The organism is Pseudomonas sp. ESBL9 (genome assembly GCF_036668715.1).
In the GTDB taxonomy this organism is placed as follows: domain Bacteria; phylum Pseudomonadota; class Gammaproteobacteria; order Pseudomonadales; family Pseudomonadaceae; genus Aquipseudomonas; species Aquipseudomonas lundensis.
Genome location: NZ_JAZEVV010000012.1, coordinates 1 through 57,412 on the forward strand (window position 1 = coordinate 1; position 57,412 = coordinate 57,412).

Sequence of the window (57,412 nt, forward strand, 5' to 3'; positions counted from 1 at the left end):
GAGCACAAGGTCGGCAGCCTCGCGCTTGAATTCAGGAGTAAAGGAGCGGCGTTGTTTGGTCATCTGACACCTCGATCTGGCGAGCATTCTCGCCTAAATGGGTGTCCGGTTTCATTAGACCACTACACTTCATCATCGAAAAGCTCGGCGATTGGTGTCCGGGGATTTTGCCAAATCAGGAAGTCTTTTTCAGGATTTCCCTAGGTCCTCGAATAACGATGATATTTCCTACTGTAAAATTGGAAGTGTCTGACACTCCTGTTCGCCTCAGAAACATGCATCATGAACTGTGGCTCTCGCGCGCATGACATGCAGCCTCAAACAACGCCTATTTCTGTTCAACGATTGCTAGGCACCCTGCGTCAACAATTTCCCTCTAATTGTGGGACTGATGTTGTAGAGGGTTCAACAGCCCAACATCTGGTGCTGAAGGAGCCATATAGCATGACAAACAAGGTTGAATCTCCGTTCCATCGTCATCGCGCTGGGTGGCAGGCTGTTTGGATATTGATATTGGGGGAGGCATAATTGCAAAGTTTGCCAGAAATTGTTTGCCGGCGCGCTCAAGAGCAGCCTGACGAAATAGCCTATCGTTTTTTTCAGGGCGCCAGTTTCGTCCCGGTCGAATTGACGTTTCGCTCCCTGCATGAGAAGGCGAGCAGCATCGCTGCCAGACTGCAGCAACTGGGTTTATATGGTGAGCGTGTATTGCTGACGTGCAAGTCGCAGAATCTGTTCATCATTGGCTTCCTCGGCTGCTTGCTGGCCGGCTGCATCGCCGTTCCAACGCCCCTCCCGCGCCGCAAGGCGCTCATATCGCGACTGGATCTGCTGGCCAAGAACGCAGCAGTTCGCAGCGTAATTTCCGACATTAACATTAATCAGATAGGACTTGATAACGTGTTGTCCTTCATTGACATGCGTGCTTGGGAAGCGGCTGAGGGCCATGCAGAAGCACGCTCGATCATGCCTACCATCTGCGAGGACACCGTTGCATTTCTGCAGTATACATCCGGATCGACGTCCGATCCGAAAGGGGTTGTGGTAACGCACGGCAACCTAATGCACAACTGCGCCGCGATTAAGGAGGGAATGGGGTTAACGCCTGCCTCATCGATCCTTACAGCCCTGCCACTGTTTCATGATATGGGGTTGGTAGGCGGGGTGCTTGAGCCAATGTTTGTCGGTTGTATCAGCAGTTTTATGTCGCCGGTAGAGTTCGTGCAGTTTCCGGAGCGCTGGCTCCGCATCATTTCCCACTTCAATGTCACGATCAGTGGCGGCCCCAATTTCATGTATGAGTTAGCGGCTCGCAACGTGAGTGCCGATCAGCTCGCCGATTGCGACTTTTCGGCCTGGCAGGTTGCGTTCTGCGGTGCTGAGCCAATCCGCGCGGGGACTATCGAGCGTTTTACCCGTCATATGGCGGCCTTTGGTTTTAAGCCTGAAGCTTTCTATCCTTGCTATGGCATGGCCGAATCGACGTTGTTCATCACGGGCAAGCATATTGATGAGTTACCAGAAGTCTGTACCCATCATGGTAGTGCCGTTGTCAGTTGCGGTGCCCCGCGGCTCGACACACGGATCAAGATTGTCGACCCGGCCACATTCATGGCGTTGCCCGAATTGGACATAGGTGAGATTTGGGTCGAAGGCGGGAGTGTGGCCGCTGGATATTGGCACCGCCCCGAACTAACGTCGCAAGTGTTCGGCGCCTGCATCGAGGGTAGTAGCGACCAGCTATACCTGCGTACAGGCGACTTGGGATACATGAAGAACGGGGAGTTATTCGTGACCGGGCGGCTCAAGGACCTGATCATTGTGTATGGCAAAAAATATGCGCCACACGACATCGAAGGAGTAGCAGAGGCAAGCCACGAGGCATTACGTGAGGCGGGAGGTGCAGCCTTCGCATTGAACGAAGAGAGTGGTGACAGGCTGCTGCTGGTCTTCGAACTCAAGCGCGAATGGTTGCGGCGCGAAGCGGAGTGGCCGCAAGTCACGAGTGCCATTCGCCAAGCAGTAAGCGCCGTCAACGGCGTCGCCGTTGATGGGGTGGTGCTGATCAAACCGGGTAGCTTACCACGCACGTCGAGTGGAAAAGTGCGACGGCACCAATGCCACCTCGACTACCTGTCGGGCACGCTCGAACGGGTTTTTTAGTAGGGTTTCATCATTTATCAGGCATCTAGGCCATGCGGTAACCTAACTTCTAAGTCAAATAAATACTGGGAGTGTTATGACTGACCTCAAACATCATTTAAGGGATGAACTTGCTGCTCTGCTGGATATGGATCCAGCGCTAGTGTCCACCACGGCATACTTCGATGAGCTAGGTGTTGACTCTTTGATTGCTTTACGTTTTGCGCGCAAGGTACATGACCTAACCAATATAGAGATCGACGTTGAATGTGTGCTTGAGAATCCGACGCTGGCCCAGTTAGCGGTCTTCGTGGACACGCAACTCAACGATGTTGCTTCCCGCACGGCTTTATTAGAGCGCGTACGGTGACGCACTCTGTCCCGGCAGAATCCTGGTTTTCTCTTTCGTTCGCGCAGCGCAGCCGCTGGTTTATGTACCGCATGGACCCTGCTATGCAGGGGTGCCACAACAACGGTTTTGCCGCCCGAGTCCTGGGTAGGCTTGAGTTCGATGCGTTGTCTGACGCAATAACGCAGCTGGTTGCTCGCCACCCTATGCTGAGGACCTGTTATAGGGAGCGAGATGGCGAGCCTGAGCAATGCGTGCGGGCTGCGGCACCGGTGAGTGTGACCGAGCATGTCGTTGGATCAGAGGATATCGCGCTACTTGCGCATCGGGTCGCCTCTGATTTCGTGAAACCGTTTGATTTGGCGCGTCCCGCGTTGATCCGTGCCGCGCTGTATCGGATCAATGCCGCCGAAGCGGTCTTGGCACTAACCTTCGATCACATCGCGGGCGATGGCTGGTCCTATTGGCAGCTGATTGATGAGTTGGGCGTGCTTCTGCAAGGGGCATTGCCCGTGGCAGCCAAAAACGCACCGCACAAGACCTACCGGGACTTTGTTGAATGGGAGCGAAGCTGGTTGGAGAGCGAGAAAGGGGAGGCGCAATGGGGTTACTGGCAGAAGCAATTGGAGGGCACGCTGCCGGTGTTACAGCTTCACACCGACCATCCGCGCTCAAGTCACGTAGCACAATGCCAACTCAGGCATAGTATTGAGCTGTCCGCCTCACTAACTCAGAAACTGCGCACGCTGTCAGCGGCACAGTCAAGCACTCTATTTTCCACCTTGTTGGCGGCCTATGCAATGTTGCTGCACCGCCATTCCGGACAGGACGACATCATTATCGGTGTGCCAATGCCGGGTCGAACGGATGCGGTGTGGGACAAGATCGTAGGTGACTTTGTCAATCCGGTCGCTTTGCGTATCCAATTCGAGAAGGGAGCTACCGTGTCTCAGGTGCTCCAGTTTGTGCGGCGTACAGCGATGCGCGGCTTGGCACACCAGGATTACCCTTTTTCTCGGCTCGTCGAACGGCTGCAGCCGGATCGTGCCTCGCGCGACCATCCGCTGTACCAGACGACATTTACTTTCCAGAAGGCGCGCCACGGGCGTGCCACGGCCCGTCTGATGACTGTGTGCAACAGCGTCGCCAAGGTCTCATGGGGTGGGTTCGAGCTGGAGGGGTTCTCGGCCCAGCAGTCGGGTATGGGAGCCTATGTGTCGCTGGCCTTGGAAACACTTGAACTGGAGGCCGGCATACGCTGCGACTTCAAATACGCTCCCGAACTTTACGACGCGGCCTCAATGGCGCGAATGGCAGGACATTTCAGGCGCCTGCTGCACTTGATCGTGGCTGATCCAGACAAGCGCCTTGGAGCACTAGACATACTGGGTGCTTCGGAGCGCCACCAGTTGCTGGTCGAGTGGAACAACACTGCGGCCGAGTGCCCCCGTAGTACCATTCAGCAGATGTTCGAGGCACAAGCCGCTCGTACACCTGATACCTTGGCCTTGTTGTATGGAGACTTGCAACTCACCTATGCGGATCTTAATAGACACGCCAACCAGTTGGCGCACTACCTGAGAGGCCAAGGGGTAGGGCCGGACGTCTTGGTGGGTATCTGTGCGACCCGGAGTTTAGAGATGATGGTCGGGCTTATAGGCATTCTGAAGGCCGGCGGAGCCTACATGCCGTTGGATCCGAGTTATCCGCCGGATCGCCTAGCTTTCATGATCAATGATGCCAAGCCGATGGTATTGCTAACGCAGCAGCATCTAAAACCGATCCTCGGAGTATATGCCAACAAGATCAAGACGCTCTGTCTGGATACACAATCGACTGAACTGGCGAGCTTCAGCGGCACCAATCCCAAGCACACCGTGGATCCGGCCAACCTGGCCTATGTGATCTATACGTCGGGCTCCACGGGCCGGCCAAAAGGGACATGCATAACGCATCAGGCGGCGATCAATCTGCTGATCGCCCTGGTGAACCGGGTCTATAAGAACATTGGTAATGGGAAGGGGCTGCGGGTTGGCGTGAATGCCTCGATCTCGTTCGACGCGTCGGTTCAGCAATGGTTGTTATTGTTGAAGGGTGCCACCTTGTACCTGATACCGGAGCAGATCCGCCACGACCCACAATTACTGGCGTCGATGATCGGCCCTTGGCAGCTTGATGTCCTCGACTGCACGCCCGCACAGCTTCCACTACTGTTACCAACAGGCGACTCCGTTCGGCTGGCCAGGAATTTCCTGATCGGAGGCGAAGCGATTGATCCTCAGATGTGGAAGACGCTGAAGGATCTAAACGGGCAGCAGTTTTACAACGTATATGGGCCGACCGAGGCAACTGTAGATACCTTGATTTGCGATATCCAGGCAGCGGGCGACGTCCCGGTGCTGGGACAGCCGATCGACAATACACAATTATACCTGCTGGATTCCGATCTGAACCCTGTTCCTATCGGGGTCGTCGGCGAATTACACATCGGTGGCGAAGGGCTAGCCCGTGGTTATCTTAACCGGCCAGAACTCACTGCAGAAAAGTTCATCCCCAACCCCTTCAGCAACACTCCCGGCGCACGGATGTTTAAATCGGGCGACCTGGCCCGCTACCTGCCGGACGGGAGCATCGAGTACCTGGGACGTATCGATCATCAGGTCAAGATCCGCGGGTTTCGCATCGAGCTGGATGAGATCGAGACCGCGCTTGCAACCTTGCCTGGCATACGTCAGGCCGTAGTAGTGGCCAAGGAAGATCGTCCTGGTGACAAGCAACTGGTGGGCTATCTGGTGGGCCGTACCGGCGAAGTCATGCCGGATCGCGCCGAGGTGCGTGGCCTGTTACTGCAGTTCCTGCCCGATTTCATGGTACCAAAGCACTTCGTGGGTTTACCAAGCTTGCCATTGACACCCAATGGCAAGCTTGACCGGAAAGCCTTGCCCGGGCCCGATTTGCTACAGAGGGGGACCGAATACCTTGCCCCTGGAACGGTCACAGAAACAACCTTGGCGGGTATTTGGAGCGATGTCCTCAAGCTCGATTGTATTGGCAGTCAGGATGACTTCTTCGAGTTGGGGGGGCATTCTCTGTTGACCACACAAGTGGCGGCACGTATGCGCGAAGTGTTCGGCGTGGAGTTACCTTTGCGCACGCTCTTCGAACACCCAAAGTTGAGCGCACTGGCTGCAGTACTGGATGCCGCACAGCAAGGCAATCTCCGTTCCCAAGTGCCGGAACTGATTGTCCAGCCGCGTCCGCCGCGTCTGCCACTGTCGTATGCGCAAGAACGACTGTGGTTGCTTGAACACATCGAGTCGATGGGCTCGGCCTACAATATTTCGGGGGCGCTACGCTTCACCGGCCTGTTCGACGATCAGGCATTCGAACGGAGTGTCGCTGAGATCGTTCGTCGGCACGAACCCCTGCGTACTCGAATCGAGGCTGACGACGAGACAATCGAGCAGATAATCGAGTTGCCTGGGCGGTTTGCGCTACAACGACTGGACTTGTCCAACCTGCCGGTCGCCACCCGTTCAGACGAGGCTACTCGTGTAATGAATGAAGTGGCCGAGAAGAGCTTCGATCTGGCGGCTGGTTCACTGTTCCGCGTCACGGTATTGCGTTTGGCGCCTGACGAACATGTTGTCGTCGTTGTCATGCACCACATAGTCTCGGATGGCTGGTCACTTGGAGTCCTGATTCGTGAGCTTGGCGCTCTGTATACGGCCTATACCCAAGGGAAAAGCTCGCCGTTACCGGAGTTGTCGGTGCAATACGCAGACTATGCGCTGTGGCAGCGCACTTGGCTGCAAGGCGAGACCCTTGAACACCAAGTCAAGTATTGGAAAACCAAACTGAGCGGCATGCCGGCTGATTTGACACTGCCGCTGGATCGGCCCCGCCCGTCCGTGCAGAGTTTCCGTGGCGCGAAGCTGTGCTTCGTTTTGCCTAAGGCACTTACTCAACAATTGGTGTCACTGGCGCGTGCGGAGAATGCAACGCTGTTCATGCTACTGCTGGCTGGCTTCCAGTATATTTTGTCGCGTTGGAGCGACCAAGAAGACATCGTGCTTGGCACTCCAGTGGCAGGCCGCACGAATCGCCACACCGAGGGGTTGATCGGACTTTTCGTTAATATCCTGGTACTGCGTACCGACGTGTCCGGAACGCAAAGCTTGCGGCAGTTGTTGGCGCGTACAAAGGAAACTTCGCTCCAGGCGTACAGCCACCAAGACCTGCCGTTCGAAAGATTGGTCGAAGAGATCAATCCGGCACGTGATCTGTCGCGTCCACCGATTTTTCAGGTGATGATCAATTCAATCACTGCGGACGCCCGGCCGGAAACACTACAGCTTCCGGGGCTAGTGATCGAGTCTCTCTCGGCTGGCGAAGTGAGCGCCCGCTTCGAGATGATGTTGCGCATTCGCGAGGACGGTGACAGCGTCACTTGTTTCCTTGAGTACGCGACGGACCTGTTCGACGCTGCCACCATGGAACGGTTTGCAATGCATTATTGCTCGTTGCTGGAGCAAGCCGTATCGGCGCCAGATCAGCCTTTGTGTGAATTCTCGCTGCTGAGCGACGCAGAGCGGCGTCTGATTCTGGAGCAGTGGAACAAGGTTACCGCCGCACCCGAACTGCTGTCCGTTCCTCAGATGGTCCGTGCGCAAGCTCTACGGGCGCCGACGGCCACGGCCCTTGAATTTGAGGATGGTAGCGTGAGTTACGAAGCGTTGGAGGTGGGGTCGAACCGTCTGGCACGCCATCTACTGGCAAAGGGTGTAGTAGCCGGCTCGCCAGTGGGCTTGATCATGCAGCCAGCGCCGGTAACGCCCGTAGCGCTACTGGGTATCCTGAAAGCCGGCGCGATTTGTCTGCCCCTCGACCCGGGCTATTCCGACGAGTACCTACGGGAACTGTTAGTCGAAGGCGGCGCAACATTGGCACTGGGTACGGATGGGCGCGCAACGGCACTGGTGAGCGCTAACTGCCCTGCCATCGAACTGGTTGAACAAACGGAAGCTATTGCCGCCCTCTCTGGTGATCACTTCAACGCACAGATAGGCTTGGACGATGCTTCCTGTTTGTTCACTATGTGGGATGCTCGCGGCCATCGCACTCAGATAGCGATGACGCACCGTGGCGTATCGCAGCAACTGACAGCAATGGCCGAATGCACAAAGGATGAATTGCAGCATCGTGCCTTAGGCTTCTCGCCACGGGTATGTGATGTGCTGTTGCCGCTAGTGGTCGGTGCGCGCCTGCAATTGGCTGTCGCAGCCGGCCAGCAGCAGGGCACGGACGTCATGTTCTACGGAGTGACCAGGCAGGCCACTCCACATCTGTCGGCAGGGGGCGCGTCTCTGCTGGGGCGCGCGCTACCGGGGGTGCACGCCTACGTTTTGGATCAGCGGTTGGCGCTGGTACCGCCGTATGTGATTGGCGAGCTGTACGTCGACGCGTCCTCGTGGGCCCATGACTATGCTTGGCACGCCGATCTTACTGCGCAAGACTTTGTTCCGTCGCCTTTTACAGCCGGGGCGCGGCTGTATCGAACAGGAGTACGTGCGCGCTGGCGATCGGATGGTTATCTAGAGTTTGTCGGACGGGCGCAACATGCTTGGATCAATGGGCACTATGTCAATTTAGGGGAAGTTGAGGCTGCGCTGAACGCGCACTCGATGGTAAAGGAAGCGGTGGTAATGCCGCGTGAAGATGCAGCCGGTCAGGTCCAGCTCGTGGGATACGTGTCGTTGCATGCAAAGGTTTCGGCCGCTACGAGTGATGTTGATTGGCGTGACTCGCTGATTGAAATGCTCCCGCCACACTTGATTCCGGCCACGGTGATGGTGCTGGAGCAATTGCCTCGGATTCAAACAGGAAGCATCGACTGGAGTGCCCTGCCATCGCCTGCTAGCCCGTTCAACACCTATGTGGCACCGCAGACGGCACTGGAACAGGAGATGGCAGCGGTGTGGGCTGAGGTCCTGGGTGTTGAGAAAGTCGGGATGGAGGATAACTTCTTCGATCTGGGGGGGCACTCGCTACTTGCAACGATTATGTTGTCTCGTATGCATCAGGCATTTGGTATCGAACTGCCGTTACGTACATTGTTCGAGGCAGGGAGCTTGCGGACATTCGCCGCTTTCGTGACACAAGCGCAATGCCCCCTTGCTGAGGGGAGGGAAGATAGCTTCGACTATGAAGTAGGGACTCTATGACATCAGGCATGCGCTTGGTTGCTGTACCTGTACCGTTATTTTGGAGACAACATTGAATGGACACATCTCAATCGGCGGTTCCCTTAATATTACTTCATGCTACTTCTCGGAAACATCTCAATAGAGGTCTGAGCGAACGACTAATCAAACGCACCACCTTGCCCCAAGTCCTGATTAGCCTGCAGTCGATTGCCCAGGCAACGCCAGCGCTAACTTGGTACGAAGGAGATATGCTCGCCCATCATTACTCCTACGATGATCTGTTGAGGCAGGTGCGTTCGCTGGCACATTGGTTTGTTCGCGAGCATGGTGTGACACATGGTGAGCGCGTGGTCGTACTCTCCAGCAATTCTCCCGAGGCTTACGTCGCCCACTTAGCCTTAATGTCGATCGGTGCCGTAACGGTTCCCGTCAGCAATACGGAATCGCTGCGCGTGCTGCAGATTATCATCGACAAAGTACACCCGTGCTTGTTGGTGACGGGGCGTGATACAGCTCCCGAACTCGCGGGAGCTGATAGGGTAACAGTACGTCCATTGCCGCTGCTGCCTGTGATAGCGAATGTAGAAGAGACGCAAATCGCTTGGCCGGCGGTTGATGTGCTGGCTGACGATCCAGCGGTGATCTTGTTCACCTCTGGCACCACCTCCGTACCGAAGGGAGTGTGCCTAAGTCATTACAATCTTCTGGTAAACGCAGAGGGTCTATCGAGAACACACAATCTTTCCGAACATCGCGCGCACATGTGCATCCTGCCGCTCTTTCATGCAAATGCGTTTGGATTTTCGATGGTTACTTCCATCTACGCGGGCAATCATGTCGTGTTGTGTGCGGGTCTGCCAGGTGCTGCGATCTGGTCTGTGCTTCGTGAGCAACACGTGAATATTGTCTCGCTGGTACCCGAGATTATTCGCGTGCTCGCAACCATTCCAGTTCCTAAGTCGACGTTGCCGGACCTGAACTATGTGGTGTCGGCAGCAGCACCTTTACCCAAGTTAGTAGCGCACGAGTTCACGGTGAATACGGGGATCAACATCCACCAAGGGTATGGTTTGAGCGAGTGTGTAAATTTCGCAGCAGCTGTGCCATGGAATATATCGGATGCCGATCTCCAGCGCGCGCTTACGGGGTGGGCGGTGCCAAGTATTGGACCGTCGGTTTTTGGTTGCGAGATTGGCATCCTGCGCTCGGACGGTACGCCGGCCTCTGAAGAAGAGGAAGGAGAGATTGTGATCTCTGGCCATACCGTGATGCTTGCTTACTGGGACGAGGTGGCCGCGACGCAAGCAGCTTTGGGCGAGGGATATCTCCGAACAGGAGATCTGGGATTTTTCGCCATGATTGAGGGCAATCGGTATTTCTTCGTTACCGGTCGCAAGAAAGAAATCATCATCCGATATGGAGAGAATCTTTCTCCACTCGCGATTGAGGCGCAACTGGATTCGCTGCGTTCCCTTGGGAGGTTCGCAGTGACGGGTTTTACCAACGAAATGGCGGGGGAGGAAATCGGCTTATATGTGCATATGCAACACACGCAAGATAATGAAAGGAAAGTCATGGAGAGGGTTAGGGGATGCTCCACCCGCTATAGGCCACGAGTCATCGTGTTCGGAAATGAGCCGATACCAGCAACCCCGACAGGCAAAGTGAAGCGAAGCCTGTTAGCTCAGCGATTTCATATCTACGCGAAACGCATATGTGGCAATGACCCAGTCGTGGGCGTCCTTGTATAAACGTAAGACATACATTTATTACATAAAAGGAAAGTAATGATGAGCAATACCGAAAGCTTTATCTCTTATCAGCTGTCACACGGTCTGCTGGCTAACATGAAAGACGATGCCTTTCCTACTCAGTTATGGGGATGCTCATACGATCGCCTAGATTTACCTGACAAGGGTACGCATTTTGGTTATGTCTACGAAGGTACGTTGACGATCGAGCATGCCGCTGGGAAATTCAATATCAATGAGGGAATGTATTTCTCTGCACCGGGAAGTACTGTCCTGTCCGGCGACGGTTCTGGCATTGCGATTACACGCCTCGATTATAACGGTTTTTTCAACCTTGGCGGCCCGGTCGAAGCCCAAGGCCGTTTGAAGTACATTGACGGTTGCACGGACTCCCTTTTGATTCCACCTGTCATGATGGGCGACGGTTGCTTAAATCTGCTTTACTTTCCGATGAGTATAAACCAGACCCTGCATACGCATCCATCGATGCGAGTCGGTATGGTAATCCGTGGGAAGGGTGAGTGCATCACGCCCGATTGCGTCATTACACTGGAGCCAGGGTGTGTTTTCGTAATTCCAGCAGAAGGCCATCATGGTTTTCGCACTACGGACAATGAAATGTCGGTCGTTGCCTATCATCCCGACAGCGACTTTGGCCCTACCCATGAATTCCATCCAATGATTAATCGAACCATTGTCGGCGGTATCTCGGCTAACGCTATTGTTGAAATCCGCACTAAGTAAACCTGACTCGTTATTTAGATTTACCTGGCTAGTGGATCACTTAATTGGCGCAGTCATTAATCGTAAATGAGACTAGAGGAACTGAATTATGAAGATTAATCCGTTGCGTAACGACTATGGTGTAGTTATTGAGCCGAGCTCGGATTCAGACCGGATATCTGATATCGATACCGAACAAATCAAGGACGAGCTTAAAAGAAGTGGGGTAGTATTATTTCGCGGCTTCGATATCAAAATTGAAGATTTCGAGAAATTCACTCTCGTATTTGCAGATAAAATGGTACCGAACCGGGAGACCTATGTTACCTCGCAAAACTCGAACTACAGAGATAGGGATGATGTCAGTGGCGATAGCCTGACAGCAACGGTAAATCTACACAGTGGTCCTATTGGTTGGCACAGTGAAGACTGCCATTTACCCACTAGCCCTCATATCCTGTTTCTTTATTGCGAGCACCCCCCTCTGCGTGGAGGGGCGACACTGTTGACAGATGGTATTGAGCTATTTTCACAATGCGAAGATAAAATTCGTGATTTTTTAACCACTCATAATCATTTTCACACATGGACGCTACCGGTAGGGCTAGTGGCAAAACTTCTTGGAGTCGTTCCGGAAAATATAGAAGAGGCTGCTCTCGGTTTATCAGAAAGGCTAGTTGATGGACAAAAGCTAGAGGTTGATATCCAGCACGAAACGATAATTGTGAAGTTTACTGAGCCATTGGCGCGCATACCTCGATGGTCGACGAAAAAGGCTTTTTGTAACCGTATTCTCCTATATAGAGTTCTGCTTGAAACACGACTTCGCGAAGGCGCCGCGTTCAGCGTTGTTGAACCTGTCCCAAGTGATGAATTTAACGAAATGCTTCGTGTAGCTGACAGCTTGGCTTATCTCAGCGCATATCATCTACATTGGCAGCTTTACGATTTGGTAATGTTTGATAATACTCGAATAATGCATGCGCGCGCGCCAATTCTGGATGATAAGCGCAGAATTCTGACTCGCAGTTGCATTGCAAACTTTTAACCGCTGCAATATATGAGAGGTTTGAGATTTGGCGTTCTCGTTCTATAAATTAGCTCGCTGAACAATAAAAATCAAAGTCTGAGGCTCGCAAGCGGAAGGAGCGGCCGTGTACTTAAAGTCCTCCTGCAGAGTACTAGGCATGTCGTGTAGCAGATTCGTGAGGCACTGAGAACTATGATAGTCCGTGAAACAAATGTACAGGACTGGGTTAGCTTGAAAACCGTCCGACTCCAAGCGCTTCTTGATGCGCCGAAGGCATTCGGTGTCAGTTACAAGACCGCTATTACTTACACCGATGAGCGATGGAAGGAACTCGCATCATCGGAAAGGCTGCCACATTTTTGGTTAGCTCTTGATCGGGATGAGCCGGTTGGGATGATAGGTGCTGGCGTTGATCAAACTGGTCACTTTAACTTGATCGGTATGTGGCTAAATTCGAAATATCGAGGCTCAGGCGTTGCGGAGCATTTAGTCAATGCAGTAAAAGCTCGTGCGATTGATATGGAGTACCAGCGCGTGATTCTAAACGTATCTCCGGATAATCTAAGAGCGTTCCAATTTTATAAAAAACAGGGTTTTGTATTTATTGATGAGTTTGAAGAGCTATCAAGCCATCCGCACATTAAGGTGCAGACCATGGAGTGGGTATCGATGGCCTAAGAGAGAGCTCTGCTGCATACAGACCTGCTCCATAGGATGCGGAAAATCGGCAGGCTGGATACATTTTTCAATATCGCATGGAAGCTCCTTCATGTTGGGCCTGCAACTCTTTACCAACTGACCCAAGATAAATTCGTAGTGTCCACCTTTTGCCATAGTCGGTTCCAAGCGGATCGATACCTGCTTTGTGACGGGTAGACGCAGAGCTCGCGGATACCTCAAATAAAAAACTTTCAAAGTGAAGGTGATTTCGAGATGATTAATGAAGTTATGTCGTTGGTGGCCAAGAAGGGGATCCGCCTTTCTTTGAAAGATGACAGCCTGGTTTATATGGCGCCGAAAGGAGCGTTAAGCGAAGACATCAAGAAACTTGTAATTGACAACAAAAAAGAAATTATCGCCCTTCTGAAGTCGCAGCAGGCGGCAATATTACAGCCGTCGTTGCGTATTACCAAGCGCGAAGATTCATCACCCTGTCCGCTGTCGTTTGCCCAACAACGATTGTGGCTGCTCAACCAGATCAATAATGGCAGCGCACATTACAATATGCCCAGTGCGTTGAAGTTGTCGGGGGCTATCAATTTTGAGGCGCTTAATCGCACCTTTATAACAATTTTGGAACGTCATGAAAGTCTGCGTACCTGCTTTGCGGTCCACGACGAGGATCAACTCTGTCAAGTGATTTGTCCGGCGCCCAATTTCTCCGTTACGCTGAGGGATATATCCTCATACGAGGAGGGTAAGAGGCAAACACTCATCGCCGAATTGATGAGTGAGGAGGCGAACCGGCCGTTCAACTTGAGTTCGGATCTGTTGTTGCGTGCCACATTAATAAAACAGACCGAAAATGAGCACATTCTGCTGATAACCATGCATCACATTGCGTCTGATGCTTGGTCGACACCTATCTTGATTCGTGAATTTAGCGCTTTGTACGCCGCCTATATACGGGGCCAGGAAAATCCGTTGGAGCCACTAGCGATCCAATACGCCGATTATGCAGTGTGGCAGCGTAACTTGTTACATGGGAACGTATTGGAGGAGCAGCTCAGCTATTGGGAAGAACAATTGGCCGATCTGCCCGTGACGCATAGTGTGCCACTGGACCGCCCGCGGCCGAGCGCAGCAAGTTTCTCAGGTAAGGTTTACAGTTCTAGGCTCAGTGCGTTGATGAGCGTACAACTTAAGAGTCTATGTCGCTCGCACGGTGCAACCCTGTTTATGGGGCTGCATGCGGCATTCTCGGCATTTTTGTCGCGCTATAGCAATGAGCATGACATCGTGATCGGAACTCCCATCGCCAACCGTGAGCAATCCGAAATTTCCGGGTTGATTGGCTTCTTCGTGAATACCTTGGTATTGCGCAGTCACTTATCCAATCAACCTTCGCTCGCTGAACTGATCAAACAGAGCAAGGGAACCTTATTAGACGCTTATTCGCATCAGCAGGTACCTTTCGAAAAAATCGTCGAACGCTTGCAACCGGAACGAAGCCTGAGTCACGGTACGCTATTCCAGATCATGCTGGTGCTGCAAAACATTGAGCAAAGCACGCTGCACCTGCCAGGGCTCAACCTAAGCTTCGTGGATCAACCAGACACGAGTGCCAAGTACGACCTGACGCTCAAGGCAAGCGAAAGTACGAAAGGACTCCTGTTCGACTGGCAATACAATAGCGATCTGTTCGATGCCGGTACCGTCGAACGCATGGCCCACCATTTCAATACGTTGCTGACCAACATGCTGGCGAGTCCTGACGCGAGCGTATTCAGCGCCAACATTCTGAGCGATGCGCAACGCCATCAAGTGTTGGTCGAGTGGAACGATACAGCTGCAAGTTTCCCTCAGGGCAAGCTCGTTCACGAACTTTTCGAAGCCGAAGTCTTGAAGCACCCGAGTCGAAAGGCGATTTTCAACGACCACCTCAGCCTCAGTTACGAAGACTTTAATGGGTATGCCAACGGTTTAGCGCACGCACTTTTCACTGCAGGCGTAGGGCCTGGCGATGTCGTGCCAGTTTTGATGAAAGCGGGTGTCGAGGTGCCGTTGGCCTTCATGGCGGTAATGAAATCCGGGGCCGTTTTCGCGCCTATTGACCTGCGCTGGCCTGTCGACAGAATCCAGACCGTTTTGGGCAAATTAGCGGCCCAAGTCGTGCTGGTGGACGACTCAATCTCTTCCGATCTTACAGACGGTTGGAATACCCATGTCGTGGATCTGTTGCGCGTGAAATCACGTTCCGATAACTCAAGGCTGCGCCTAGCTGCGGACTCGCCAATCTATATCATCCATACCTCGGGATCTACGGGTAACCCAAAAGGTGCAATCAATCGGCACAAAGGCATTGTGAACAGATTGGCATTCATGGACCGTTTCTTTAAGGCGAATAATGAGGTTGTCATGCAGACAACCCATCATTGCTTCGACTCCAGTGTGTGGCAATTTTTTTGGCCATTACTGAGTGGGGGAAGCTGCTTTATTCCAGATACGGACAAGAGTTTCGATGTCGGCAGCATTATAGAGTCGATTTCGGAGAATGCTGTCACGGTTGCGGACTTCACTCCTGCATTGTTTTCTGCACTTGTCGAAGAACTTGACAGCAGGGAATGGCCAGCCGCGCCGTTGAGTACGCTGAAAGCACTGGTCGTGGGTGGCGAGGCGATGATCATTAGCGCTGCCAGAAAGTTTAAGAAAGCTTATCCGGCCATTGACCTGATCAATGCCTATGGCCCCACCGAAACGTCTATAGGCGTCATTTTTTATCGAATTCCCGAGATTCCACCAGCACGTATTCCGATCGGTAAGCCGATCAATAATGTCAGCGTCTACGTCCTTGATCAGAACCTTGCACCTGTGCCTGTCGGTGTAGCGGGGGAGCTATATATTTCTGGTGCATGTGTCGGTAATGGTTATTGGCAGGATCTTGAACAGACCGAAAAAGTGTTCATTGCCAACCCATTTCACGCCCAGGGTAATCCCGCGAGCAGCCAGCGCATGTATAAAACCGGGGACTTGGCCCACTGGCAATCGGACGGAAATCTGGAGTACTTGGGGCGAATAGATCATCAGGTGAAAATACGCGGTTTCCGTATCGAACTGAGTGAAATCGAGAAAAACCTCAACGCTCACGCTGATGTCAAAGACGTGGTGGTACTGGCAAGAGAAACGGCTACCGGTGATAAATGTCTGATTGCCTATGTGGTGATCAACGCAAACGCCACGTTCAGCAGCGAAGAGTTGACAATTGAAGCCTTACGCGCTCATCTGGCGAAGACTTTGCCTGACTATATGCTGCCATCTGCGTTGGTACTGTTGGAGGCTATACCGCTTACACCTGGCGGTAAAGTGAACCGCAACGCCTTGCCCGACCTACATGTCGCCGCCCTCCAACATTATGTTGCACCGCGTAACGAAACCGAGAAAGTTCTCTGTGAAATTTGGCAGAACCTATTAGGTGTGGAGCGTGTCGGTGTTACCGACAATTTTTTCCAGTTGGGGGGCCATTCCCTGACGGCCACCCGACTGGTATCGCGGGTGGCTAAAGCGTTCAACGTCTCGTTAGCCATCAAGACCGTTTTTACCGCCCAGACTCCGGCCACCTTGGCGCAAACACTCCTGAGGCTAGATGTTGATATTGATCGGCCGCCTCTCGTACGCGTTGAGCGCGAACGGCTGATGTTGCCGTCATTTGCCCAGCAACGTCTCTGGGTTCTGGATCAGATTGATGGCGGCAGTGCGCATTACAACATGCGAAGTGCGCTCAGGTTATCGGGCCGGATAGAGCTTGGCGCATTAAATCGCACCTTTGCAGTCATTGTGCAGCGACATGAGAGTTTGCGGACCTGCTTAAGCGCTGATGAGAGCGGGCAACTTTTCCAGGTTATCCGGCCTTCCTCGGAGTTCATCATCCACAAGACCGATCTGACGGGGATTAACAGTGGGAAGCAGCAAAGCAAGCTCGATCAACTCATGCGTGCTGAAGGCAACAGCGTCTTCGACCTCAACACAGATCTGATGCTTCGCGCGCGATTAATCAAACTGGAAGAAGAGGAACATATTCTGCTGGTGACGATGCATCACATCGCATCGGACGGCTGGTCTATATCGATCCTGATCAAAGAGTTCAGCGCACTGTACGACGCATTCGCACGAGGTCAGGAGAACCCCTTGCCACCTTTGGAAATACAGTACGCCGATTATGCTCATTGGCAGCGTAACTGGCTTCGAGGCGATATCCTGGAGAAACAGGTCAGTTATTGGGAAAAACAACTGGCGAATCTGCCGGTAGCACACGGGCTCGCGTTTGATCGACCGCGGCCACGCATACAGAGCTTTGCCGGCACCACGATGCATTCTCATATTGATGCGCACACAGGCAAAGCATTGAGTCGTTTGTGCCAGGCACATGGCGCTACGTTATTCATGGGGCTGCATGCAGCCTTTTCGGTGCTCTTATCGCGCTACAGCGGCGAGGCCGATATCGTGGTCGGGACGCCAATTGCTAATCGCGAGCAGTCGGAGACTGCGGACTTGATTGGATTTTTTGTTAACACTCTAGTGTTACGCAGCAATCTTTCCGGCAACTCTTCGTTCGCGCAATTAATGGAACAGAGTAAAGCCGTTCTTCTCGATGCTTATGAGCATCAACAAGTGCCCTTTGAACAGATTGTTGAGCGTCTGCAGCCTGACCGCCATATGAATCATGCGGCCTTGTTCCAGATCATGCTGGTGTTGCAGAACAATGAGACCAGCACACTGGACCTGCCAGGCGTCAGGTTCAGCAGGCTGGAGCAGCCTGGCGCAATCGCAAAGTACGACCTGACCCTGTTCGTCACCGAACATCCGGCCGGGTTGTCGCTGGCTTGGGAATACAATACCGACCTGTTCGATTCGGAGACGATTGAGCGCATGGCGCGTCATTTCGAAATGCTGCTTGAATCGTTGACGAATGCTCCAGATGTCAGCGTGCTGAGTGTGAACATGCTAAGCGAGCCGGAGCTTGAGGAACTGCTGAAGTTGGGTTCGACTGGCAGTGCGCTCGATGTGCAACTTCAGCCACGACTGTTGCAGTCGCGCTTTCTAGAGCAGATAAAGATACGGGGCAGCAAGATTGCCGTTAAAACGTCAGAAAAATCGCTGACGTACGAAGCGTTGGGGTTGCTGAGCGGTAAGCTCGGTGAGCGTTTGATCCTGGGAGGTTGTGAGACCAACAAACTGGTCGCAATAGTCATGGAAAAGGGGTGGGAGCAGGTGGTGGCTGTTCTTGGGATATTGCGATCAGGGGCCGCCTACTTGCCAATCGATGCGCATTTGCCTTTGGAACGCATCAAGTTGCTGCTTGAGTTGGGAGAAGTAGGTCAGGTTGTCGCCACTCCGAAATTTGCCCGAAGCTTGTTGGCCGAGTCGCCATTGTCATTCATTTCCATCGATAGTGATTTTGAGCGCTGCGCGGTCGCTGAGCCCGCGGTGGAAGGCCTGGATCCGTGCACTGGCGTCGACGAACTCGCCTACGTCATCTTTACGTCGGGTTCAACCGGGGTACCGAAAGGGGTGATGGTTTCTCATAAAGGTGCCTCCAACACCATCGATGATTTGTGCGTGCGGTTCGACATCAATGCCGATGACAGTATCCTGGGTCTTTCGAACCTGAATTTCGATCTATCGGTGTTCGATGTCTTCGGCCTGTTGTCGGTGGGCGGGACTATCGTCCTTGCGCAGAACAGCGAAGCCAAGGATGCGGTGGCGTGGAACCGCTATCTGGAAACGGAAGCAGTAACTATCTGGAATACCGTTCCAGCCTATATGCAGCTACTCACGAAGCTCGAGCCCTGCAAGGGTGTGAGCCGGCCGTTAAGGTTGATCATGATGGCCGGAGACAGAATCCCGACCGATTTGCCAGCCCACATTGCGGCTCAGTTCCCGGATGCGAGACAAGTCAACCTAGGCGGTAATACCGAGGCGTCGATCTTCTCGAGTATCTATCACATTGATGAGGTATCGAAGATTGGCAAAAGCGTTCCTTATGGCAAGGTGCTGACCAATCAGCATATGTTCGTGTTCGGCAGCGATCTGCGACCGGCACCTTACGGCGTCACTGGTGAAATTTACATTGGTGGGGCCGGAGTGGCACTTGGATACTGGCGCGACGACCTGAAAACGAAGAGCAGCTTCATCATTCATCCTTTGACTGGGGAGCGGATGTACAAAACAGGTGATCTGGGACGCTTGCAACTTGACGGTAATATCGAATTTCTCGGACGCAAAGATTTTCAGGTCAAGATTCGCGGTTTTCGAATCGAACTCGAAGAGATCGACAACGCTCTGATTTCTCATGAAAAGGTCAAGGATGCAGTCACCTCGATCACGCATACGGCTGATCACGAGGGGAGCTTGGTGGCGTATGTCGTGCTTCATGAGGCCGACTCCACGACTGACGAAAAGCACTTGGCCTTGAATGTGTCGTTGCGTCAGTACCTCACCAAAGTGCTTCCCGACTACATGGTGCCGTCTGCTTTCGTACTTCTGCACCAACTGCCGCTTTCAGCGAATGGCAAAGTTGATCGGAAGGCACTGCCTGAGTTTGATACGACGACCCAGCAACAGAATTACGTCGCGCCGCGAACGCAGATGGAGGAAAGACTCTGCGCGGTTTGGCAGGAAGTGCTGGGCGTCGAACGTATTGGAACTGCCGACAATTTCTTCGAGTTAGGTGGTCATTCACTGCTCGTCATGCAAGTCATAGCGTGCATGCAGCGTGAGCACATTGTGATGACGGCGCGCCAGTTGTTCACCACGCCAACCCTGGCGGATCTGGCTGCTTCGATCACACAGTCGCAAGAGGCCGTGACACTGGCGTTCAAGGCGCCAATCAATCTCATCCCCGAGAAGTGCGCGCAGATCTCGCCCTGCATGTTGTCACTGGTTGAGCTGGACTGCGACGAGATCGGCAGTATCGTTGCTCAGGTTCCGGGAGGTGCCGCCAACATCCAGGACATCTATCCTCTTGGGCCTCTACAAGAGGGCATCTTGTTCCATCACCTGCTTCACAAGGAAATCGACCCTTATGTGATTCCCACGCTGTTCACGCTCAAAGGAAACGAGGAGCTGAAAACATTCCTGGAGGCCATGCAGTTTTTGCTCGACCGCCATGATGTGTTGCGTACGGCCTTCATGTGGGCGGGGCTGTCTCGACCCGTGCAGGTGGTGTATCGCCTGGTCGAACTTTCTGTCACTTTTGTAGAGCTACAGGAAGGTCAGGACGCGCTGGCTTATATGAAGATGCTCAGCGCCCCTGAAAATCAGCAGATGGATATCATACGGGCGCCATTAATGACGGTGCATGTAGCGCCTGGATTTAAGGCCGATGACTATCTCGTGTTGATTCGAGTCCATCATATTACGTTTGACCATGTGGGCATGGAGATCATCCAGCGGGAGATCCATCAGTTCCGCAGCGGGCAAGCACATCTCCTGCCGCTCACGGTTCCCTACCGCGAGTTTATCGCTCATGTCGAGCATCAGGCTGGCAAAGATGCACAGTCTTATTTCCGACGGATGCTAGGCGACCAGCAAGCGCCGGCAGCACTGTTCAATCTGACCGACGTTCATGGCGATGGCTCGCGGATCGTCGAGATCAGGGAACTGGTCGCGGTCCAGATCAGTACGAGATTGCGGGTGATCGCCAGGAACCTGCAGGTCACGCCACCGACCTTGTTCCACGCGGCTTGGGCGATCGTCATGGCAAATGCTACCGGGCGAGACGATGTGGTGTTTGGATCCGTGGTATCGGGGCGCCTGCAAGGCACCGTTGGCGCGGAAAGTACCTTGGGCCTGTTCATTAACACGTTGCCCATTCGTATCAAGCTGAGCAACCTGAACGCGTTGCAACTGGTCAGGCAAACCCACCAATCGCTGTTGGACCTGCTGTTGCATGAACATGCGTCCCTGGCGATGGCCCAGAGCTGCGCGAATCAGCCAGTGGGTACACCGCTGTTTAATTCCGTGCTCAATTGCCGTCATTCCAGGGCGGACTCGACATTCGATGTTATTACAGGTCAGGAGCGTACCAACTACCCCATCTATCTGGCGATAGACGACTACGGCGATGATTTCATCTTGGACTTGCAGCTCGACTCGTCAGTCGATGCGGAACAGGTGGTTGGCTATGTAAAGGCCGCTTTGGCAGCGCTGGTCGAGGCCATCGATACGCAATCCAGCCTGCCTGCGTCGCTCATTTTCGTAATGACCGAGGCCGAACGAGAGCGGTGGACTGTGGGTGGGTTGAGGGAGCATCGCGCTATTGCCGACGTCCCGTGTCGAGGCAATCATAACGCTTATCTGGAACCCCGCTCGGAAGTCGAAAGCGTGTTGTGCGAGATCTGGCGAGACGTGTTGGCAGTCGATCAGGTTGGGATTAACGACGATTTCTTTGAGTTGGGTGGGAACTCGCTGTTGGTGATACGTCTGGCATCGCAGGTGTCGCGCGAATTAGGCGTCGAGTTGCCGCTGAAGCTTATATTTGTCAAGTCAACGCTTGCTGCTCTTGCGGATGTTGTTTCAATCCTCTGCCAATCGGCCCGTCGAGTCTGACGTGATGTAGAAAGCGTGTTTTTGTCGGGCGTGCTCCTTTTGGAGGATGCCCGGCTTGGGCAGTGTGCATTCTGCGACTTATACTTTGGAGATTTTATGTCAATGGAAATGCAGCCAGAAGAAGGCATCTATGAGGTTGTTATCAATGAGGAGGAACAACACTCGATCTGGGCCGCCGAAAAAGCTGTGCCGCCGGGATGGAGAAAGTTAGGCGTACACGGTTCGAAAGAATCCTGCCTAGCGCATATCAAAGAAGTGTGGAACGACATCCGTCCATTTTCGCTGCGGCGCAAAATGGGCACGGCTGTGGATACTTTGTACTGAAAAACCACATTACGTAAGTGGCGAGATGTCTTGAGTTGCTCTATAGGTTAGTGCCAGTCCCTCAGAGAGTGGGTTGTAACTTGAGCAGGGTTTGGTGGTATTGGTAAAGCTGCTGATGAGCCAAGACACAGTGCACGATACCACTTGCCTGCAGCGCCTAGCCTCGCCAAGAACAGCGCTGGATTGTGTATTGACACCAGCGGTGTAGCCGAGTGGGACAGCCCAAGTACTGCAATGCGGCGCACACGGTCTGCCATGGAAGTTTCGGCCTGGCGCTTAAGTGCAACTTTCGCGGTCCTCGTTTCGGGCGAGCGTGATTAACTGTCCGTCCTCAAGGCGGATGATGCGGTCGGCCTGCGCGAAATAGGCATCATCGTGGCTGATGACGATCACAGTTTTGCCGCGTGCCCGTAATTCGGGCAGTAGTTCGAAATAGAACACCCGCTTGAATACCGGGTCTTGGTCGGCCGCCCACTCGTCAAACAGGTAAACCGGGCGGTCTTCAAGATAGGCCGAGATTAGAGCAAGACGCTTGCGCTGGCCCGAAGACAGTTTCAATGTTGAAAACATGCCATTCACAATCTCCACCTTACTGCCAAGGCCTAGCTTGTTTAGGTAGTGAGCGGCCTGTGTGCTGGTTTCTTCACCCGGTTCGAGCAACAGGTGGCGAAATAAATGGAAATCCGCAAATACGGCTGAAAAGTGGCTGCGATAATGGTGGACGTTGTGTTCGCTTACAGAAACACCATTGAGCCGCAGCGTGCCTCGTTCTGGGAGGTAGAGGCCCAGCAGCAGCATCGCCAGCGTAGTTTTACCGCTACCGTTGCCGCCGATGATAAACAGGATCTCGCCAAGTCCGATGCGCAGGTCTAGTGGACCGAGCAGGAAGCGATCGTCGCCGCTATCTCCTGGATAGTGGTGGTAGACCTCGTTTAACACCAAAGAGAACGTAGCGCTATTGGCAAATGGGTTGGGCAGCGGTGCGCCTTGCTGCGAGTCGTTGGAGAGCATTGCGTCCAGTCTGCCGAGTTGACGGAAGCCGACAGTGCCTTCTGCGATCACAGGTATCGCATTCATGGTCGCACTCAGCGGGCCCATCAAGTACAGCACGATCATGGCGAACGCAGTCAGCACCGCGACGTCATAGTCCAGAAAGTGCGTGACAACAAACAGCAGGCCGCCGATCACTACATAAAACAGGACATCACCAAAATTTGTAATCAGCGCCAGTCGGGAGTAAGTCGCGATATACGACCGCTTGAGCTGCGCCGCATCCGGACCCAGAACATCGTTAATGAATATCTGCCCACGCTTCGCGTTTAGCTGCAGTTCTCGGCTACCTTCGACGAGATCGTGAAAATGTCCGTAAAGTCGCCCCGTCTCTTCGCGCAGTGATACGAGTTGGCGTAAGATGGGACGCTTGAACCAATGGTAGGTGAATGCACCTATCCCCAGGGTAATCAGGAACACCAAGAATAGTTCCCATCCTAACCACGCCATGTAGGCCAAGCATCCCAGTACGATCGCTGTATGCGTCATCACCAGCGGAATTATGGTCATGGCGACGATGAGCGACTCGATGTCCCGGGTCAAGATCGTAAGCAGTTCGGACTTGCCCTGCTGATTGAGCATTCGCAAGCGTGCTGCCAGCAGTTTTCGACTCATGTCGAGGCGGATATCAAGTATGGAACCCTGTGTCAGGTTCAACAGTACAATTTGAGAGAACGTGCGCGCCAACAAATGAAGGGCACATACGCCGAAAAATAGCACCGTGACTTGACTGGCGGCTCCGGGATGGATTCTGGTAATTATACCGATAAGCGCAACACCGCTGGCACCAGCGATCAAGCTGGCCAGCGTGGCAGCCAGCAGGAGGGGCCAAGAACGCCGATAAAGGTAAGACAAAAAATCCATAAGTCTAACCGCCGTTTGTCATAATAATGGCTGGGGGTTAAAGTTTCGTTATGTGAGCCAATCGCGAAGGACCGGTCAAATTACTGACCTCATCCATGATCCGTGCGATCACATTCTTACCTTCGGACTGAACGAAAAAATGATCGCCGTCGAACCAATGCAGTCGAAACTCTGCCGTGGTTTCGTGCTGCCATTTTTCTACTTCCGAAATGCGCGTTGTGTCCTCTCTGCCAGCAAACGCAGTGATTGGAATCGTTAGCGGCGAGCCCGGCTGGTATCGATAATTCTCTAAGACGGAGAAATCGGCACGGATTGCCGGTAGCAGCAGGGACATCAAGTCTGCGTCTCTCAGCACCTCGGGAGGCGTACCGTTGTAGTTGTAAAGTTCGTCGATCAATTGCTCATCTGGCATCCGGCACAATCCCTTGGGGGGAGGAAAATGTTGCGGCGAATTGCATCCGGAGACGATAAGTAGTTCTGGTAATGGATGTGCTAAGGCCTGTAATCGGCGGCATATCTCGAATGCGAGCAATGCGCCCATACTGTGCCCAAAAAAAACGAATGGCCCGCGTGATTCTTCTGCGAAAGCCTCTGTTATTGCAGAAACCAGTTCCGAGATCGTGTCGATTGGCGGCTCCAGAAAGCGGCTGCCGCGACCAGGTAATTGAACCGGACAAACCTCGACGCTTTCACCTAACTGAGGACGCCATCGCAGATACATAGCGCTGTTGCCTCCGGCGTGCACAAAACAGTACAGACGAAGACGCCGAGAGTCTCCAGCCTCTCTAGAGAACCAGGATTTTGCTGACATATTTAGTAATTAAATTCCTGTAGAGTAGATATTTGACTAGTGGAGTTCGCGATTCTCTCAATTTATTGCCAAGCAGCGCTGCAACAAACGGTATCGTGGCCTCATTCGCGAATGAGCAGCTTCCAGACCTTGCGCCCCCGTAGACCTTGAAATTCTCCTCCCGTCTCGGCTGATCAATGAGCATAGCTCATTTGAGGGTATCCCAGGATTCCGGGCCATTTGAAACTGGACTGCCCCCGTTCCCATAGACATTTTCCAGCCTCAAAGTGAGGCACTTTCAAAGGCCTCAGGACTGACGCCGCCCAGGTGACTGTGACGACGCGTTCGGTTGTAAAATACTTCAATGTAATCGAACACATCGGCCCGGGCCATATCCCGGGTTTTGTAGATCCGCTTACGGATGCGTTCCTTCTTCAGGCTGCTGAAAAAAGACTCGGCCACGGCATTGTCCCAACAGTTTCCCCGACGGCTCATGCTGGGCTCCAGCTGGTTGGCCAGGCAGAACCGCTTCCAGTCATCGCTGCCATATTGACTGCCTTGGTCGGAGTGGACGAGCACTCGGTGCTTGGGTTTGCGGCGCCAAACCGCCATCAGCAAGGCATCCAACGCCAACTCCTTAGCTAGCGTCGGTTTCATTGACCAGCCGACCACCTTGCGAGCATAAAGATCTAGCACGACAGCCAAGTACAACCAACCCTGCCATGTCCGGATGTAAGTGATATCGGTCACCCAAGCCTTGTTCGGGGCGTCCACTGTGAACGCCCTGTTGAGCCGATTGGGGGCAATAATCGAGGGTCGTCCTTTGATAGGGCGAGGGGCTTTGTAGCCTCTAAGGGCTTTAATTTTATTCGCGCGCATTAACCCGGCCACCCGGTGTTTGCCGCAGGTTTCACCCGCTTCACGTAAGTCGGCAAACACTCGTCGGGCACCATAGACGCCTCGACTAGCCACATAGGAATCGCGGATAAGCCCTAACAGTCGAGCGTTATCCTGTTCGCGATCAGAAACTGGTTTGTGCAGCCATTGATAGAACCCGGCACGAGCAACTTGCAAAACCCGACACAGCGTAGTGATCGCGTATTGATGGCGATGCTCGTTCATAAAGCGGTATTTCACTCGGGCTCCCTGGCAAAGTACCGCGCTGCTTTTTTTAATATGTCGCGCTCTTCTTCCAAGCGTCGCATTTGGGCTCGCAGCCGTAAAATCTCGCTTTTAGCTTCGAGCAGTTCGCTGGCCTGTTTCTCGGTCTTGTCAGGCGTCACGGATTTAACCCACTTGTACAGGCTGTGGGTCGACACGCCAAGGCGCTCGGCTGTTTCCGAAACGGAGTATCCGCGTTCAATGACTTGCCTGACGGCTTCGGCCTTGAATTCCGGGGTAAATCGTTGGGTGCTCATAGACTTCCTCCTATGCTCAAAGCATAGGCTGGAGATGTCTACGGTGCCGGGGGCAGTCCAAAGCATAGGCTGGAGATGTCTACGGTGCCGGGGGCAGTCCAAGCATAGGCTGGAGATGTCTACGGTGCCGGGGGCAGTCCAGGATGACACTGCAAGTGTAGTCAAAATCGGTGAAGGGTTATTTCGAAAACAGCACACTAGGGCGCTACATGCGTTGATGTCCAGCAAACCAGCGTTTGATGGGCGCTCTGTCAGCCGTACATAAAGCGAGCGCGGGCCGCTTCAGCTGCATTTGATTATCGACAACTACGCGACCTACAAATATCCGGAAGTGAAGGCATGGCTGGAAAACATAAACCTTTCTTATAGAGCGCGAGTTGTTGAAAGCAGGGGGCACTGAAGCGGTCGAAAAGTACTGTGTGAGTGCGAGAGGTCTTTTAAAGTTGGTGCCGGGTAATGGCTGATAAATCGCGAGCAAGCGGTTTTTACTTTGGCGTCACATCCCGCTCTTGCGGTTGTGGATTAGGGTCGAAGTCTGCCGGGAATTTGCCTTTGAGTTGCCAGGCAAAGGCGATGATTTCGGCCAGCGTGCGGTACAGCTCTTGCGGGATGCTGTCCCCTAGCTCCATGCGCGCCAGCAGTTTCACCAGTTCGGCATTCTCGTAAATCGGGACGTCATACTCACGGGCGAGGGTGAGGATGGCTTCGGCCAGTTCGTCGTCGCCCTTGGCGGTGAGGGTCGGTGCCTGTTTGCCGTCGTATTTGAGGGCAATGGCCTGACGCGGCGGGTTGGGTGTGCTCATGCGGTTTCGTCCACCCAGCGTTGTTCCAGCGGCTTGTGGTTGCCCTGGGGCGGTGTGCCCTGATGGCAGTCGAGGTCGGTCACGCTCAGGCCGGCGTCGTTCAGGCGCTGACGCAAGAGGCCGAGCTGGCTGTCGATCAGGTCGGCGGTGAAGGCGTGTTGCGCCCAGAGCTGCCCTGACAGGGTGCCGCGCAACAGTTGCGCCTGCACGTGCAGCGGCCCGAGCGGAGCCAGGTCGAAGGCGAGTTCCACGCGCCACAGCGGGTCTTTGACTTCGCGGGTCTCGCGCTTTTCTTCGGGTGCCTGTTCAGGCGGGTCTTCGCGCTGGAATTTCACTTGCAACGGCACGATGTCGTGGGCGTTGCGCAGGGGGATTTCCAGCTGCCAGGTGGTCAGGACGCCGCCGTCGGGCGTGCGACCGCTTTGTTCCAGGCTGGACAGCTGATGGCTTTGCAGGCGGGAAATGGCCGCCGCTGCCAGTTTTAACAGGCTTTCGAGGTTGTCTTCGCCCTCTGCGCTTTGCAGGGTGCGGCCGGGCAGCGGGAAGCCGCCCGGTTGGGGCTTGGCGCTGACCTGACCGAGCATGCCCAGGGCGTTGCGCACGAACGTGGGCATGGCTTGCGCCTGAGCGCTGGCGGCCACGCCGGGGTTGAATGCGCTACTGGCCGCCACGCCCGGCGTGATCTGGGCAATCAGGCGCAGCAACGTGGCTTTGAGGTCAGGGGCCAGGTGGTGTGCTTGGCCACCCAACAGCTTGGCCTCCAGAAACGCGCCGCTGTTGAGCAGGGCATCGCTCAAGCCTTTGGGGGTGCTCAACTGCGCGGGGGTGGGCAGGCCCGCCAGCAGTTTGTCGATGGACGCTCGCAGGTCGGCCGGCAACGTGGCGTCCGGCGGCAGCGCTCGCAAGGCGTTCAGCAGCCCTTCGAACGAGCCCTGCGCGCGTTGTTGTGTGACCAGTTGTTGCGCAATCGCCAGTTGATCCTGTCGCCCGCTCAAGGGGACGAACTGCAGGCTTTGCTCACCTTGTACCTGGGCTGTGAGCAGACTACCGATGCGCAAGGGCTGCGGGCTGTCCAGTGCCAGGGTGGTGCCGCTCAGCGCGGTGTTGAGCAGGGTCACCAGGGAGCGGTAGAGCGCCGGTTGGCCCGTGGGTTGCGGCACGAGCTGGGTGGTCAGCACTTTGCCTTGCAGCAAGGTGCCGACGGGCAGTTGCCCGGTGTCGAGGCGGGTGAGGGTGGCGACACTGCTGCTCAGTGCCTGCTGCACGCTGATGGCCAGGCTGCCGGAGGTCGGTTGGGTGACGGCCAGTTGCGTGCCTTGCGGCAATGGGAACGGGCTGTTGGCTTGCACGTGGGTTTGGCGCCCGCCCGCCAGCGTCAGTTTGAGCAGCAGTTGAAACGCCAGGTCGTCCTGCTTGAGCGACAGCACTTCGGCCTTGGCGCTCTGACCGGGGCCAATCAAGCCATCGAGGGGTTGCAACAATTTCAGCAGCTCGCCGCCGACCACGCCTGCGCGCGCACCGTTTGTGACGGCGGGTGGGAGCGGAGGAATATTCATGTCGCCTTTCATCGTTACAACCTGTCGAAATTGCCCTCTTTAGAGTAGGACATGGCATGTATAATGCCGCCCCGTCGTTCAGAGGGCAGCAAAACTTCAAAATTGTTTGATCCAGCTCTCTGAAACAGGCCGCAAATGCATTTATCCTGCATCACTTTAACGGCCGCGCCTGAGCCGACTTGAACCGTGAAGGCCTCAATTACGTGACCAGCCCTCTTCTAGAAGCCGTAGCGCTCGCCTGTGAGCGTGACTGGCGGATGTTGTTCGAAGACCTCGAATTGCGTCTGGCCAGCGGTGACATGTTGCAAATCAGCGGCCCCAACGGCAGCGGCAAAACCAGCCTGCTGCGTTTGCTGGCCGGATTGATGCAACCGACGGCGGGTGAAATTCGCCTCAATGGCCAGCCCTTGAGCGGCCAGCGCACTGAGCTGGCCAGCAACCTGCTGTGGATCGGGCATGCCGCCGGGATCAAAGACCTGCTGACGGCCGAAGAGAACCTCAGCTGGCTGTGTGCCTTGCATCGCCCGGCCTCGCGCGAGGCCATCTGGGCCGCGTTGGCTGCCGTGGGCCTCAAAGGCTTCGAGGACGTGCCGTGCCACACGTTGTCGGCCGGTCAACAACGCCGCGTCGCCCTGGCGCGCTTGCACCTCGACAGCCCGCCGCTGTGGATCCTCGACGAACCCTTTACCGCGCTCGACAAGCAAGGCGTCGCCCAGCTTGAAGAGCACCTGGCCCGGCATTGTGAGCAGGGCGGCATGGTGGTGCTGACCACGCACCACACCCTGACCCGCCTGCCTGCCGGGTATCGCGACATTGATTTGGGGCGTTGGGCCGTATGAGTGTGTTTGCCGTGCTGGTGGCGCGTGAAGCGCGTTTGTTGTTCCGTCGTCCGGCCGAGCTGGCCAACCCGCTGGTGTTCTTCGCGATCGTGATTGCGATGTTCCCGTTGGCGGTCGGACCCGAGACTCAATTGTTGCAAACCTTGTCTCCGGGGCTGCTCTGGGTGGCGGCCCTTTTAGCGGTCCTGCTCTCGCTGGACGGGCTTTTCCGCAGTGATTTCGAAGACGGATCGCTGGAACAGTGGGTCCTTTCGTCGCACCCCCTTGCTCTACTGGTGTTGGCCAAAGTACTGGCACACTGGGCGTTTTCCGGGCTGGCGCTGGTGATCCTGTCACCCGTGCTGGCCTTGATGCTGGGGTTGCCGGTGGCGTGTCTGCCGGTATTGCTGATGTCGTTATTGCTTGGCACGCCGGTACTGAGTTTGCTCGGTGCCGTCGGCGCTGCACTGACGGTGGGTCTCAAGCGCGGCGGCCTGTTGCTCGCCTTGTTGATCCTGCCCCTCTATATCCCGGTGCTGATTCTGGGCAGTGGCGCCTTGCAGGCGGCACTCCAGGGGATGCCCGCGACCGGTTACTTGCTGTGGCTGGGCAGCCTGACGGCCCTGGCAGTAACCCTGACACCGTTTGCGATAGCGGCCGGCCTGAAAATCAGCGTCGGCGAATAATGAGGTCTGGCCATTAATTGGCCAGTAAAGACCCTGGCTGGCATGGCACTCAACCTGTCGTGACCGGCACCGTGATGGAAACAGCGTGATGAACTGGACTTGGTTTCACAAACTCGGCTCGCCCAAATGGTTTTATGCCATCAGCGGCCGCCTGCTGCCCTGGTTGAGCATCGCCGCCGTGCTGCTGATCGTGGGCGGGGTGGTGTGGGGGCTGGCCTTCGCGCCACCGGACTACCAGCAAGGCAACAGCTTTCGCATCATCTACATCCACGTGCCCGCCGCGATGCTGGCCCAGTCCTGCTACGTGATGCTGGCGGTCTGCGGCGTGGTGGGGCTGGTGTGGAAGATGAAGATTGCCGACGTCGCGTTGCAGGCCGCCGCCCCGGTGGGCGCGTGGATGACCGCGGTGGCGCTGGTGACCGGCGCCGTCTGGGGCAAGCCGACGTGGGGCTCGTGGTGGGTGTGGGATGCACGCCTGACCTCGATGCTGATCCTGCTGTTTTTGTATTTCGGCCTGATTGCCCTGGGCAATGCCATCACCAATCGCGACAGCGCGGCCAAGGCCTGCGCCGTGCTGGCAATTGTCGGTGTGATCAATATCCCGATCATCAAATACTCGGTGGAGTGGTGGAACACCCTGCACCAGGGCGCGACCTTCACCCTGACCGAAAAACCGGCGATGCCCGTGGAAATGTGGCTGCCACTGCTGCTGACAGTGGTGGGGTTTTATTGCTTCTTTGGCGCCGTGGTCCTGCTGCGCATGCGCCTGGAGGTGCTCAAGCGCGAAGCCCGCACCCGTTGGGCCAAGGATGAAGTGTTGAAAGCGCTGGAGGGTTCACGATGAGTTTTGCTTCTGTTGGCGACTTCATCGCCATGGGCCATCACGGTGTGTATGTCTGGACGTCCTATGGCATTTGCCTGGCGGTACTGGTGTTGAACGTGGCGTTGCCGATCCTGGCGCGTCGGCGTTATTTGCAACAAGAGGCGCGTCGTTTGCGCCGGGAGAACGCGAAGTGAATCCGCTGCGTAAAAAACGTTTGATCATCATTCTGGCGATTCTGGTCGGTGTCGGCGCTGCGGTGGCCCTGGCCTTGAGCGCCTTGCAGCAGAACATCAACCTGTTCTACACCCCGACCCAGATTGCCAACGGCGAAGCCCCGCTGGACACGCGCATTCGCGCAGGCGGCATGGTGCAGGACGGCTCGCTGAAACGCTCCGGCGACTCGCTGGACGTCGAATTCGTGGTCACCGATTTCAATAAGTCGGTGACCATTCAATACCGCGGCATCCTGCCGGACCTGTTCCGCGAAGGGCAGGGCATCGTGGCGCTGGGCAAGCTCAATGCCCAGGGTGTGGTGGTGGCCGATGAAGTACTGGCCAAACACGATGAAAAATACATGCCGCCTGAAGTGACCAAGGCGTTGAACGAAAGCGGTCAATCCGCGCCTGCAGCGGCCAACGAGGTTAAGTGATGACGTTCGGACTGTTTATTCCGGAATTGGGCCAGTTGGCCATGATTCTGGCGCTGTGCATTGCCATCGTGCAGGCCATCGTGCCGTTGCTCGGGGCATGGCGGGGCGACAAATTGTGGATGAGCCTGGCGCAACCGGCGGCCTGGGGCCAGTTCGCCTTTTTGCTGTTTGCCTTTGGCTGCCTGACCTGGTCGTTCATGGCCGATGATTTCTCGGTCGCTTACGTGGCCAGCAACTCCAACAGCGCGCTGCCGTGGTACTACAAGTTCAGCGCGGTGTGGGGTGCCCACGAGGGTTCGTTGCTGTTGTGGGCAATGATTCTCGGTGGCTGGACCTTCGCCGTGTCGATCTTCTCGCGCCAGTTGCCGCAAGTGATGCTGGCGCGGGTGCTGTCGATCATGGGCATGATCAGCGTCGGCTTCTTGCTGTTCCTGATCCTGACTTCCAACCCGTTCACCCGCCTGCTGCCGCAAATGCCGGCCAACGGCAATGACCTCAACCCGCTGTTGCAAGACATCGGCCTGATCGTGCACCCGCCGATGCTGTACATGGGCTACGTGGGCTTTTCGGTGGCCTTCGCCTTCGCCATTGCGGCGTTGCTGGGCGGGCGGCTGGATGCGGCCTGGGCGCGCTGGTCGCGGCCGTGGACCATTGTGGCGTGGGCATTCCTGGGCATCGGCATCACGCTGGGTTCGTGGTGGGCTTATTACGAGCTTGGCTGGGGCGGCTGGTGGTTCTGGGACCCGGTGGAAAACGCGTCCTTCATGCCTTGGCTGGTGGGCACGGCGCTGATTCACTCGTTGGCCGTGACCGAAAAACGCGGCGTGTTCAAAAGCTGGACCGTGTTGCTGGCCATTGCGGCTTTCTCGTTGAGCCTGCTGGGCACCTTCCTGGTGCGTTCGGGCGTGCTGACCTCGGTTCACGCGTTCGCCTCGGACCCTGAGCGTGGCGTGTTCATCCTGATTTTCCTGCTGTTCGTGGTGGGTGGCTCGCTGACGCTGTTTGCCTTGCGGGCGCCGGTGGTCAAGAGCCAAGTGGGCTTTAACCTGTGGTCGCGTGAAACGCTGCTGCTGGGCAATAACCTGATTCTGGTGGTGGCTGCGTCGATGATTCTGTTGGGCACCTTGTACCCGATGGTGCTCGATGCCCTGACCGGCGCCAAGATGTCGGTGGGCCCACCGTATTTTGATGCGCTGTTCATCCCGTTGATGGCCGTGTTGATGGTGGTGATGGCGGTGGGCGTGCTGGTGCGCTGGAAAGACACGCCGGTCAAGTGGCTGCTGGGCATGCTGACCCCGGTGTTGCTGGGCAGCGCCGCGTTGTCGGCGATTGCCGGTGTGGCCTATGGCGATTTCAACTGGGCCGTCATGACCACCTTTATGTTGGCCTCGTGGGTGCTGTTGGCCGGGGTGCGCGACATTGGCGACAAAACCCGTCACAAAGGGCTGTTCAAAGGCCTGCGCAGCCTGACCCGCAGCTATTGGGGCATGCAGATTGCGCACCTGGGCATCGCCGTTTGCGCGCTCGGCGTGGTGTTGTCGAGCCAGAACAGTGCCGAGCGCGACCTGCGCCTGGCGCCGGGTGAGTCCATGGAGCTGGGCGGCTATCACTTCATTTTTGAAGGTGCCCAGCACTATCAGGGCCCCAACTTCACGTCGGACAAAGGCACCGTGCGCGTGGTGCGCAACGGCAAGGAAATCAGCGTTTTGCACCCGGAAAAACGCCTGTACACCGTGCAGTCGTCGATGATGACCGAGGCCGGTATCGACGCCGGGTTTACGCGCGATCTGTACGTGGCGCTGGGCGAGCCGCTGGGTGATGGCGCCTGGGCCGTGCGGGTGCACGTCAAACCGTTTGTGCGCTGGATCTGGCTGGGCGGTTTGCTCACCGGGTTTGGCGGGTTGCTGGCGGCGCTGGACCGTCGTTATCGGGTCAAGGTGAAAAGCCGCGTGCGTGAAGCGCTGGGCATGACAGGAGCCACCGCATGAGACGCTGGTTGATGCTGATTCCGCTGGCCATCTTTTTGGCCATGGCGGGCTTTCTGTACAAAGGGCTGTACCTGGACCCCACCGAGCTGCCGTCGGCCATGATCGGCAAGCCGTTCCCGGCGTTTAGCCTGCCCTCGGTCGACGGTGGCACCCCCCTGACCGAGGCCGACCTCAAGGGCAAACCGGCGCTGGTCAACGTGTGGGCCACGTGGTGCATTTCGTGCCGCGTCGAGCACCCGGTGCTGACCAAACTGGCCGCGCAGGGCGTGGTGATCCATGGGGTCAACTACAAGGACGTCAACGCCGATGCGCAAAAGTGGCTCAAGGAATTCCACAACCCGTATCAACTGGACATTAACGACGAAACCGGTTCGCTGGGCCTGAACCTGGGCGTGTACGGCGCGCCGGAAACCTTTCTGATCGACAGCCAGGGCATCATTCGGCACAAGTTCGTCGGCGTGATCGACGAAACCGTGTGGCGCGAACAACTGGCGGGCAAATACCAGGCGCTGGTCGACGAGGCCCAACCATGAAGCGCTGGTTAACCGCCCTGGTGTTTGGCCTGACCCTGACCGGCGTGGCCCAGGCGGCCATCGACACCTACGAGTTCAAGAACGACGCCGAGCGTGACCGTTTTCGTGAACTGACCAAAGAGCTGCGTTGCCCCAAGTGCCAGAATCAGGACATTGCCGATTCCAATGCACCGATTGCCACCGACCTGCGGCGCGAGATTTTCCGCATGCTGGGCGAGGGCAAGGACAACCAGCAAATCATCGACTTCATGGTCGACCGCTACGGCGATTTCGTGCGTTACAAACCGGCCCTGACCGGCAAGACCGCGATCCTGTGGTTCGGGCCGCTGGTCTTGCTGGTGGGCGGGTTTGTGGTCATCGGCGTGATCGTAGGCCGCCGTCGCACGCAGCGCGCCACCCGCACGGACACCCTTTCTGCCGAGGAGCGTCAGCGCCTCGACACTTTGCTGGATAAAACCAAAGATGATTGATTTCTGGCTTGCAGCCGGTTTGCTGCTACTGATCGCCCTCAGCTTTATCTTGATCCCTGTGCTGCGCGCCCGGCGCGCCCAGCGTGAAGAAGACCGCACGGCACTCAACGTCGCGCTGTACCAGGAGCGTGTGGCCGAGTTGCAGGCGCAGCGCGATGAAGGCGTGTTGACCGATGCGCAACTGGAGGCCGGACGCGCCGAAGCGGCGCGTGAACTGCTGGCCGACACCGAAGGCGCGGCGCCAGCGCGGGTATCGAGCCTGGGCAAAGTGGTGCCTCTGCTGGCCGCGTTCATGGTGCCGGTGCTGGGCGTGGCGCTGTACTTGCACTATGGCGCCAGCGACAAAGTCGAACTGACCCGCGAATTCGCCCAGCCGCCGCAGTCCCTTGACGAGATGGTGGCCCGCCTGGAGCGCGCCGCCGTGGCTCAGCCCGAATCCGCCGAAGGCTTGTATTTCCTGGGTCGCGCCTACATGGCGCAAAACCGTCCGGCCGATGCGGCCAAGGTCTTCGAGCGCACGGTCGCGGTGGCCGGTCGTCAGCCCGAGCTGCTGGGGCAGTGGGCCCAGGCGCAGTACTTTGCCGACAACAAGCAGTGGAGTGACAAGACCCAGGCGTTGACCGACGAGGCGCTCAAGGCTGACCCCAAAGAGGTCACCAGCCTCGGCCTGCTGGGTATCGCGGCCTTCGAAGCCAAGCGCTATCAGGAGGCCATTGGCTACTGGCAGCGGCTGATGATCGAACTGCCTGAAGGCGATGCGTCCCGCGCCGCCCTCGAAGGTGGTATTCAGAAGGCCCGCGAGCAACTGCAGGCCAATGGCGAGCGCGTCGAAACAGCGCCGGTGGCCGCGACCGAGGCGTCGATCAAGGTCAGCGTGGACCTGGCCGACGCGGTTAAAGCCCGCGTGTTGCCCACCGACAGCGTGTTCATTTTCGCCCGCGCCGTGACCGGGCCGCCGGCGCCATTGGCCGTCAAGCGGGTGACGGTGGCCGACCTGCCGATCACCGTCGAGCTGGGTGACCGCGACGCGATGATGCCGCAATTGAAACTGTCGAACTTTCCTGAAGTCCAACTGGTTGCGCGCGTCTCTCGTGCTGGCCAACCGACAGCAGGCGAATGGGCCGGGCGCAGCCAACCGCTGTCCAGCCGCACTACTGCGCTGCAACAGCTGATCATCGACAGCCCGGACAAGTAGCCGGTCAACACCGCCCCTGCAGGCGCGCTTGCATTGCCAGACAAGCGCGCCTGCAGGGGCAACTCACGATAAGAGAAACCCGTATGAGTCCGCTTGCACGCATCACCTTGCTCAGTTTCGCCTTAGGCCTGAGCGCCTGTGCGGTCCATCATCCTTCGGATCAGCCGTCACCGACCCCGCCTGAGCACGTGCCGCAACCGTCGCCGCCTGCTGGCAAACCGTTGCCCGACATGCCGATTCCCAAGCCGCCAAAACCGCTGCCGCGGACCTCGGCCACCTTTGCGCCGCCACCGGACGGGCCCAGCCATTGGGATGCACGTCTGGGGGTGTATGTGTTGGACGCTCAGCCCGACACTTTCTACCGCCAGCGCACGTATTACCGCTGGAACAACGGCTGGAGCCGTGCGGTCAGCCCGAACGGGCCGTGGGAAGAAACCGACATCAGCGGCGTGCCGCCGGGGTTGAGCCGGCAGTTCAAATAAGTTAAACGGCGACCCGCGGGTCGCCGTTTTTTTGCGCGTCGTTAAAACGCGGCTTTGCCCACCGAGGCGCCGCCATCCACGAACAACGTCTGGCCGGTGATGTAAGCGCTGTGTTCGGACAGCAGGAACGCAATCGCGGAGGCGATCTCGTGCGGCTGGCCCAAACGCGCCATGGGCACCCCGGCCAGATACCGGGCTTCACCTTCAGAGCCCGGCGGGTTGTTGGCGCGGAACAGCTCGGTTTCGGTCGGCCCGGGCGCCACGGCGTTGACCGTGATCCCGGTTTGCGCCAGTTCCAGCGCCCAAGAGCGGGTGAAACTGACCAAGGCCGCTTTGGCCGCCGCATAGGCGGTGCGCTGTGCAATGCCCAGTACGGTCAAGCTGGAAATATTCACGATGCGTCCCCAGCCCCGGTGGCGCATGCCGGGCAGCAGGGCTTGGGTGGCTTGCAACGCCGAATGCAGATTGAGCCGCATCACGTCGTCGAACGCATCCAGGTCAATCTCGCCCAGTGCTTGCGGGCGCACCAGCCCGACATTGTTGACCAGCCCGTCAAACGCAAAGCACTCGCTCAACTCGCCCAGTACGTGTGCGCTGCGCTGGCGATCGGCCAGGTCCAGCGCCACCAGCGTGCCGGGGAAGGTGGGGTCGTCGGCATTTCGCGCAATGCCAACGACGGTGTGGCCTGCTTCTGACAGATAAGTCGCCAGCGCGCGTCCGATTCCTTTACTGGCGCCGGTGATGAGAAAAGTCCGTGCGGTCATGGTGTGCTCCGGTGTGAAAACGGGCAGGGATAATACCTTGTCACGGCGTGCGCGAGATTCTATGTTGCGGGCTACTCGACCCAGCGCCAGTGCCGCGTACCGTCCTGACGGGCAGGGTCATTGACAGGAGTGATGTGTGTGAGCCAGTTCCAATTCAAACAAGTGGATGTGTTCAGTCGGGTGGCGCTCAAGGGCAATCCGGTGGCAGTGGTGCTCAATGCCGATGGCCTGAGCGATGCGCAGATGGCGGACTTTGCGCGCTGGACCAACCTCAGTGAAACCACGTTCGTGCTCAGGCCGCAGGACCCGCAGGCCGATTATCGTTTGCGCATCTTTACCACCCTGCGCGAATTACCCTTTGCCGGGCACCCGACGTTGGGCAGTTGCCATGCCTGGCTAGAAGCCGGGGGGCAGCCAAAAGGCCGGGAAGTTATTCAGGAGTGTGGCGCGGGTCTGATCACGATTCGGCGCGACGCTGAACAACTGGCGTTCAAGGCGCCGCCTTTGGTGCGCAGCGGGCCTGTGGAAGAGGCGCTGATACAGCGCATCTGTGCGGGTTTGCGGATTGAACCGCAGGCGGTGGTCCGCGCGAGCTGGGTCGACAACGGGCCGGGGTGGGTGGCGGTGATGCTGCGCGATCGGGCGCAGGTGCTGGCGCTGGAGCCCGACTACCCGCAACTGTTGGGCCTGGCGCTGGGGGTGGTTGCGCCGTGGGACAGTGCGAAGGATGGCGATGACGCGCACTTTGAAGTGCGCGCGTTCATCGCCGGGGATGGCATGCAGGAAGACCCGGTCACCGGCAGCCTGAATGCTGGTCTGGCGCAATGGCTGATGGCGCAAGGCCTGGCACCGGTGCGTTATACGGTGAGTCAGGGCACGGCCATGGGCCGGGCCGGGCGCGTCGCCATCGAACGTGTGGGGGACGATATTTGGGTGGGCGGCGCGGCGGTGACCTGTCTCTCGGGTCACCTGACGCTGTAAGGCCTAGGCTTGCTGCGCCGTTGCCCGCTCAGGCCCCTTTTGCTTTAACCGCGCGTTTGGCCTTGGGTTTACTGGCGGGCGCCTTGCGTTTTTTCTTCCACGCGGGGGCGACCCCGGCCGGGCTGGCCGGGCCGCGAATGGTCATTTGCAGGCCGCTGCAACGTTCGATGTGCTTGCTCATCCAAGCGGCCTGTTTGGCGACGAAGATGTCGAGGGTCATGTCGCCGCTTTGCACCATGTCCAGCGCTTGTTCCCAGATCGCCGTGGTGCCGGGGTCGGCAATGGCGCGGGGCACGGCGTCGATCAGGCTGAAGGCCGCGGGCGTGGCCGCCAGCGCCTTGCCGTTTTTGTTCAGATAACCGCGGTCCAGCAAGCCCTGAATGATCCCGGCGCGGGTGGCTTCGGTGCCAATGCCGGTGGTGTCCTTGAGTTTTTGTTTGAGCAGCGGGTCCTGGACCCATTTGGCGACGTTTTTCATGGCCTTGATCAAGTCGCCCTCGGTGAACGGCTTGGGCGGCTGGGTCCACAAGTCTTTGAGCAGGACGTTCGCCACCGCACACTCGAGGCCTTCGTGCAGGCGCGGCAGCGGCTGCGGTGCCGGAGCTTCACGGCCCTTGGCCGGGGCCAGGGCTTCGGGCAGGGCGCGCTTCCAGCCCGGCTCGATGATCTGCTTGCCCACCGCGCGCAGGGCCTGCCCCGCACAGTCGAAGTCGGCCTGGGTGCGGTCGTATTCATGGTTGGGCAGGAACTGCGCCAGGTAACGCGCGCGAATCAGGGTATAGACGGCCCGCTGCTTGCCGCTCAGGCGTTCGAGGTTTTTCGCGGCCGCCGTGGGGATGATGCCGTGGTGGGCGCTGACCTTGACGTCATTCCACGCCCGTGAACGGTGCTGCGGGTCCAGAAAGCCTGCCAGTGGTTGCAAGGCCGGATCCGCCTGCTGCAAGGCAGCGAGAATTGAGGCGGCTTCGGCGTGCTGGCTTTGCGGCAGGTAGCCGCAGTCGCTGCGCGGGTAGGTGATGACTTTGTAGGTTTCATACAGTGACTGGGCGATGTCGAGGGTTTCCTGGGCGCCCAGCCCCAATTTCTTGGAACACACTTCCTGCAGCGTGCCGAGGTCGAACGGCAGGGGCGCGACGTCGCGCAGGCGCTCGGTGCGCAGGGTGATGACCCGTGCGTGGCGGGCGTTTTGCATCGCCGTGGCGGCGTGCTGCGCGTGGGCCTGATTCAGGCAGCGGTCCTGATCGTCACAGGTGTCCGGGTCGGCGCGCCACTGGGCGGTAAACACTTGCCCATCATGGCTGAGTTGCACATCGATGGCCCAATAGGCCACAGGGATGAAATCGCTGATGCTGCGGTCGCGATCCACCACCAGGCGCAAGGTCGGGGTCTGCACCCGGCCTACGGGCAGCACGCCTTGATAGCCCGACTTGCGCCCGAGCAGGGTAAACAGGCGGCTCATGTTCATGCCGATCAGCCAGTCGGCCCGCGAACGCCCCAAGGCTGCGTGGTACAGGTTGAAAGTGTCGGCGCCGGGCTTGAGCGCGGCCAGTGCCTTGCGAATCGAGGCGTCGTCCAGTGCCGACAACCACAGACGCTGGATCGGCCCGCGATAACGGCAGTGTTCGACCAGCTCGCGGGCAATCATTTCGCCTTCACGGTCGGCATCGGTGGCGATCACCAGTTCACGGGCTTCGCCCAGCAGACGTTTGACGGCCTTGTACTGGCTGGCGGTTTTGGGTTTGACGCGCATCTTCCACTGCTGCGGCACGATGGGCAGGTCGGCCAGGACCCAGCGTTTGTAGCGCTCGTCGTAGGCGTCGGGCGGGGCGGTTTCGAGCAAATGACCGATGCACCAGGTGACAGTGGCATTGGGCCCCACCCAGCAGCCATCACCGCGACGGCTGGCACCGAGCACGGCCGCAATATCTTTGGCCTGGGAGGGTTTTTCACACAAAAACAGCCGCATCGTTTCACTCGTTCATGCTGCGCAGAAGGTGCACAGCATGGCAGAGATTGAAATCGGGGCAACTGTTTTTACTGTGTTTATGTACAGGTCAAGGGTGCAGTCAACGCCTGCACCGGTGACGCGGGGGTGTTTATTGACCCGAGTACACCTGGTCAAACACGCCGCCGTCATTGAAGTAGATTTTTTGCACCTCGCGCCAGTCGCCGAAGGTTTTCTCAACCGACAGGAAGTCAACGTTCGGGAAGCGGTCGCTGTACTTGGCCAGAATCTGCGGGTTGCGCGGGCGCAGGTAGTTTTTGGCGGCGATTTCCTGGCCTTCAGGCGACCACAAATACTTCAAGTAGGCCTCAGCCACCTCACGCGTGCCTTTTTTGTCGACCACTTTGTCGACCACGGTCACCGGCGGCTCAGCTTCGGCCGAGACGCTGGGGTAGATCACCTCGAACTGGTCGCGACCAAATTCGCGGGCGATCATTTCCGCTTCGTTCTCAAAGGTCACCAGCACGTCGCCGATCTGGTTGGTCATGAAGGTCGTGGTGGCTGCGCGGCCGCCGGTGTCCAGCACAGGCACGTGGCCGAACAGATTGCCGACAAAATCTCTCGCCTTAGTTTCGTCACCGCCGTTTTTCAGCACGTAGCCCCAAGCGGACAAGAACGTGTAACGGCCATTGCCCGAGGTTTTCGGGTTCGGCACGATTACTTGCACGCCATCCTTGACCAGGTCTGGCCAGTCTTTCAGGGCTTTCGGGTTGCCTTTGCGCACGATGAACACCGTGGCCGAGGTGAAGGGCGCGCTGTTGTTCGGCAGGCGGGTGACCCAATTCTCAGGCACCAGTTTGCCGTTATCGGCCAGGGCATTGATGTCGGTGGCCATGTTCATGGTGATGACGTCCGCGGGCAGCCCGTCGATCACCGAGCGCGCCTGTTTGCTGGAGCCGCCGAACGACATTTGCACCGTTTGCTTTGCGTCGTGCTCTGCTTCCCAATGTTTCTGGAATACCGGGTTGTAGTCTTTGTAGAAGTCGCGCATGACGTCGTACGAAACGTTCAGTAGCGGCTTGGGAGCGGCGTGGGCAACGCCCATAAAGGCCAGGCTGGCGGCGAGGACAGAGGCGCTAAAAAGGTTTTTCACTGCTCATTCCTTGTTGGAGGGGCATATGGGGCAATTTGCCAGCGACTATAGCCGCTGACGCTTAGTGCATAAAAGATTAAAAAAGCCTTTGCTTATGCATTTTTTGTGAAAAGCGCGTTGCCACAGCGAGAACAAAACGACGCCGAGGGTTCATGGCGTTCTTTTTTGCACGTGGGGCAGTTGTGTTTGAGCTGTTCGCCGCGCATGGCGTTGGCCAGTTCGGCGGTGAAGATCCCGGTGGGCACGGCGATGATCGAATAACCGGTGATCATCACCATGGCCGAGATGATTTGCCCGAACGGGGTCTTCGGCACGATATCGCCGAAGCCCACTGTGGTCAGGGTGACGATGGCCCAGTAGATGCTCACCGGGATGCTGGTAAAGCCGTTTTCCGGCTCTTCGACCACGTACATCAGGGTGCCAAACACGGTCACCAGCGTGGACACGCTGACCAGAAACACGATGATCTTTTGTTTGCTGCCGCGCAGTGCCGAGAGCAGGTAGTTGGCCTGACTCAAGTAGGGCACCAGCTTGAGCACCCGAAAGATTCGCAGCATGCGGATGATGCGAATAATCAGCAGGTACTGCGCATCGCTGTAATAGATCGCCAGAATCCCCGGCACGATGGCCAGTAAATCCACCAGCCCGTAAAAGCTGAAGGCGTAGCGCAGGGGGTTGGGCGAGCAATACAGGCGCAGGCCGTATTCCACGGCGAACACAAAGGTGAAGCCCCACTCGATGTAGGCCAGCAGGTTGGCGTAATCGCGGTGGATGCTGTCGATACTGTCGAGGATCACCACCACCAGGCTGCAGAGGATGATCAGCAGGAGCGTGGTGTCGAAACGGCGCCCGGCGGGGGTGTCGGCCTGAAAGACCATCACGTAGAGCCGCTGGCGCCAGTCGTTGTTATTCATGTACGAAGCTCGAATCTCAAAGGTAAGAAGATTCGGGGATTAGCGCTCAATGCGCAACCGGGATTGCACACTGGATGGTGTTAACAGGCGCACGCTGGCCAGTACCAACCAGCTGCTCAGGATGAAGGGCGCCGTCAGGGCAGGCAGCCCGAGCGCGCTAAAGCCGGGTGTGAGCATCAACGCCAGCAGGATGCCCGCCAGTGGCTGCCAGGGGTGGCGTGTGCGTTGGCACAATGCCAACGCGGCCAGTGCCGCGTTATACCCGCCCAGCCCGCTGAGCGCGGTGGCCGGGTCGTGCTGCAAGAGGCTGAACCCCACGCCCGCCAGCGCACCCGTCAATGCCCACAGCGCAGCGCGTCGGCTGCTCAGCCACAGGCCGGTGACGATCAACAGCCCCGCCAGCGGTGATTGCAACAACATGACTTGGCCGATGCCCGTCAACAGCCCTTGCGCCAGCGTAAGGCCGTTGAGTTCGGGGGTGGACCAGGCGGAGGCTGGCGGTGCAGGGTTGAAACTGAGCAACAGCCAGCCCAGCCCGACAAAGGGCGCGGTGTAAGCCATCAGGGTGTTGCCGTTGCTGGCGCGCTTGAGCCATTGGTGAACCAGCATGGTGCTCAGCCCGGCGCTGGCAATGATCAGCAGCGGCAACATGGCTGACCACGGTAAGTGATGGCTCAGCAGCAACCCCAGCAACACGCCGTTGTAGCTGTAAAGCCCGGCCTGGCGTTCAGCTTTGGGGTAACCGCGCCGTTGTGCGGTTAACAGGCCGCTGACCCCGCCAAGCAGCGCGCCCCCCAAGAGTGAAGGCGCGCTGACGAGAATCGCCAGCAGGCACAGCACCCCGCACAGCGGATGACGTTGCAGGAAAATCTGACTGAAACCGTTGCACAGGGCCGTCGCCCAATCTGAGCAAGGCTGGCTGAATGAGGGGGCGTGCATGGTGACGACACACTTGAGAAGGGGATGAGGTGTGCAGCCGCCGCGCGGGGCGGGCGGCGGCTACAGGTGCGGTTACTGCTCGCGAATCGAGAAGTTGGCCATGTGTTCCAGGCCTTTGATCAGCGCCGAGTGGTCCCAGTTGCTGCCACCGATGGCGGCGCAGGTGCTGAACACTTGCTGCGCATTGGCGGTGTTGGGCAGGTTGATGCCCAGCTCGCGGGCGCCCGCCAGGGCCAGGTTGAGGTCCTTCTGGTGCAGGCTGATGCGGAAGCCCGGGTCGAAGGTGCCTTTGATCATGCGCTCGCCGTGGACTTCAAGGATTTTGGAGGACGCAAACCCGCCCATCAGTGCCTCACGGACCTTGGCCGGATCTGCGCCGTTCTTGGCAGCAAACACCAGCGCTTCAGCCACCGCCTGAATGTTCAGGGCGACGATGATCTGGTTGGCCACTTTGGCGGTCTGGCCGTCGCCATTGCCGCCCACCAGGGTGATGTTCTTGCCCATGTTTTGCAGCAGCGGCAGGGCGCGCTGGAAAGTTGATTCCTCGCCGCCGACCATGATGCTCAGGGTGCCAGCCTTGGCCCCGACTTCACCGCCAGAGACGGGTGCATCGAGGTAGTACGCGCCTTTGGCGGTGATTTTTTCAGCGAAGGCCTTGGTCGCGGTAGGCGAGATCGAACTCATGTCGATCACCACTTTGTTCGGGCTCAGGCCGGCCGCGATCCCGTCTTCGCGAAACAGCACGTCTTCGACCTGCGGGGTGTCCGGCACCATGACGATGATGAACTCGGCTTCCTGCGCCACTTCTTTCGGGCTGGCCAGGGCGATAGCGCCTGCGGCGACCAGGTCGGCGGGTGCCGCGCCGTGGTGGGTCGACAGGAACAGGCTGTGACCCGCCTTTTGCAGGTTGCTGGCCATGGGCGAACCCATGATGCCGGTGCCGATAAATCCGATTTTAGCCATGACAAATCCTCTTGTTTTTATGGGGTAAACAGCCGTAGACGTGGCTGAAGGCGGCGAAGGGTGGCGGGCCAGCCCGTGATCTCGAAACCCGAACGCGGGTGACGGCCTTAGACCGCGTTATGCGTCTTGAGCCAGCCCAGACCGGCTTCGGTGCTGCTCAGTGGCTTGTACTCACAGCCGACCCAGCCTTGGTAGCCGATGCGATCAAGGTGGTCGAACAGGAAGCGGTAGTTGATTTCGCCGGTGCCCGGTTCGTGACGGCCGGGGTTATCGGCCAACTGGATGTGGTTGATCTGCGGCAGGTGCGTTTGCATCGTGCGCGCCAGGTCACCTTCCATGATTTGCATGTGGTAGATGTCGTATTGCAGGAACAGGTTGGCGCTGCCGACCTTCTCCTGAATGGCCAGCGCCTGACGCGTGTTGTTGAGGTAGAAACCGGGGATGTCGCGGGTGTTGATGGCTTCCATCACCAGCTTGATGCCCACCGCTTGCAGCTTGTCGGCGGCGTATTTGAGGTTGCTGACGAAGGTTTTCTCAACCAGCGCCTCGTCGATGCCTTGGGGGCGAATGCCCGCCAGGCAGTTGATCTGATCGTTGCCCAGCACTTGGGCGTAGGCGATGGCCAGATCCACCCCGGCGCGAAACTCTTCGACACGGTCCGGCAGGCAGGCAATCCCGCGCTCGCCCTTGGCCCAGTCGCCGGCTGGCAGGTTGAACAGCACTTGGGTCAGTTTGTTGGCATCGAGTTGGGCCTTGATTTCGGCAGAGCTGTAGTCGTACGGAAACAGGTATTCAACGCCGTGGAAACCAGCATTGGCAGCCGCTTGAAAACGGACAAGAAAATCCTGTTCGGTGAACAGCATGGACAGGTTGGCGGCAAAACGCGGCATGGTGGACTCCTGCAATGTGTGTGTCCCCTCTCCCGGAGAGAGGGGCAGGCTTAACGTTAATCGAGCATCGAGATGGCAGTCGGGGCGTCGTTGCCCACCAGCGCCAGGTCTTCGAACTCGTTCACAGCGTTGATTTCGGTGCCCATGGAAATATTGGTCACGCGTTCGAGAATAATCTCAACCACCACCGGGACACGGAACTCTTTGATCATTTCTTGCGCCTGGCGCAGCGCCGGCTGGATCTGGCTTGGCTCGAACACGCGCAGAGCCTTGCAACCCAGGCCTTCGGCCACGGCCACATGGTCGACGCCGTAACCGTTGAGTTCCGGTGCGTTGAGGTTGTCGAACGACAGCTGCACGCAGTAATCCATTTCAAAGCCACGCTGTGCCTGACGGATCAAACCCAGGTACGAGTTGTTCACCACCACGTGGATGTACGGCAGGTTGAACTGCGCGCCCACGGCCAGCTCTTCGATCATGAACTGGAAGTCGTAGTCGCCGGAGAGCGCCACCACGTTGCGGTTCGGATCGGCCTTGACCACGCCCAGTGCAGCCGGAATGGTCCAGCCGAGCGGACCGGCCTGGCCGCAGTTGATCCAGTGCCGTGGCTTGTACACGTGCAGGAATTGCGCACCGGCAATCTGCGACAAACCGATCGTGCTGACGTAGCACGTGTCTTTGCCGAACACCTGGTTCATCTCTTCGTACACGCGCTGCGGCTTGACCGGTACGTTGTCGAAGTGGGTCTTGCGGTGCAGGGTGGCTTTGCGTTGCTGGCAGTCTTGCAGCCAGGCGCTGCGGTTTTTCAGTTTGCCGGCGGCTTTCCACTCGCGGGCCACTTCAAGGAACACCTTCAGGGCAGATCCGGCGTCGGACACAATGCCCAGGTCCGGGGTGAAGACGCGCCCGATTTGCGTCGGCTCGATGTCCACGTGAATGAAGCAGCGGCCTTCGGTGTAGACCTCGACCGAACCGGTGTGGCGGTTAGCCCAGCGGTTGCCGATGCCCAGTACCACGTCGGACTTGAGCAGGGTGGCGTTGCCGTAGCGGTGCGAGGTTTGCAGGCCGACCATGCCCACCATCAGCGGGTGATCGTCGGCAATCGTGCCCCAGCCCATCAGGGTCGGAATCACCGGGATGCCGGTCAGTTCAGCGAACTCCACCAGCAGGTCGCTGGCGTCGGCATTGATCACGCCGCCGCCGCTGACCAGCAGCGGGCGCTCGGCCTGGTCGAGCATGGCCAGGGCCTTTTCGGCCTGAACGCGGGTGGCGCTGGGCTTGGCCAGCGGCAGCGGTTCGTAGGCGTCGATGTCGAACTCGATCTCGGCCATTTGCACATCAAACGGCAGGTCGATCAGCACCGGGCCGGGGCGCCCGGAGCGCATTTCGTAAAAGGCTTTCTGGAAGGCATAAGGCACCTGGCCCGGTTCCAGCACGGTGGTTGCCCACTTGGTCACGGGTTTGACGATGCTGGTGATGTCGACAGCCTGGAAGTCTTCTTTGTGCATGCGGGCGCGGGGGGCCTGACCGGTGATGCACAAAATCGGGATCGAATCGGCCGAGGCGCTGTACAGGCCGGTGACCATGTCCGTGCCCGCAGGGCCTGAGGTGCCGATGCACACGCCGATGTTGCCGGCCTTGGTGCGGGTGTAACCCTCGGCCATGTGCGAGGCGCCTTCCACGTGGCGAGCAAGTACGTGATCGATGCCGCCGACCTTTTGCAGGGCCGAGTACAGCGGATTGATGGCGGCGCCCGGGATACCGAATGCGGTATCGACACCTTCGCGACGCATCACCAGAACGGCAGCTTCGATTGCTCTCATTTTGCTCATTGCTTTGTGCCTCTTACGTTTTGTAATTGTATACAAGTGGCTGTGGGCTGAGTGTATTCATCCGCCCCGGTGCAGGTCAATGGCTTTTGTTCAATCAATCGCTGGAAGACCGGAAGCCCTGTATTAGGCAGGTTTACGGTATTTGAAGAAATGCGCGCTTAAATAATTGTATACAAGATGAATATTTATTGTGTTCTATTGAGGCTGTCGAGACGTCTCCCAAGACGCCCTAAAGGCTTTCCAATAACAAGACGAAGGACGGCAACCATGAGTGCGTTAACTTTGAAACTGGCGTTAAACCTGGCCACCCAGGCCCTTGCGGCCGGGCGTCAGATCGCGGCTGCGCCGCTGGCGGTGGCGGTGCTCGATGGCGGCGGGCATCTGGTGGCGTTGCAGCGCGAAGACGGTGCAAGCCTGCTGCGCCCCAGCATTGCCATCGGCAAAGCCTGGGGCGCCATTGCATTGGGCAAAGGTTCGCGCCTGCTGGCGCTGGATGCACAGCAGCGGCCTGCGTTTTTTGCAGCACTCAATGGCATGGGCGCCAGTGACGTTGTCCCGGCGCCGGGGGGCGTGTTGATACGCGATGCGAGCGGGCAGGTGATTGGCGCGATGGGGATCAGCGGCGATACCTCGGACATTGATGAACAATGCGCGATCAGCGCCATCGAAGCACAAGGCTTGCGAGCCGATGCCGGGGTGGTGGTCTGATCGGTAGCGGGTAGTCGCTGCCTGCGCCAGCGACTACGGTGTGTGCGGGGTCAGTCGGGCGTACAGCCTTTGAGCACCAGGCGAATGATGGTCCGGGTCGCCGCCTCGTAGTCGTTGTCGTCGAGTTTGGCTTTGCCGGTGATGGCGGAAATCTGCCAGTCGAAGTCGGCGTAGGTCTGGGTCGCGGCCCAGATGCTGAACATCAGGTGATGCGGGTCGATGGGGGCAATCTGGCCCCGGTCGATCCACACCTGGATGCATTCGATGTTGTGTTTGGCCTGGGCATTGAGCAACTCGACCTGTTTTTCACTCAGGTGCGGCGCGCCGTGCATGATTTCGCTGGCGAATACCTTGGAAGCAAACGGCAGGTCGCGCGAGATCATGATTTTCGAGCGGATGTAATGGCTCAGGACTTCGTTCGGTTCGCCGTCGGCATTGAACGGGGTCGAGGCCCGCAGAATCGGGTCGATGATGCTTTCGAGCACCTCGCGGTAGAGGTTCTCTTTGGATTTGAAGTAGTAATACACATTGGGCTTGGGCACGCCGGCCTTGGCCGCGATGTCGCTGGTTTTGCTGGCGGCGAAACCCTTGTCAGCGAACTCTTCGCTGGCGGCGCGCAAAATCAGCTCTTTATTACGTTCGCGGATGCTGCTCATAAACCCGTATTTCCTTGCCTGCTGGGGCGGTCGGGCATGGTAGCACCGTGCTTGCAAGCGGCTCAAGATTGCCGCCTGGGGGCTGGCACGCGCTATGCTTGACATCATTCAATCCACAAGGAACCGACACCCATGGCAGGCAGCAGTTTGCTGATGTTGCTCGACGACATCGCCGCCGTACTCGATGACGTTGCGCTGATGACAAAAATGGCCGCCAAAAAGACCGCCGGGGTGCTGGGCGATGACTTGGCATTGAACGCGCAACAGGTCTCCGGTGTGCGGGCCGAACGTGAATTACCGGTGGTGTGGGCAGTGGCCAAGGGCTCGTTTCGCAACAAGCTGATTCTGGTGCCCGCCGCGCTGGCCATCAGCGCGTTTGCGCCGTGGGCGGTCACGCCGCTGTTGATGGTGGGCGGCGCCTATTTGTGTTTCGAGGGCTTCGAAAAGCTTGCGCACAAATTCCTGCACAGTAAGGACGACGATCACCAGGCGCGCGCGGCCTTGTCTGACGCCGTGGCCAACCCCGAGGTGGACCTGGCGGCGTTCGAGAAAGACAAAATCAAGGGCGCGATACGCACCGACTTCATCCTCTCGGCGGAAATCATCGCAATCACGTTGGGCACCGTGGCGGATGCGCCGCTGATGCAGCAAGTGGTGGTGTTGTCCGGGATTGCCATTGTGATGACGGTCGGGGTGTATGGCGTGGTGGCCGGCATCGTTAAGATGGACGACGGCGGTTTGTACCTGACCCAAAAAACCGGTGAAGGCACCTGGCCGAGCTTTCAGCGCCGTTTCGGCCAAGGGGTGTTGAATGCCGCGCCGTACATGATGAAAGCGCTGACGGTGATTGGTACGGCCGCGATGTTCATGGTCGGTGGCGGGATTTTGGTACACGGGGTGCCGCTGTTGCATCACTGGGTTGAGAGCGTGGCCCTGAGCAGTGCGCCGTTTGTAGGCCCGCTGTCGGTCATCGTGCCGACTTTGCTCAACGCCGTGGCCGGCATCATTGCCGGCGCGGTGGTGTTGGCGGGTGTGACGGCGGCCAGCTCACTGTGGCGCGCCATCAAGGGGTGAGGGTCAGTGGCTGAGGTTGTCGAGCAGGGCGCTGACGTCAAGGCTGGCGCTTTCCATGTCGTTGATCTCCAGCAAGACCTGGCTCCAGTTTTTCTCCTGAGCCGCGTGCAGGGCATTGTGCGCGGTTTCATGCACGATCCGGTGCGGCTCGTTGAGCTGCTGGAAGTCGCTGTTGTCGCCATAGCGCGCCTGGGTTTCAGGCGCCAGGTACCATTTGCCGAGGCGGCAGGTGGTGTGGGTCGACAGGTTCAGGTTCTCGTCCTGCTTGAACAGGCGTTGATAGACCATCAACTTGAACAGCAAGTGATCGAGCTTCACCGACTCGCAGAACGAGCGCAGGGCGATGCCTTCAATCAACTGCCCCATGTGTTCGCCGAGGGTCATCATCTCGTCGAGGGTTTGGGCCGAGCGCGACACATCGTCTGACAACCGCGACGCTTCCTCCGACAGCACGCCAATGGCGGTGCTCGCGGCTTCGGTCTCCTGGTTGATGCTCGCAACCAATTGGCTGATTTCGTGGGTGGCGCCATGGGTGCGTTGGGCCAGTGCGCGCACTTCGTCAGCCACCACGGCAAAGCCGCGACCCTGTTCGCCCGCGCGCGCCGCTTCAATGGCGGCATTGAGGGCCAGCAGGTTGGTCTGGTCGGACACGGCCTTGATCAGCTCGACGATGCGGCTGATTTCTCCGACCCGTTGGCGCAGAACGCCCACGCTGTCGACACTGCTGACCCCCTGACCGGCCATGTGCCCCAGCGAACTGGAAAAGCCGGCCAGCAGGGCCGAGGTTTGCGCAAACACATTGCTGTTATCGCGCAGGTGAACGACTTCTCCTTGCAGGCTTTCGGCCTGGGCAACCACGCCATCGCGGGTCTTTTGCAAGGATTCGTCAAAGCGCTCCAGCTTGCTGTGCAAGTCTTGTTGGTAGCGTTCGTAGTGTGCCAGCACGAGCTGCTGGTCGCGGTCTTGAGTGACCTGTGCACGCAGGGTTTGAACCTCCTGTTCAAGGGCCTGTTTGTCCTGCTCTAACGCATTTAGCTGCGTTTCAAGGTTGGCGCCATCGGCGATTGAACATCCGTTTGTACTCCCGAGGCTTGAGACAGAGCGTCTGGTGAAAAAATACAGCACCTTCTGTATCGGCCGTTTACGGGTAAACCTAATAGCCATATAAAAACAGTGGCTTTGCTGGGTGGCCGTGCCGCCTCAGGGGCGGGCACGCAGGTTATGTATCAGGCAAAGCGGGCACCACGGGGCAGGGTGCTGTGGCTGAGCAAGCGATAGCCCAGCGCAGCGAACAGCAACACGGCGCTTCCCGCACCCAGCGACACCCGGAACCCGGCTTGCGCGCCATAGGCGTCAATCATCCAGCCACCCAGCACGGCGCCCAGCGCCACACCGATGCCGAGCCCGGTGATCATCCACGTCAGGCCCTCAGTGAGTTTGGCGGCCGGGACGATGTTTTCCACCAACCCCATGGCCGTGATCAGCGTCGGCGCGAAGAACAGCCCGGCGACAAACATGGCGGCCGCCAGGGTGGCGATGCTGCTGACCCACATCAGGGGCACCACGGTAATGGCGGTGGCCAGGGCGCCGATCAGGAACTGTTTGGGCAGCGGCATCTTCAGTTTGAGCGTGCCGAAAACCAGTCCTACCACACAGGAGCCCAAGGCATAGACCGATAGCACGACACTGGCGGCTGCCGGCTGGCCCTGTTGTTGGGCGAAGGCGACGCTGACCACGTCCACGGTGCCGACAATGGTGCCCATGCCCAGCAGCACCATCAGCAGAATCACCACGGCGCCCTGGCGCAGCACGGTGCCTGCGTGTTCGGGGCTGCGCGGGTGAACCGGCGGCTCGGTGCTGCGCTGCAACACAAAGGTGGTCACGCCGATGGCCAGCAGCAGGGCGGCGGCCAACGGCCCGGCCTGGGGGAATACGGCGACGCAGAGGCCCACGGAAATCGGCGGCCCAATGATGAAACTCACTTCGTCGAGCACCGACTCCAGCGAAAAGGCCGTGTGCAGTTTGGGCGAGCCGCGGTACAGCTCGGTCCAGCGCGCCCGCACCATGGCCGGCATGCTGGGGATGAAGCCCGACAGGGCGGCAAACACGAACAGCGTCCAGTCGGGCGTGCCCAGGTGGCTGCACAGCAACAGGGCCAGCAGCGAACTGACGCCCAGCGCGGTGACGCCGGGCAACACGCGGCGCTGACCATAGCGGTCTACCCAGCGGGAAATTTGCGGGGCGATCAACGCCATGGCCAGGGCGAACGTTGCGGCCACAGCGCCCGCCATCCAATACGACCCGCGCAATTGCGCCAGCAACGTGATGATGCCGATCCCGGTCATGGAAATCGGCATGCGTGCGATCAGGCCCGCGGCGCAAAAGGCCAGGCTGCCGGGGGCGCGGAAAATCTCGCGATAAGGGTTTGCCATACACGCTCCGAAACAAAAGTGAGCCGCGTGTTCCTGCGCGCGCTGCCTCACGCAGCGGCACTGTCGGGGATCTGACATACGCGGCGTATGCAGAAATATACGCATACGTGTCGTATGTCAATTAACATACGCGGCGTATCTCAACATGCAGGAGGTCGACATGGCGCCCAAAGCGCGTGCACAAATGATAGAAGAAACCCGCAACAAGTTGCTGGAGGCGGGGCGCCAGGCCTTCGGCTCGGTGGGGTACGCGCAAACGTCGATGGATGAACTGACGGCCTCGGCAGGGTTGACCCGGGGTGCGCTCTATCACCACTTTGGGGACAAGAAGGGGCTGTTGCAGGCGGTTGTGCAGCAGGTCGACGCCGAGCTGGACGCGCAACTGGCGCAGGTGTCTGAGCAGGCAGCCAGTGCGTGGGAAGGCTTCAGGGGGCGCTGCCGGGTGTTTCTGGAAATGGCCACGCATATCGAGGTGCAACGCATCATGTTGCGCGATGCGCCCTCGGTGCTGGGTTCCGAATACCTGCAGAGCAGCCAGTCGGCGTGCAGTGCGTCGCTGGCGACCATGTTGCGCGACCTGATGGACACGCACGTGATTCAAGACACTGACCCCGAAGCGCTGGCGCGTTTGATTCAGGGCGGGTTGATGGATGCATCGTTCTGGATCGCCGCCGATCACCAACCGCCACAGCGCCTGACAGCGGCGCTGGACAGTCTCGACTTGATGTTGCGCGGGGTATTGCGGGCGCCTCAGCCGTAGCGGCAGGCCGAGGCCCGTGCATCAGAAGTGGTACTTGACCAACAGGCTGGCGGTGTCCTGATTGGTTTTGAATGAACCGCTGTCTTCGATGCCGTACTTGTTCTTCCAGTAGTCGTACTCGATACCGACGTACAGCTGCTTGGCGCCCCAGTTCAACGCTTTGCCCAGGTCGTATTTGACCTGCGGGTTGAAGTGCAGGTTGGCGTGGTAGGTGCCGCGCGAATTCTGGTCGTTGTCGACCACCCAGTCCATGTAGCCGTCGATCAGCACATCGGAATTGCCCAGTGGCAGGGTGTAGGACCACACCGGGGTGATCTGCCACACGCCCTTGCCGGGGCGATTGCCTTCGGGGAAGCGCTGGTAGAAGTTCAGCTGGAAGTAATCGAAGCCGGGCACGTTCAGGTCGAAGCCCGGGCCGATCAGGTAGGCCTCGGTGTCGCCTTCGCCGAACTCGTAGGTCATGGCCAGCAACACGTCTTTGATTGGGCCGAACTCAAACGTCTGGTCAAAGATTTTGCCGAAGGACAGCCGTGGCGTGAACTCACCGTAATAGGTGTTCGGGCCGACGTTGCCGTCTTCTTTGCCGTTATAAAAGATGCGGTCGAGAAAGAAGAAGTTATCGCCGTACTTCCAGCTGTCTGCGTGTTCGAAGGTCAGGGTCTGTTGAATCGACGGATTGACCTGAAAGTTCTTGCCCCACAAGTAAGTCAGGCTGTTGGTCTGCCATTGCAACAGGTCGCCAGCAACGGCCGGGGCCCCGCCCAGCAAGCTCCCCGCGAGCATCAGGCCGGTCAGTGTGCGCTTCATTCGGTTGCTCCAAAAAATAAGTGTTTCGCAGTGAATGGAACGCAGTGCTCGATGTTGGCACTTTGGTTCCGTGTTTAAAAGTTGGCTCTTCGGTCAACTTTATGAGCCTGAGCAAGTCTTGGGCCACACCTGACAAATGGCCAAGGAACATCCCTCGGCTGCCATGGGCAGTTGAGTCCTAAGTTACGTAACTACTTGATCTGACTGAATTAAGTTGGCTTTAAAGTCAGCTTCTAAACAGCGCCCGTATCAGAGCGCGGCGCAGAATACTGGCTCTGCCTGCGGTACTCAAGCGTTGCGTCACCGCCGTTGGGCGGACGGTGACGCAACGTGCACTGAAAAAGCGCTAGAAGTGGAACTTGACCAATGCACTGGCCGTGTTCTGGTTGGTGTCCAGGCGGCTGCTGTTTTCAATCCCGTATTTGTTCTTCCAGTAGCTGTACTCGAGCCCGACATACAGCTGCTTCTCGCCGATGTTCAGCGCCTTGCCCAGGTCGTATTTAACCTGTGGGTTGAAATGCAGGTTGGCGTGGTAGGTGCCGCGCGAATTGCGGTCGTTGTCGACCACCCAGTCCATGTAGCCGTCGATCAGCACGTTGGAACGACCCGCCGGGATGGTGTAGGAAAACGACGGCGTGATCTGCCACACGCCTGTCCCCGGCCGTGGGCCTTCGGTGTGGCGACGATAGAAGTTGAGGGTGAAATAGTTGAAGCCGGGCACGGCCAGGTCGAAACCGGGGCCGATCAGGTAGGCCTCGCTGTCGCCTTCGCCGTACTCATAGGTCATGGCCAGCAGCACGTCCTTGATCGGGCCGAACGCCAGCGTGCGGTCCAGGATCTTGCCGAACGACAGGCGGGGGCTGAATTCGCCGTAGTAGGTGTGCGGGCCTTTGTTGCGGTCGGGTTTGCCGTTGTAAAAGATGCGGTCGACGAACAGGAAGTTATCGCCGTACTTCCATTTGTCTGCGTGTTCAAAGGTTACGGTTTGCTGGATGGACGGGTTGATCGCAAAGTTCTTGCCATACAGGTAGGTGAGGCTGTTGGTCTGCCACAGAAACAGATCCCCGGCCATGGCCTGACCGGCAGCCAATAACCCACCCGCGAGCGTAGCGCCCCAGTGTATGCACTTCATGGGTAACTCCTTTTTTATTATGTTTTCAGAGCTGAAGCCCCCTCACCCTGAGCGTCTCCGGCAGGAGGCGTGCAGGGTGAGGGTGAGGGTGAGTCCATCAATGCTGGTGCACGTGGCCACTCAAGGCGGCGCGTTCGGCCCCGCCCAGCACGTTGAACAACAGATTGAGGCAGACCGCGCTGACGGCGGCCATGGCGATACCGCTGTGGGTGATTGGACCCATCCACAGTGGCAAGTGGGCGAAGAACTCAGGGCGCACGACAGGGATCAGGCCCATGCCGATGCTCACGGCCACCAGCAACTGGTTGCGGCGGTCAGCGATGTCGGCTTCCTGAAGGATCTTGATGCCGGTGGCGGCGACCATGCCGAACATGGCAATTGCCGCGCCACCCAGAACCGCAGGCGGAATCGAGGCCACCAGGAACGCAGCCTTGGGCAGCAGGCTCAGGGTGATCAGGAACGCCCCGGCCATGATGGTCACTGAGCGGCAGCGCACGCCGGTCATTTGCACCAGACCGATGTTTTGCGCAAAGGAGGAGTGGGTGAAGGTGTTGAAGAAACCGGCAATAAACGAGGCGCCGGCGTCACACAGCAAGCCGCGGCGCAGCATGCGCGGGGTGACTTCCTGACCGGTGATTTTGCCCAGGGCCAAAAACATCCCGGTGGACTCGACGAAAATGATTACCACCACCAGGCACATGGAGAGGATCGGCGCCAGATGGAACTCCGGCATGCCGAAATGCAGCGGCGTCACCACTTGAAACCAGGGGGCGTTGCCGATGCCGGTCAGGTCGACCATGCCGATGGCCCCGGACAGGACGTAGCCCAGTGCCATGCCGATCAGCACGGAAATATTGACCCAGAACCCGCGCATGAAACGGTTGATCAGCAAGATGGTGCCCAGCACCAGCGCGGCGATGCACAGAAAGACCGGTGAACCGAACTGCGCAGCGGCACTGCCGCCACCGGCCCAGTTCACGGCGACCGGGAACAGCGACAGGCCAATGGACGTAATCACGGTGCCGGTCACCAGTGGCGGGAAGAAACGCACCACTTTGGACATGAACGGCGCAATGACCATGCCGAAAAAACCTGCCGCAATGGTGGCCCCGAAGATGCCGGTCATGCCGATGCCGGGCATGCCGGCCATGGCCACCATGCTGCCCACAGCGGCGAAGCTGGCGCCCATCATCACGGGCATTCGAATGCCCATCGGGCCAATTCCCAGCGATTGCACAATGGTTGCGATCCCCGCCACCAGCAGGTCGGCGTTGATCAGAAAAGCAATTTCCTCACGACTCAGGCCAGCGGCTTGTCCGATGATCAGGGGCACGGCAACGGCGCCACCGTACATCAGCAACACGTGCTGCAGCCCCACCAGAATCAATTGCAACAGCGGTAGCCGCTGCATGGGCGGCGGGGCGGTCACGGCGGGTATGCGCGGTTCGGTTAGATCGGACATGCAACACCTCGGTCATTTTTATTGTTGTGAACTAGTGGTGTGGTTTTGTGGCCGCTACCGGAGACTGCGACAGGCCTGACAGACTGCAGAACGTGTCGGGTCGAGCATCCCGTTCAAGGGAGATCGCAGTCTTCGGTAGCGGCCACAACGTGTGTGGATCAGTTGGTTTGGGCTCCTGTGTTGATCCAGGAACCGATGAGTTCACGCTCTTGTTGGGTCATTTGCGTAATGTTGCCCAACGGCATGATTTGACTGGCGACCGCCTGTGCCTGAATGCGCGGTGCCATCAGTTTTATCTGTTGCGCGGTGTCAAACATCACCCCGCCAGGCGCTGCACTGAACAGTGGGCTGGTGGGTTTGGAGGAATGACACACGGTGCAGCGTTCTTGAATCACGGCATGCACCTTTTCAAAATCAATCGTCGCAACCGGGGTTGCCGCCGCCGCGGGAGCGGTCACTGGCGCCGGGTTGGCGTCGGGCTTGGCGCCGCTGACAGCGGTTTCCGGAATCGGCTGGTACTTGATGACTTTGGCGGTTTCAGGTGCGGTCGGCGCCGTGTTCGGGCCTGTCACGTAGGCCAGGCAGATCATGCCCAATGCAGCGACCGGTAAGGTCCAGGCATATTTGTGGCTGTCGTGGCGGGTGTTGAAGTAGTGGCGAACCAGCACGGCCAATACGGCGATCCCGGCCAGAATCAACCAGTTGTACTGGCTGCCGTAGGTGCTCGGGAAGTGGTTGCTGATCATGATGAACAGCACCGGCAAGGTGAAGTAGTTGTTGTGACGTGAACGCAGCAAGCCTTTGGCCGGGAGCGCCGGGTCAGGGGTGCGGCCTTCCTGGATGGCTGCCACCAGCGCGCGTTGGGCGGGCATGATGATGCGGAACACGTTACCAACCATGATGGTGCCGATGATGGCGCCCACATGCAGGTACGCGCCACGGCCGCTGAACACTTTGCTCAGGCCGAACGCCGCAGCGACCAGCAGCACGAACAGGATAAAACCGAGCAACGCCGGGCGTTTGCCGAGGGCGGAGTCGCACAGAAAGTCGTAAACGAACCAACCGGCAATCAACGAACCGATACCAATGGCCACCGCTTCAGGCCCGCTCAGGGTGCTGCCGGGGGCAATCAGGTACAACGCCGGGTTGAAGTAAAACACCAGGCAGAGCAGGGCGATCCCTGACATCCAGGTGAAGTAGGCTTCCCATTTAAACCAGTGCAGGTTTTCCGGCATGGAGGGAGGTGCCAGTTTGTATTTTTCGAGGTGATAGATACCGCCGCCGTGGATGGCCCACAGATCGCCCGACAGGCCGTCCTTGGGGTTGACGCGGTTGAGGTTGTTTTCCAGCCAGACAAAGTAAAACGACGCACCGATCCAGGCCACGCCAGTGATCATATGAATCCAGCGCACGCTCAGATTCAGCCATTCCATCAAATGTGCTTCCACAGTCTTTACCTCTACCCGTCGCTCTTTTTTGAGCGTTTGGGCCTTCTCTTATTGGTGGGGGGCGAGGATCAGCAACTCATCCTCTTTAAAGAAATGTTCATCGCAGTTATTGCCTGTGCCACTGCGATCAACCACCAGGAAGTCATCCCGCTTTTCGATCGTCAGCACCGGGTGGTGCCAGACGCCGCGATGGTAATTAATGCCCTGCCTGCCGTTGGTGACGAAGGCGCGGACCAAGCCTGATACAGGTTCATCGCCAACTGGCGCGACCACGATCAGAAAGGGGTGGCCGAGCAGCGGAATAAAAGCCTGGCTGCCCAACGGATGCCGCTCCAGCATGCGCACGGTGAACGGCATGTCCTGCGCGTCGGCGCGGAAAATGCTGATGATCGCCTTGTCTTCTGGAGTGGCTGTTTCAACTTCGGCCAGACGATGGAAGCGCATGGTCGAACCGTTATTGATCATGAAGTGATCGCTGCCGTCGGTTTCGATCACGTCACCGAAAGGGGCGAATGCTTCTTTGCTCAAGGGTTCAATCGTTAAAGTGCGCATGGTCTGTCTTCTTGTTCTGGTTTCTGTGGTGTGTTGCAGGTGTCGTGGGGGGCGCACGGGGGCGGCCCCCCGCCAAGTGCCGC

General features: G+C 57.9%; 43 protein-coding genes and 2 pseudogenes. 23 read left to right on the forward strand and 22 right to left on the reverse strand.

From position 1 onward, the window contains the following. The first annotated feature begins 528 nt into the window (after positions 1-528). From V6F78_RS21705 to V6F78_RS21745, 9 genes and pseudogenes are all read left to right on the forward strand, one after another. A complete protein-coding gene (locus tag V6F78_RS21705) occupies positions 529-2,163 on the forward strand; it encodes a fatty acyl-AMP ligase (protein WP_332728240.1) in 1,635 nt (544 codons plus the stop codon). A 76-nt stretch (positions 2,164-2,239) separates the two neighbouring features. Further along, entirely contained in the window at positions 2,240-2,512 is a 273-nt protein-coding gene (locus V6F78_RS21710) for an acyl carrier protein (protein WP_332728242.1), read from the forward strand. After that, positions 2,509-8,715: an amino acid adenylation domain-containing protein gene (locus tag V6F78_RS21715; RefSeq protein WP_332728244.1), complete on the forward strand. Its 6,207-nt coding sequence runs from the start codon at positions 2,509-2,511 to the stop codon at positions 8,713-8,715. Before V6F78_RS21710 ends, V6F78_RS21715 begins: the two co-directional genes overlap by 4 nt. Positions 8,716-8,771: 56 nt before the next feature. Beyond that, positions 8,772-10,448, forward strand: coding sequence for a class I adenylate-forming enzyme family protein (locus tag V6F78_RS21720; protein ID WP_332728245.1), 1,677 nt, complete (start codon positions 8,772-8,774; stop codon positions 10,446-10,448). Positions 10,449-10,898: 450 nt separating this feature from the next. Next, positions 10,899-11,063 (forward strand): annotated as a pseudogene (locus tag V6F78_RS22560) (cupin domain-containing protein); the annotation flags it as partial. Positions 11,064-11,280: 217 nt separating this feature from the next. After that, positions 11,281-12,219, forward strand: coding sequence for a TauD/TfdA family dioxygenase (locus V6F78_RS21730; RefSeq protein WP_332728248.1), 939 nt, complete (start codon positions 11,281-11,283; stop codon positions 12,217-12,219). A gap of 213 nt (positions 12,220-12,432) precedes the next feature. After that, positions 12,433-12,879: a GNAT family N-acetyltransferase gene (locus tag V6F78_RS21735; RefSeq protein ID WP_332728250.1), complete on the forward strand. Its 447-nt coding sequence runs from the start codon at positions 12,433-12,435 to the stop codon at positions 12,877-12,879. A gap of 255 nt (positions 12,880-13,134) precedes the next feature. Then, positions 13,135-21,468: an amino acid adenylation domain-containing protein gene (locus V6F78_RS21740; RefSeq protein WP_332728251.1), complete on the forward strand. Its 8,334-nt coding sequence runs from the start codon at positions 13,135-13,137 to the stop codon at positions 21,466-21,468. A 96-nt stretch (positions 21,469-21,564) separates the two neighbouring features. Continuing rightward, complete coding sequence (locus tag V6F78_RS21745) at positions 21,565-21,792, forward strand: MbtH family protein (RefSeq protein ID WP_332728253.1); 228 nt, start codon at positions 21,565-21,567, stop codon at positions 21,790-21,792. A gap of 276 nt (positions 21,793-22,068) precedes the next feature. Here V6F78_RS21745 and V6F78_RS21750 read toward each other — a convergent pair whose 3' ends face one another. The 5 genes from V6F78_RS21750 to fliK all read right to left on the reverse strand — a co-directional run bounded on the left by V6F78_RS21750 (position 22,069) and on the right by fliK (position 28,285). Continuing rightward, positions 22,069-23,706 carry a cyclic peptide export ABC transporter gene (locus V6F78_RS21750; protein ID WP_332728255.1) on the reverse strand — a complete coding sequence of 546 codons (1,638 nt, stop codon included), beginning with the start codon at positions 23,704-23,706 and terminating at the stop codon, positions 22,069-22,071. A gap of 37 nt (positions 23,707-23,743) precedes the next feature. Beyond that, complete coding sequence (locus tag V6F78_RS21755) at positions 23,744-24,517, reverse strand: thioesterase II family protein (RefSeq protein ID WP_332728256.1); 774 nt, start codon at positions 24,515-24,517, stop codon at positions 23,744-23,746. A gap of 261 nt (positions 24,518-24,778) precedes the next feature. Continuing rightward, a protein-coding gene (locus V6F78_RS21760; RefSeq protein ID WP_222933236.1) for an IS3 family transposase occupies positions 24,779-25,914 on the reverse strand; the annotation gives its coding sequence in 2 pieces (ribosomal slippage) (positions 24,779-25,662 and positions 25,662-25,914; 1,137 coding nt in all). Positions 25,915-26,399: 485 nt separating this feature from the next. Then, entirely contained in the window at positions 26,400-26,717 is a 318-nt protein-coding gene (locus V6F78_RS21765; RefSeq protein WP_332728259.1) for an EscU/YscU/HrcU family type III secretion system export apparatus switch protein, read from the reverse strand. Then, the gene (gene fliK / locus V6F78_RS21770; protein ID WP_314400629.1) at positions 26,714-28,285 is read right to left on the reverse strand and encodes a flagellar hook-length control protein FliK; all 1,572 of its coding nucleotides are present in this window, start codon (positions 28,283-28,285) and stop codon (positions 26,714-26,716) included. The genes V6F78_RS21765 and fliK overlap by 4 nt, the downstream gene beginning before the upstream one ends. Positions 28,286-28,476: 191 nt before the next feature. Between fliK and ccmA the strand changes: the two genes are divergently transcribed. The 10 genes from ccmA (at position 28,477) to V6F78_RS21820 (ending at position 35,917) form a co-directional block, all read left to right on the forward strand. Continuing rightward, positions 28,477-29,112: a cytochrome c biogenesis heme-transporting ATPase CcmA gene (ccmA, locus tag V6F78_RS21775; protein ID WP_047276198.1), complete on the forward strand. Its 636-nt coding sequence runs from the start codon at positions 28,477-28,479 to the stop codon at positions 29,110-29,112. Continuing rightward, the gene (gene ccmB, locus V6F78_RS21780; RefSeq protein ID WP_047275893.1) at positions 29,109-29,777 is read left to right on the forward strand and encodes a heme exporter protein CcmB; all 669 of its coding nucleotides are present in this window, start codon (positions 29,109-29,111) and stop codon (positions 29,775-29,777) included. The genes ccmA and ccmB overlap by 4 nt, the downstream gene beginning before the upstream one ends. An 85-nt stretch (positions 29,778-29,862) precedes the next feature. Beyond that, positions 29,863-30,621 carry a heme ABC transporter permease gene (locus tag V6F78_RS21785; protein WP_169835769.1) on the forward strand — a complete coding sequence of 253 codons (759 nt, stop codon included), beginning with the start codon at positions 29,863-29,865 and terminating at the stop codon, positions 30,619-30,621. Next, entirely contained in the window at positions 30,618-30,794 is a 177-nt protein-coding gene (gene ccmD, locus V6F78_RS21790) for a heme exporter protein CcmD (protein ID WP_047275889.1), read from the forward strand. The genes V6F78_RS21785 and ccmD overlap by 4 nt, the downstream gene beginning before the upstream one ends. Continuing rightward, positions 30,791-31,249, forward strand: coding sequence for a cytochrome c maturation protein CcmE (ccmE, locus tag V6F78_RS21795; RefSeq protein WP_047275887.1), 459 nt, complete (start codon positions 30,791-30,793; stop codon positions 31,247-31,249). The genes ccmD and ccmE overlap by 4 nt, the downstream gene beginning before the upstream one ends. Then, a complete protein-coding gene (locus tag V6F78_RS21800; RefSeq protein ID WP_047275885.1) occupies positions 31,249-33,237 on the forward strand; it encodes a heme lyase CcmF/NrfE family subunit in 1,989 nt (662 codons plus the stop codon). Before ccmE ends, V6F78_RS21800 begins: the two co-directional genes overlap by 1 nt. Then, positions 33,234-33,770: a DsbE family thiol:disulfide interchange protein gene (locus V6F78_RS21805; protein ID WP_332728262.1), complete on the forward strand. Its 537-nt coding sequence runs from the start codon at positions 33,234-33,236 to the stop codon at positions 33,768-33,770. The genes V6F78_RS21800 and V6F78_RS21805 overlap by 4 nt, the downstream gene beginning before the upstream one ends. Beyond that, positions 33,767-34,240, forward strand: a complete 474-nt coding sequence (locus tag V6F78_RS21810) for a cytochrome c-type biogenesis protein (protein ID WP_047276186.1) — start codon at positions 33,767-33,769, stop codon at positions 34,238-34,240. The genes V6F78_RS21805 and V6F78_RS21810 overlap by 4 nt, the downstream gene beginning before the upstream one ends. Continuing rightward, positions 34,233-35,435, forward strand: a complete 1,203-nt coding sequence (gene ccmI / locus V6F78_RS21815) for a c-type cytochrome biogenesis protein CcmI (RefSeq protein ID WP_047294479.1) — start codon at positions 34,233-34,235, stop codon at positions 35,433-35,435. The genes V6F78_RS21810 and ccmI overlap by 8 nt, the downstream gene beginning before the upstream one ends. Positions 35,436-35,518: 83 nt before the next feature. Then, positions 35,519-35,917 carry a hypothetical protein gene (locus V6F78_RS21820; RefSeq protein WP_332728265.1) on the forward strand — a complete coding sequence of 133 codons (399 nt, stop codon included), beginning with the start codon at positions 35,519-35,521 and terminating at the stop codon, positions 35,915-35,917. Between the two features lie 41 nt (positions 35,918-35,958). On the opposite strand, the gene V6F78_RS21825 is transcribed toward V6F78_RS21820, so the two are convergent. After that, entirely contained in the window at positions 35,959-36,681 is a 723-nt protein-coding gene (locus V6F78_RS21825) for an SDR family oxidoreductase (RefSeq protein ID WP_169839153.1), read from the reverse strand. Between the two features lie 138 nt (positions 36,682-36,819). On the opposite strand from V6F78_RS21825, the gene V6F78_RS21830 reads away from it, so the two are divergent. Then, positions 36,820-37,662, forward strand: coding sequence for a PhzF family phenazine biosynthesis protein (locus V6F78_RS21830; RefSeq protein WP_047294475.1), 843 nt, complete (start codon positions 36,820-36,822; stop codon positions 37,660-37,662). Positions 37,663-37,690: 28 nt separating this feature from the next. Here V6F78_RS21830 and V6F78_RS21835 read toward each other — a convergent pair whose 3' ends face one another. The 7 genes from V6F78_RS21835 to gcl form a co-directional block, all read right to left on the reverse strand. Further along, a complete protein-coding gene (locus tag V6F78_RS21835) occupies positions 37,691-39,628 on the reverse strand; it encodes a DNA topoisomerase III (RefSeq protein WP_332728268.1) in 1,938 nt (645 codons plus the stop codon). A 130-nt stretch (positions 39,629-39,758) separates the two neighbouring features. Further along, positions 39,759-40,760 (reverse strand): sulfate ABC transporter substrate-binding protein, encoded by a 1,002-nt coding sequence (locus V6F78_RS21840; RefSeq protein ID WP_332728270.1) that lies wholly within the window; start codon positions 40,758-40,760, stop codon positions 39,759-39,761. A 92-nt stretch (positions 40,761-40,852) separates the two neighbouring features. Further along, entirely contained in the window at positions 40,853-41,674 is an 822-nt protein-coding gene (locus V6F78_RS21845) for an ion transporter (protein ID WP_332728271.1), read from the reverse strand. Positions 41,675-41,713: 39 nt separating this feature from the next. Then, positions 41,714-42,613 (reverse strand): urea transporter, encoded by a 900-nt coding sequence (locus V6F78_RS21850; protein ID WP_332728273.1) that lies wholly within the window; start codon positions 42,611-42,613, stop codon positions 41,714-41,716. Positions 42,614-42,685: 72 nt separating this feature from the next. Next, positions 42,686-43,576 (reverse strand): 2-hydroxy-3-oxopropionate reductase, encoded by an 891-nt coding sequence (locus V6F78_RS21855; RefSeq protein WP_048375710.1) that lies wholly within the window; start codon positions 43,574-43,576, stop codon positions 42,686-42,688. A 107-nt stretch (positions 43,577-43,683) separates the two neighbouring features. Beyond that, positions 43,684-44,466, reverse strand: coding sequence for a hydroxypyruvate isomerase (hyi, locus tag V6F78_RS21860; RefSeq protein ID WP_047294459.1), 783 nt, complete (start codon positions 44,464-44,466; stop codon positions 43,684-43,686). Between the two features lie 56 nt (positions 44,467-44,522). Continuing rightward, positions 44,523-46,298 carry a glyoxylate carboligase gene (gcl, locus tag V6F78_RS21865; protein ID WP_332728275.1) on the reverse strand — a complete coding sequence of 592 codons (1,776 nt, stop codon included), beginning with the start codon at positions 46,296-46,298 and terminating at the stop codon, positions 44,523-44,525. Between the two features lie 267 nt (positions 46,299-46,565). Between gcl and V6F78_RS21870 the strand changes: the two genes are divergently transcribed. Next, positions 46,566-47,006 carry a GlcG/HbpS family heme-binding protein gene (locus tag V6F78_RS21870; RefSeq protein ID WP_095008686.1) on the forward strand — a complete coding sequence of 147 codons (441 nt, stop codon included), beginning with the start codon at positions 46,566-46,568 and terminating at the stop codon, positions 47,004-47,006. A 50-nt stretch (positions 47,007-47,056) separates the two neighbouring features. Here the strand turns inward: V6F78_RS21870 and V6F78_RS21875 are convergent, their stop codons facing one another. After that, positions 47,057-47,662: a TetR/AcrR family transcriptional regulator gene (locus V6F78_RS21875; protein WP_047275856.1), complete on the reverse strand. Its 606-nt coding sequence runs from the start codon at positions 47,660-47,662 to the stop codon at positions 47,057-47,059. Between the two features lie 132 nt (positions 47,663-47,794). Between V6F78_RS21875 and V6F78_RS21880 the strand changes: the two genes are divergently transcribed. Continuing rightward, positions 47,795-48,736: a DUF808 domain-containing protein gene (locus tag V6F78_RS21880; protein WP_047294455.1), complete on the forward strand. Its 942-nt coding sequence runs from the start codon at positions 47,795-47,797 to the stop codon at positions 48,734-48,736. A 3-nt stretch (positions 48,737-48,739) separates the two neighbouring features. On the opposite strand, the gene V6F78_RS22565 is transcribed toward V6F78_RS21880, so the two are convergent. The 3 genes and pseudogenes from V6F78_RS22565 to V6F78_RS21890 all read right to left on the reverse strand — a co-directional run bounded on the left by V6F78_RS22565 (position 48,740) and on the right by V6F78_RS21890 (position 51,168). Beyond that, positions 48,740-49,123: a CZB domain-containing protein gene (locus tag V6F78_RS22565; RefSeq protein WP_390898208.1), complete on the reverse strand. Its 384-nt coding sequence runs from the start codon at positions 49,121-49,123 to the stop codon at positions 48,740-48,742. 9 nt (positions 49,124-49,132) lie between these two features. Next, positions 49,133-49,411, reverse strand: a pseudogene (locus V6F78_RS22570) (methyl-accepting chemotaxis protein); the annotation flags it as partial. A gap of 551 nt (positions 49,412-49,962) precedes the next feature. Then, a complete protein-coding gene (locus tag V6F78_RS21890) occupies positions 49,963-51,168 on the reverse strand; it encodes an MFS transporter (RefSeq protein ID WP_094990415.1) in 1,206 nt (401 codons plus the stop codon). Positions 51,169-51,328: 160 nt separating this feature from the next. On the opposite strand from V6F78_RS21890, the gene V6F78_RS21895 reads away from it, so the two are divergent. After that, positions 51,329-51,928, forward strand: a complete 600-nt coding sequence (locus tag V6F78_RS21895; RefSeq protein WP_094990414.1) for a TetR/AcrR family transcriptional regulator — start codon at positions 51,329-51,331, stop codon at positions 51,926-51,928. Positions 51,929-51,949: 21 nt separating this feature from the next. Here V6F78_RS21895 and V6F78_RS21900 read toward each other — a convergent pair whose 3' ends face one another. The 5 genes from V6F78_RS21900 to V6F78_RS21920 all read right to left on the reverse strand — a co-directional run bounded on the left by V6F78_RS21900 (position 51,950) and on the right by V6F78_RS21920 (position 57,329). Beyond that, positions 51,950-52,735 (reverse strand): outer membrane protein OmpK, encoded by a 786-nt coding sequence (locus V6F78_RS21900; protein ID WP_047275848.1) that lies wholly within the window; start codon positions 52,733-52,735, stop codon positions 51,950-51,952. Between the two features lie 346 nt (positions 52,736-53,081). Beyond that, the gene (locus tag V6F78_RS21905; protein ID WP_047294448.1) at positions 53,082-53,867 is read right to left on the reverse strand and encodes an outer membrane protein OmpK; all 786 of its coding nucleotides are present in this window, start codon (positions 53,865-53,867) and stop codon (positions 53,082-53,084) included. Between the two features lie 97 nt (positions 53,868-53,964). Then, positions 53,965-55,329 carry a nucleobase:cation symporter-2 family protein gene (locus tag V6F78_RS21910; protein ID WP_047275844.1) on the reverse strand — a complete coding sequence of 455 codons (1,365 nt, stop codon included), beginning with the start codon at positions 55,327-55,329 and terminating at the stop codon, positions 53,965-53,967. 158 nt (positions 55,330-55,487) lie between these two features. After that, the gene (locus tag V6F78_RS21915) at positions 55,488-56,777 is read right to left on the reverse strand and encodes a urate hydroxylase PuuD (RefSeq protein WP_332728283.1); all 1,290 of its coding nucleotides are present in this window, start codon (positions 56,775-56,777) and stop codon (positions 55,488-55,490) included. A 48-nt stretch (positions 56,778-56,825) separates the two neighbouring features. Next, positions 56,826-57,329 (reverse strand): ureidoglycolate lyase, encoded by a 504-nt coding sequence (locus V6F78_RS21920; protein WP_047276214.1) that lies wholly within the window; start codon positions 57,327-57,329, stop codon positions 56,826-56,828. Positions 57,330-57,412: the final 83 nt, after the last annotated feature.

Bases quoted from the DNA above. Each gene is read 5' to 3' on its own strand.
- ccmD (WP_047275889.1), top strand. From the start codon at position 30,618: ATGAGTTTTGCTTCTGTTGGCGACTTCATCGCCATGGGCCATCACGGT.
- V6F78_RS21720 (WP_332728245.1), top strand. From the start codon at position 8,772: ATGGACACATCTCAATCGGCGGTTCCCTTAATATTACTTCATGCTACT.
- hyi (WP_047294459.1), bottom strand. From the start codon at position 44,466: ATGCCGCGTTTTGCCGCCAACCTGTCCATGCTGTTCACCGAACAGGAT.
- V6F78_RS21845 (WP_332728271.1), bottom strand. From the start codon at position 41,674: ATGAATAACAACGACTGGCGCCAGCGGCTCTACGTGATGGTCTTTCAG.
- V6F78_RS21870 (WP_095008686.1), top strand. From the start codon at position 46,566: ATGAGTGCGTTAACTTTGAAACTGGCGTTAAACCTGGCCACCCAGGCC.
- V6F78_RS21765 (WP_332728259.1), bottom strand. From the start codon at position 26,717: ATGAGCACACCCAACCCGCCGCGTCAGGCCATTGCCCTCAAATACGAC.
- ccmI (WP_047294479.1), top strand. From the start codon at position 34,233: ATGATTGATTTCTGGCTTGCAGCCGGTTTGCTGCTACTGATCGCCCTC.
- V6F78_RS21905 (WP_047294448.1), bottom strand. From the start codon at position 53,867: ATGAAGTGCATACACTGGGGCGCTACGCTCGCGGGTGGGTTATTGGCT.
- V6F78_RS21825 (WP_169839153.1), bottom strand. From the start codon at position 36,681: ATGACCGCACGGACTTTTCTCATCACCGGCGCCAGTAAAGGAATCGGA.
- V6F78_RS21805 (WP_332728262.1), top strand. From the start codon at position 33,234: ATGAGACGCTGGTTGATGCTGATTCCGCTGGCCATCTTTTTGGCCATG.
- V6F78_RS21835 (WP_332728268.1), bottom strand. From the start codon at position 39,628: ATGCGGCTGTTTTTGTGTGAAAAACCCTCCCAGGCCAAAGATATTGCG.
- V6F78_RS21880 (WP_047294455.1), top strand. From the start codon at position 47,795: ATGGCAGGCAGCAGTTTGCTGATGTTGCTCGACGACATCGCCGCCGTA.
- V6F78_RS21755 (WP_332728256.1), bottom strand. From the start codon at position 24,517: ATGTCAGCAAAATCCTGGTTCTCTAGAGAGGCTGGAGACTCTCGGCGT.
- V6F78_RS21855 (WP_048375710.1), bottom strand. From the start codon at position 43,576: ATGGCTAAAATCGGATTTATCGGCACCGGCATCATGGGTTCGCCCATG.
- V6F78_RS21900 (WP_047275848.1), bottom strand. From the start codon at position 52,735: ATGAAGCGCACACTGACCGGCCTGATGCTCGCGGGGAGCTTGCTGGGC.
- V6F78_RS21710 (WP_332728242.1), top strand. From the start codon at position 2,240: ATGACTGACCTCAAACATCATTTAAGGGATGAACTTGCTGCTCTGCTG.
- V6F78_RS21890 (WP_094990415.1), bottom strand. From the start codon at position 51,168: ATGGCAAACCCTTATCGCGAGATTTTCCGCGCCCCCGGCAGCCTGGCC.
- gcl (WP_332728275.1), bottom strand. From the start codon at position 46,298: ATGAGCAAAATGAGAGCAATCGAAGCTGCCGTTCTGGTGATGCGTCGC.
- fliK (WP_314400629.1), bottom strand. From the start codon at position 28,285: ATGAAAGGCGACATGAATATTCCTCCGCTCCCACCCGCCGTCACAAAC.
- V6F78_RS21750 (WP_332728255.1), bottom strand. From the start codon at position 23,706: ATGGATTTTTTGTCTTACCTTTATCGGCGTTCTTGGCCCCTCCTGCTG.
- V6F78_RS21920 (WP_047276214.1), bottom strand. From the start codon at position 57,329: ATGCGCACTTTAACGATTGAACCCTTGAGCAAAGAAGCATTCGCCCCT.
- V6F78_RS21730 (WP_332728248.1), top strand. From the start codon at position 11,281: ATGAAGATTAATCCGTTGCGTAACGACTATGGTGTAGTTATTGAGCCG.
- ccmB (WP_047275893.1), top strand. From the start codon at position 29,109: ATGAGTGTGTTTGCCGTGCTGGTGGCGCGTGAAGCGCGTTTGTTGTTC.
- V6F78_RS21800 (WP_047275885.1), top strand. From the start codon at position 31,249: ATGACGTTCGGACTGTTTATTCCGGAATTGGGCCAGTTGGCCATGATT.
- V6F78_RS21895 (WP_094990414.1), top strand. From the start codon at position 51,329: ATGGCGCCCAAAGCGCGTGCACAAATGATAGAAGAAACCCGCAACAAG.
- V6F78_RS21850 (WP_332728273.1), bottom strand. From the start codon at position 42,613: ATGCACGCCCCCTCATTCAGCCAGCCTTGCTCAGATTGGGCGACGGCC.
- V6F78_RS21810 (WP_047276186.1), top strand. From the start codon at position 33,767: ATGAAGCGCTGGTTAACCGCCCTGGTGTTTGGCCTGACCCTGACCGGC.
- V6F78_RS21745 (WP_332728253.1), top strand. From the start codon at position 21,565: ATGTCAATGGAAATGCAGCCAGAAGAAGGCATCTATGAGGTTGTTATC.
- V6F78_RS21820 (WP_332728265.1), top strand. From the start codon at position 35,519: ATGAGTCCGCTTGCACGCATCACCTTGCTCAGTTTCGCCTTAGGCCTG.
- V6F78_RS22565 (WP_390898208.1), bottom strand. From the start codon at position 49,123: ATGATGACCCTCGGCGAACACATGGGGCAGTTGATTGAAGGCATCGCC.
- V6F78_RS21910 (WP_047275844.1), bottom strand. From the start codon at position 55,329: ATGTCCGATCTAACCGAACCGCGCATACCCGCCGTGACCGCCCCGCCG.
- V6F78_RS21740 (WP_332728251.1), top strand. From the start codon at position 13,135: ATGATTAATGAAGTTATGTCGTTGGTGGCCAAGAAGGGGATCCGCCTT.
- V6F78_RS21875 (WP_047275856.1), bottom strand. From the start codon at position 47,662: ATGAGCAGCATCCGCGAACGTAATAAAGAGCTGATTTTGCGCGCCGCC.